Origin of the sequence: Caballeronia fortuita (genome assembly GCF_001544835.2) — a bacterium.
In the GTDB taxonomy this organism is placed as follows: Bacteria; Pseudomonadota; Gammaproteobacteria; order Burkholderiales; family Burkholderiaceae; genus Caballeronia; species Caballeronia fortuita.
Map to the genome: position 1 here is coordinate 57,672 of NZ_FCNX02000021.1, position 57,671 is coordinate 115,342.

The 57,671-nt window shown below is 65.1% G+C and carries 52 protein-coding genes (2 of these 52 cut by a window edge); 32 read left to right on the forward strand and 20 right to left on the reverse strand.

Features of this window, described 5'->3' with window-relative positions; all coding sequences use genetic code 11:
• Positions 1-1,963 carry the 5' portion of a GNVR domain-containing protein gene (locus tag AWB77_RS30275; RefSeq protein WP_061138219.1) on the reverse strand. The gene continues 272 nt to the left of window position 1, outside the view, so 1,963 of the gene's 2,235 nt are visible here — the first part of the coding sequence; the start codon lies at positions 1,961-1,963; its stop codon lies beyond the left edge, outside the window.
• A gap of 434 nt (positions 1,964-2,397) precedes the next feature.
• Here AWB77_RS30275 and AWB77_RS30280 point away from each other — a divergent pair, with 434 nt between their 5' ends.
• The 6 genes from AWB77_RS30280 to AWB77_RS30310 all read left to right on the forward strand — a co-directional run bounded on the left by AWB77_RS30280 (position 2,398) and on the right by AWB77_RS30310 (position 11,473).
• Entirely contained in the window at positions 2,398-2,862 is a 465-nt protein-coding gene (locus AWB77_RS30280) for a hypothetical protein (RefSeq protein ID WP_061138169.1), read from the forward strand.
• 35 nt (positions 2,863-2,897) lie between these two features.
• The gene (locus AWB77_RS30285) at positions 2,898-3,593 is read left to right on the forward strand and encodes a hypothetical protein (RefSeq protein ID WP_157694947.1); all 696 of its coding nucleotides are present in this window, start codon (positions 2,898-2,900) and stop codon (positions 3,591-3,593) included.
• Positions 3,594-5,017: 1,424 nt separating this feature from the next.
• Complete coding sequence (locus tag AWB77_RS30295) at positions 5,018-8,332, forward strand: autotransporter domain-containing protein (RefSeq protein ID WP_061138172.1); 3,315 nt, start codon at positions 5,018-5,020, stop codon at positions 8,330-8,332.
• A gap of 89 nt (positions 8,333-8,421) precedes the next feature.
• On the forward strand, positions 8,422-9,450 hold the full coding sequence (locus AWB77_RS30300) for a tetratricopeptide repeat protein (RefSeq protein WP_061138173.1): 1,029 nt from the start codon (positions 8,422-8,424) through the stop codon (positions 9,448-9,450).
• Positions 9,447-10,631, forward strand: a complete 1,185-nt coding sequence (locus tag AWB77_RS30305) for a glycosyltransferase family 9 protein (RefSeq protein WP_061138174.1) — start codon at positions 9,447-9,449, stop codon at positions 10,629-10,631. Before AWB77_RS30300 ends, AWB77_RS30305 begins: the two co-directional genes overlap by 4 nt.
• A complete protein-coding gene (locus tag AWB77_RS30310; RefSeq protein WP_208601587.1) occupies positions 10,628-11,473 on the forward strand; it encodes an alpha/beta hydrolase in 846 nt (281 codons plus the stop codon). Before AWB77_RS30305 ends, AWB77_RS30310 begins: the two co-directional genes overlap by 4 nt.
• A 10-nt stretch (positions 11,474-11,483) precedes the next feature.
• Here AWB77_RS30310 and AWB77_RS30315 read toward each other — a convergent pair whose 3' ends face one another.
• Positions 11,484-12,461: a GlxA family transcriptional regulator gene (locus tag AWB77_RS30315; RefSeq protein ID WP_061138220.1), complete on the reverse strand. Its 978-nt coding sequence runs from the start codon at positions 12,459-12,461 to the stop codon at positions 11,484-11,486.
• A complete protein-coding gene (locus AWB77_RS30320) occupies positions 12,458-13,036 on the reverse strand; it encodes a cysteine hydrolase family protein (RefSeq protein ID WP_061138176.1) in 579 nt (192 codons plus the stop codon). Before AWB77_RS30320 ends, AWB77_RS30315 begins: the two co-directional genes overlap by 4 nt.
• Before the next feature lie 204 nt (positions 13,037-13,240).
• On the opposite strand from AWB77_RS30320, the gene AWB77_RS30325 reads away from it, so the two are divergent.
• The 4 genes from AWB77_RS30325 to AWB77_RS30340 all read left to right on the forward strand — a co-directional run bounded on the left by AWB77_RS30325 (position 13,241) and on the right by AWB77_RS30340 (position 17,411).
• Positions 13,241-13,960, forward strand: a complete 720-nt coding sequence (locus AWB77_RS30325) for a FadR/GntR family transcriptional regulator (RefSeq protein ID WP_061138177.1) — start codon at positions 13,241-13,243, stop codon at positions 13,958-13,960.
• A 99-nt stretch (positions 13,961-14,059) separates the two neighbouring features.
• Positions 14,060-14,827, forward strand: coding sequence for an SDR family oxidoreductase (locus AWB77_RS30330; RefSeq protein ID WP_061138178.1), 768 nt, complete (start codon positions 14,060-14,062; stop codon positions 14,825-14,827).
• Positions 14,828-14,840: 13 nt separating this feature from the next.
• Complete coding sequence (locus AWB77_RS30335; RefSeq protein WP_061138221.1) at positions 14,841-16,160, forward strand: MFS transporter; 1,320 nt, start codon at positions 14,841-14,843, stop codon at positions 16,158-16,160.
• A 3-nt stretch (positions 16,161-16,163) separates the two neighbouring features.
• On the forward strand, positions 16,164-17,411 hold the full coding sequence (locus tag AWB77_RS30340) for an enolase C-terminal domain-like protein (RefSeq protein ID WP_061138179.1): 1,248 nt from the start codon (positions 16,164-16,166) through the stop codon (positions 17,409-17,411).
• Positions 17,412-17,420: 9 nt separating this feature from the next.
• On the opposite strand, the gene AWB77_RS30345 is transcribed toward AWB77_RS30340, so the two are convergent.
• Positions 17,421-18,305, reverse strand: a complete 885-nt coding sequence (locus tag AWB77_RS30345) for a LysR family transcriptional regulator (protein ID WP_061138180.1) — start codon at positions 18,303-18,305, stop codon at positions 17,421-17,423.
• 243 nt (positions 18,306-18,548) lie between these two features.
• On the opposite strand from AWB77_RS30345, the gene AWB77_RS30350 reads away from it, so the two are divergent.
• Entirely contained in the window at positions 18,549-19,295 is a 747-nt protein-coding gene (locus tag AWB77_RS30350; RefSeq protein WP_061138222.1) for an SDR family NAD(P)-dependent oxidoreductase, read from the forward strand.
• 19 nt (positions 19,296-19,314) lie between these two features.
• Here the strand turns inward: AWB77_RS30350 and AWB77_RS30355 are convergent, their stop codons facing one another.
• The 4 genes from AWB77_RS30355 to AWB77_RS30370 form a co-directional block, all read right to left on the reverse strand.
• Complete coding sequence (locus AWB77_RS30355) at positions 19,315-20,223, reverse strand: LysR family transcriptional regulator (RefSeq protein ID WP_061138223.1); 909 nt, start codon at positions 20,221-20,223, stop codon at positions 19,315-19,317.
• Between the two features lie 82 nt (positions 20,224-20,305).
• The gene (locus AWB77_RS30360) at positions 20,306-21,433 is read right to left on the reverse strand and encodes a Gfo/Idh/MocA family protein (RefSeq protein WP_244158707.1); all 1,128 of its coding nucleotides are present in this window, start codon (positions 21,431-21,433) and stop codon (positions 20,306-20,308) included.
• Complete coding sequence (locus AWB77_RS30365) at positions 21,430-22,077, reverse strand: flavin reductase family protein (RefSeq protein ID WP_061138181.1); 648 nt, start codon at positions 22,075-22,077, stop codon at positions 21,430-21,432. The genes AWB77_RS30360 and AWB77_RS30365 overlap by 4 nt, the downstream gene beginning before the upstream one ends.
• A 16-nt stretch (positions 22,078-22,093) precedes the next feature.
• Positions 22,094-23,083: a zinc-dependent alcohol dehydrogenase family protein gene (locus AWB77_RS30370; protein ID WP_061138182.1), complete on the reverse strand. Its 990-nt coding sequence runs from the start codon at positions 23,081-23,083 to the stop codon at positions 22,094-22,096.
• A 323-nt stretch (positions 23,084-23,406) separates the two neighbouring features.
• On the opposite strand from AWB77_RS30370, the gene AWB77_RS30375 reads away from it, so the two are divergent.
• The 6 genes from AWB77_RS30375 (at position 23,407) to AWB77_RS30400 (ending at position 30,920) form a co-directional block, all read left to right on the forward strand.
• Complete coding sequence (locus AWB77_RS30375) at positions 23,407-24,516, forward strand: alkene reductase (RefSeq protein WP_061138183.1); 1,110 nt, start codon at positions 23,407-23,409, stop codon at positions 24,514-24,516.
• A gap of 79 nt (positions 24,517-24,595) precedes the next feature.
• On the forward strand, positions 24,596-25,792 hold the full coding sequence (locus tag AWB77_RS30380; RefSeq protein WP_061138184.1) for an MFS transporter: 1,197 nt from the start codon (positions 24,596-24,598) through the stop codon (positions 25,790-25,792).
• Between the two features lie 131 nt (positions 25,793-25,923).
• Positions 25,924-26,871, forward strand: coding sequence for a DnaJ C-terminal domain-containing protein (locus AWB77_RS30385; RefSeq protein ID WP_061138185.1), 948 nt, complete (start codon positions 25,924-25,926; stop codon positions 26,869-26,871).
• Between the two features lie 5 nt (positions 26,872-26,876).
• Positions 26,877-27,224: a chaperone modulator CbpM gene (locus AWB77_RS30390; RefSeq protein ID WP_061138225.1), complete on the forward strand. Its 348-nt coding sequence runs from the start codon at positions 26,877-26,879 to the stop codon at positions 27,222-27,224.
• 225 nt (positions 27,225-27,449) lie between these two features.
• Entirely contained in the window at positions 27,450-29,648 is a 2,199-nt protein-coding gene (locus AWB77_RS30395) for a hybrid sensor histidine kinase/response regulator (protein ID WP_061138186.1), read from the forward strand.
• 39 nt (positions 29,649-29,687) lie between these two features.
• On the forward strand, positions 29,688-30,920 hold the full coding sequence (locus tag AWB77_RS30400) for an NAD(P)/FAD-dependent oxidoreductase (RefSeq protein ID WP_061138187.1): 1,233 nt from the start codon (positions 29,688-29,690) through the stop codon (positions 30,918-30,920).
• 12 nt (positions 30,921-30,932) lie between these two features.
• Here the strand turns inward: AWB77_RS30400 and AWB77_RS30405 are convergent, their stop codons facing one another.
• The 7 genes from AWB77_RS30405 to AWB77_RS30435 form a co-directional block, all read right to left on the reverse strand.
• Positions 30,933-31,421, reverse strand: coding sequence for a MaoC family dehydratase (locus AWB77_RS30405; protein WP_061138188.1), 489 nt, complete (start codon positions 31,419-31,421; stop codon positions 30,933-30,935).
• Positions 31,422-31,450: 29 nt separating this feature from the next.
• The gene (locus AWB77_RS30410) at positions 31,451-32,290 is read right to left on the reverse strand and encodes a sugar phosphate isomerase/epimerase family protein (RefSeq protein WP_061138189.1); all 840 of its coding nucleotides are present in this window, start codon (positions 32,288-32,290) and stop codon (positions 31,451-31,453) included.
• Between the two features lie 19 nt (positions 32,291-32,309).
• On the reverse strand, positions 32,310-33,467 hold the full coding sequence (locus AWB77_RS30415) for a dihydrodipicolinate synthase family protein (RefSeq protein ID WP_061138190.1): 1,158 nt from the start codon (positions 33,465-33,467) through the stop codon (positions 32,310-32,312).
• A gap of 25 nt (positions 33,468-33,492) precedes the next feature.
• Entirely contained in the window at positions 33,493-34,353 is an 861-nt protein-coding gene (locus tag AWB77_RS30420) for a shikimate dehydrogenase family protein (protein ID WP_061138191.1), read from the reverse strand.
• Positions 34,350-35,954, reverse strand: a complete 1,605-nt coding sequence (locus AWB77_RS30425) for an acyl CoA:acetate/3-ketoacid CoA transferase (protein WP_061138192.1) — start codon at positions 35,952-35,954, stop codon at positions 34,350-34,352. Before AWB77_RS30425 ends, AWB77_RS30420 begins: the two co-directional genes overlap by 4 nt.
• Positions 35,955-35,999: 45 nt before the next feature.
• Positions 36,000-37,340, reverse strand: coding sequence for an MFS transporter (locus AWB77_RS30430; protein ID WP_061138193.1), 1,341 nt, complete (start codon positions 37,338-37,340; stop codon positions 36,000-36,002).
• 105 nt (positions 37,341-37,445) lie between these two features.
• Positions 37,446-38,201: an enoyl-CoA hydratase/isomerase family protein gene (locus AWB77_RS30435; RefSeq protein WP_061138194.1), complete on the reverse strand. Its 756-nt coding sequence runs from the start codon at positions 38,199-38,201 to the stop codon at positions 37,446-37,448.
• Between the two features lie 281 nt (positions 38,202-38,482).
• On the opposite strand from AWB77_RS30435, the gene AWB77_RS30440 reads away from it, so the two are divergent.
• From AWB77_RS30440 to AWB77_RS30510, 15 genes are all read left to right on the forward strand, one after another.
• Positions 38,483-39,142 carry a TetR/AcrR family transcriptional regulator gene (locus AWB77_RS30440; protein ID WP_082852788.1) on the forward strand — a complete coding sequence of 220 codons (660 nt, stop codon included), beginning with the start codon at positions 38,483-38,485 and terminating at the stop codon, positions 39,140-39,142.
• An 84-nt stretch (positions 39,143-39,226) separates the two neighbouring features.
• Positions 39,227-40,273 carry a Gfo/Idh/MocA family protein gene (locus tag AWB77_RS30445; protein ID WP_061138195.1) on the forward strand — a complete coding sequence of 349 codons (1,047 nt, stop codon included), beginning with the start codon at positions 39,227-39,229 and terminating at the stop codon, positions 40,271-40,273.
• On the forward strand, positions 40,270-41,085 hold the full coding sequence (locus tag AWB77_RS30450) for a shikimate dehydrogenase family protein (RefSeq protein WP_061138196.1): 816 nt from the start codon (positions 40,270-40,272) through the stop codon (positions 41,083-41,085). The genes AWB77_RS30445 and AWB77_RS30450 overlap by 4 nt, the downstream gene beginning before the upstream one ends.
• A gap of 72 nt (positions 41,086-41,157) precedes the next feature.
• Positions 41,158-42,192: a LacI family DNA-binding transcriptional regulator gene (locus AWB77_RS30455; protein WP_061138197.1), complete on the forward strand. Its 1,035-nt coding sequence runs from the start codon at positions 41,158-41,160 to the stop codon at positions 42,190-42,192.
• A 257-nt stretch (positions 42,193-42,449) separates the two neighbouring features.
• On the forward strand, positions 42,450-43,433 hold the full coding sequence (locus AWB77_RS30460; RefSeq protein WP_061138198.1) for a TRAP transporter substrate-binding protein: 984 nt from the start codon (positions 42,450-42,452) through the stop codon (positions 43,431-43,433).
• 23 nt (positions 43,434-43,456) lie between these two features.
• Positions 43,457-44,017, forward strand: coding sequence for a TRAP transporter small permease (locus AWB77_RS30465; protein ID WP_061138199.1), 561 nt, complete (start codon positions 43,457-43,459; stop codon positions 44,015-44,017).
• A complete protein-coding gene (locus AWB77_RS30470) occupies positions 44,014-45,279 on the forward strand; it encodes a TRAP transporter large permease (protein ID WP_061138200.1) in 1,266 nt (421 codons plus the stop codon). The genes AWB77_RS30465 and AWB77_RS30470 overlap by 4 nt, the downstream gene beginning before the upstream one ends.
• Positions 45,255-46,049, forward strand: coding sequence for a 3-ketoacyl-ACP reductase (locus AWB77_RS30475; RefSeq protein ID WP_061138201.1), 795 nt, complete (start codon positions 45,255-45,257; stop codon positions 46,047-46,049). Before AWB77_RS30470 ends, AWB77_RS30475 begins: the two co-directional genes overlap by 25 nt.
• Positions 46,050-46,089: 40 nt before the next feature.
• Positions 46,090-47,256 (forward strand): dihydrodipicolinate synthase family protein, encoded by a 1,167-nt coding sequence (locus AWB77_RS30480; RefSeq protein WP_061138202.1) that lies wholly within the window; start codon positions 46,090-46,092, stop codon positions 47,254-47,256.
• Between the two features lie 12 nt (positions 47,257-47,268).
• Complete coding sequence (locus tag AWB77_RS30485; RefSeq protein WP_061138203.1) at positions 47,269-48,027, forward strand: enoyl-CoA hydratase/isomerase family protein; 759 nt, start codon at positions 47,269-47,271, stop codon at positions 48,025-48,027.
• A 3-nt stretch (positions 48,028-48,030) separates the two neighbouring features.
• Positions 48,031-48,849, forward strand: coding sequence for an aldo/keto reductase (locus AWB77_RS30490; RefSeq protein ID WP_061138204.1), 819 nt, complete (start codon positions 48,031-48,033; stop codon positions 48,847-48,849).
• Positions 48,850-48,882: 33 nt separating this feature from the next.
• The gene (locus AWB77_RS30495; RefSeq protein ID WP_061138205.1) at positions 48,883-49,350 is read left to right on the forward strand and encodes a MaoC family dehydratase; all 468 of its coding nucleotides are present in this window, start codon (positions 48,883-48,885) and stop codon (positions 49,348-49,350) included.
• Positions 49,347-50,903, forward strand: coding sequence for a CoA-transferase (locus AWB77_RS30500; RefSeq protein ID WP_061138206.1), 1,557 nt, complete (start codon positions 49,347-49,349; stop codon positions 50,901-50,903). Before AWB77_RS30495 ends, AWB77_RS30500 begins: the two co-directional genes overlap by 4 nt.
• 12 nt (positions 50,904-50,915) lie before the next feature.
• A complete protein-coding gene (locus AWB77_RS30505; RefSeq protein WP_061138207.1) occupies positions 50,916-52,076 on the forward strand; it encodes an acyl-CoA dehydrogenase family protein in 1,161 nt (386 codons plus the stop codon).
• A gap of 13 nt (positions 52,077-52,089) precedes the next feature.
• A complete protein-coding gene (locus AWB77_RS30510) occupies positions 52,090-53,685 on the forward strand; it encodes an acyl CoA:acetate/3-ketoacid CoA transferase (RefSeq protein ID WP_061138208.1) in 1,596 nt (531 codons plus the stop codon).
• 4 nt (positions 53,686-53,689) lie between these two features.
• On the opposite strand, the gene AWB77_RS30515 is transcribed toward AWB77_RS30510, so the two are convergent.
• The 5 genes from AWB77_RS30515 to AWB77_RS30535 all read right to left on the reverse strand — a co-directional run.
• Positions 53,690-54,535 (reverse strand): sugar phosphate isomerase/epimerase family protein, encoded by an 846-nt coding sequence (locus tag AWB77_RS30515; protein ID WP_061138209.1) that lies wholly within the window; start codon positions 54,533-54,535, stop codon positions 53,690-53,692.
• Between the two features lie 8 nt (positions 54,536-54,543).
• Positions 54,544-55,311 carry a 3-ketoacyl-ACP reductase gene (locus tag AWB77_RS30520; protein ID WP_082852789.1) on the reverse strand — a complete coding sequence of 256 codons (768 nt, stop codon included), beginning with the start codon at positions 55,309-55,311 and terminating at the stop codon, positions 54,544-54,546.
• Positions 55,312-55,313: 2 nt separating this feature from the next.
• A complete protein-coding gene (locus AWB77_RS30525) occupies positions 55,314-56,465 on the reverse strand; it encodes an acyl-CoA dehydrogenase family protein (RefSeq protein WP_244158708.1) in 1,152 nt (383 codons plus the stop codon).
• A 148-nt stretch (positions 56,466-56,613) separates the two neighbouring features.
• Entirely contained in the window at positions 56,614-56,835 is a 222-nt protein-coding gene (locus AWB77_RS30530) for a hypothetical protein (RefSeq protein WP_061138211.1), read from the reverse strand.
• 88 nt (positions 56,836-56,923) lie between these two features.
• Positions 56,924-57,671 carry the 3' portion of an alpha/beta fold hydrolase gene (locus AWB77_RS30535; protein ID WP_061138212.1) on the reverse strand. 215 nt of this gene lie beyond the right edge of the window, so the window shows 748 of its 963 coding nt (coding positions 216-963); the start codon falls outside the window, past its right edge — the gene reads right to left on this strand; the stop codon is at positions 56,924-56,926.

Below are 57,671 nucleotides of genomic sequence, written 5' to 3' on the forward strand. Positions count from 1 at the left end.
CGACGTCATATGCCATAGCCAGATCGATTGCGATCGATTGCAAGTCGGGACGCGAGAGCGCATCGCCCGGATTCGGAATCAGGCTTCCGACCGGAACGAAGTCGACGCCCGCCAGCGCGGTGGACCGGATCACCTCGTCGCTGCTTGACGTCCTTAGTATCAGGTCGGATAGCCCCGGTCCACGGTCGCCGCCCATATGACAATGCAGCGTGCCGCGTCGCATATCGGCGTCGACGAGCAGCACGCGCTTGCCCGACGCGCCGATTACCGCAGCGAGGTTCAGCGCGATGAACGACTTGCCAACGCCCGGCGTAGGACCCGTGATGAGCACGATGCGGTTGCGCGCCTTCTGCATCGCGAACTCCAACGCCGCGCGCAGGCCGCGCAAGTTCTCTATCGCATGATCGGCCTTCGACTCGTTCGCCAGTGGCACGCCCTTCATTCCAGAGCGACGCCGCATGCGATCGAGTTTTTCTTGTCGACGGCTATAGGCGACGCTTGCAAGAACAGCGACTCCGGTGCGCTGCTCGACTTCGTGCGGATCGTCGATCGCATCGAATACGAGCACGCGCGCCAATGATGTGAGAACACCGAGGAACAGGCCGAGCACCAACGAAGCCGCAATGATGCGCGCCGGCTTTGGCCGAATACGCTCTTCGGGTATCGCCGGGATATCGATGAGATGGACATTGCCCGCCTTTCCCGCCTTGACCAGCTTGAGTTGCTCGGACGTGTTCAGCAATGTGGTGTAAAGCCCGGCGCCCACGGTGACGTCGCGCTGAAGGCGAAGAACATCCTGCTCCAGCGGAGGCAGCATGCGTGTCGCGCGGCCGACGTCCTCCGCCTGACGCTGCGCAATCTGTATCTGCGCATCGACGCCACGTATGGACGGATGATCGCTGTTGAAGCGGGCGAGCAGTTCGCCGCGTCTCTTTTCGAGCTCCATCAGCCTCGTCTGCGCCTCGACGGAACGCTGCAGCAGATTCCTCGCTTCCTCACCGAGGTCGACGGTCGCGTGAGTCGCACGATAATCATTCAAGCGTGTTTCCGAGCTATTCAGGCTTTGCTTCACATCCGGCAACTGCGCTTGCAGAAACTCGAGCGAGCGTTGCGCTTCCTCGGCCTTGCGTCGCACATTCTGACGGACATACTCGGCTCCGATCGCGCCTAATACCTCGCTGATCTTTAGCGGATCGGTACCGATCAAGGCAACGCTGATGACGTTCGAATCCTTGCCCGTCTCTTCGATCGTGAGCTCCCTGCGCAGCTTTTCCGTCGTGACGACAGGCGACAGGCGACGCAGCGTGAACGTCGCGCCATCCATTGCATCGATGCTGTCGACGAGCAGCGTGACCGATCCGCCAATGGTCGTCGCCTGCAATACTTCGCCGATGGTTCCGCGCAGCGCAATGTCACGATATCGCAGCTCATAGGACTGGCCCGGTCCTCGGGTCAGCACGAACGGACGGCCGAATAACTGTCGCGGCACGTCGAACTGCGAGACCTCGATCCGCTCCTTGCTCCAGACATAGCCTAATGGGCCCGGACTGGTCAGCGAATCCGAATGTTCCGCGAGCCAGCGTCCGATAACCGGAAAATAGCGCGGCGTGGCCTCGATGAACAGATGCAGCTTGTCGACCACCTGGCTCACAACCGAGCGCGAGCCGATAACCTGAGTCTCGCCCGAGGTTGCGGTCTTGACGTCGAACATCGATGACACGTCGCCCAATGCGTTCTTTGATGTCGCCGGCGCGTCGGCGCTTTGTTCGACCTGCACGAGCATGTCGGCGCGATAGATCGGCTGCGCGAGAAACGCGTATAAGACGCCGAGTGCAAGTACCGCCGCCGTTATGACCGCGACGAGTTTGCGGTTGTCGTAGATAGTGTCGAGATAATTCGCGAACCGCGCCGGCGGATCTTCGTCGGAATAGCCTTTTTCGAACGATGTACTGTCGCGGTTCATGTTCGCGCTCCAATGGCCGGCGAGTACCTTCATAGAAAACCGCTGTCGTTTCGGATTCGCCTACATCGAGCGCGGCATTTGTCCAATACATCGCATGAAAGACGGAGTTGCAATAAGCGTGTTTTCATCCGATCTATTGCACACGACGCTGCAGACGATTCAATGCAGGCACGCTGCGGACTACAGATTAACAGTGCAAAATTGCGCTCGTGTCGCGAGTTTTCCAACGCGTGCTTGCGAGAGCGCATATATCAACGAGCGATGTTTTCTTGCGGATTCTTATCAGGCCGATAACAACGATCGCCGCAGTAGCATGGCACTGTCAAGCGGTGTTTTCAGGCGCCCCTGTTGGGCGAAAATAACCAAGATGTTGTCCAGCATCGTCAAGGAGCGCGGCCTATGATCGTGCGAACTGGCATCGCACAGGGCCCGTCATGGATATCACATTCCGGCAGACTGCTCCGACTACGCTCACGCTAGCCCTTTGCGCTGTCGTGATGTTTCCGCTCTTCTGGCTCGCATACACGTATGCGGTCCCGACAGAGGATGCCGTCATCCTCTTCGAGTATGCGAGGAATCTTGCGCGGACCGGTGTCATCAGCTATGGGCACTCGGGAATCCCCGTAGAAGGCGCGACGGACTTCCTATGGATGGTGATGATCGCCGCGCTGAAGAGAGCAGGCGTTCCCGAATTCCTTTCCGCGCTTGCCTTGAACTTCGCGGGTGCATTGATCATCCTGTCGCAACTGAAGGACAGCGCGCGCAAGATCATCGCCTTGTTCGGCCTGCTTCTTACACCCTACTTGTACGCTGCTCTTCTGCGCCGTCTATATCCTTTGCCTCACCGCAAGCACGCGAGCAGCCATCCTTTTACGGGTGGGTTCTCCTGCTGTGCCTGATTCGCCCGGACGGCGTCGTATGGGCAGCCGGGCCCTTGCTTCTGCGACTGGTGGAGGGATATGGCCGCGGTGTTCTGATTAAAGAGATTCGCAACTTACTGCTCTTTCTGTGCGTGCCTGGGATGATCTACTTCGGCTGGCGCGCGTGGTACTTTTCGGAACTGCTTCCTTTGCCCTTCCTGGTAAAGTCCGCGGGAGATCGTAATCTGATTCTCTTCTATGGCTATTCGGGGCTGTACGTGCTGTCGGAATTCGCGCCGATCGTCCCGGCGTCATGGATGACGGAGGATCGGGCGCGAATGCTGCGTCGCCTCGCGTGGCTCTTCTTTCTGCCTTGCGTGTTTTATAGCTGGATGAGACTCGAGCAGAACGCCGGAAATCGCTTCCTTGCTCCGATGTTTTTCGGCACGCTATTGATGTTGAGCCGCGAAACGAAGCTCCGTCCGATGATACTGTTCACAATCCTGTCGATCGTCTGCGGCATCAAGATCACCGCGGAGACGGCGGAGACCGTCGCGGAATCGAGTTCGGAGACGTACTACTACGTCTCGCAAGATCTCGCAGGGTACAAAGGCAAGATGCTCGTGACCGAAGCGGGACGCCTCGCCTATCACAGTAACTGGGACACTCACGATGCCTGGGGACTCAACACACCGCAGTATGCGCACAGGCTGATCGATTACCGGGAAATAGACGGCGGTTCCTATGACCTGATTGGCGAACTTCGATGAAGTGTCTCGCTTGTTGAAGAATCGTGGCGCGATCGAATACTCCAGGACGCTCAAGCATGATGGCGACGAGACATGTAGCTGACACCTCGTCGTATCGACTGCGATCGCATTGCGTGCCGTCGGTACATGCGTTCGCGACACGTGGTACCCGCGCGGGCACACTGACACATCGACGCCTCGCTAGCGGCGATTTTCGCGTGCCTGGCGGAGCCGTCGTACTGCGGGCTCAATGATCGTCAGCACGATCTTGCACAACAGGCGGGTGCCTGCGATGGGTCGCGGTTCGAACATCGGCCTTCATCCCTTCGTCGTACCCTTCGTCGGTTCGCTGGACGCTCGCGTTCCGTCTCGCGTCATTACATTGATCCGATGCGTCCGTCTTCCGCTTGCGTCCTTGGCCGAATAGAACGTCGAATACCCCAAGCACCGACAGCAGGAGGACGCACCAAAATGCGATCGTAGCCAGGACGAGGTACCATTTCATGGTCTTTACCTTATCCGCGATCGATAGCGGTGAGAGGATCTGATCCGTTCTATCGTTTCGGATCAGACGTTCACTGAACTGATGAAAGCCCTCATGCAGCACGCATTCTTATCCGATGCCGGACGGGGTGCGCCGAATCATAGTCAATGCAACTGGTGATTACTGGTTTGTCGTCCGAACTTTTTGAGGCTATCCGCCAGGCGCTCGTCCGTGATTAAGAATAGCAGCCGATCAAGCAAATGGGTATCGCTAATATGGCGATGTTATCGAATCAATAGCAACCCGGCAGCACTGACGGACACTCCCGAACACACCGCTCACCAGCTGAAACCACAAGTATCGAAGATCTATTTCATAACAGCAAAAGCACCCCGGTTTCATCTGAATAACTCTTTGGATTGCGTGTATCCATCTCGAGGTCAGGGCATGCCGGCGTAATCGCGAGGCCGGGCGATGGCGTCGAAAGCTCGATGCTTGACCACCGAAGGTGCATCAATCGAAACTCACCCCAAGCCATAAATCACGACTCACGGGCAGTGCACATGCAGTGCACATTCCTCGCCAACGTTTGCCCCACGCACTCTGTCGCAAAAACCCGACAACCGCCCTACGTACCGACCTCATCGACACAGAAAAGTCTTAAGTAACTGATCGGCCCGCCGTTAAACTTTCCGGCGCCGTGCTTCTCATGCGCGTCGACGACATGTCTGTCCGTTACCGGACGGCGATTCGGTCTTTTTCGTGGCGCATTCGCACACTCCCTCAGACCGGAGCCGCACTTCCAACACGCCCTTCACGCGACACCGCGCATTGCACGGTGCCGCGCGTGTGCGCGCGTGCGGCAGACAGTCCCCGACGCAACGGCGTGCCGCCAGCCAGCGCACTCGATCGAAAAAACAGTGAACAACAACAACGCAGTCAAGCACGGTACGGGGAATCGATGAATCATGTCTATCGCATCGTCTGGAGCGCGAGTCTCGGCGCGTTTCAGGTGGTTTCGGAATTGGCGCACGCTCACGGCGCGAAGGAGCGCTCGCCCAGGCGCGCACGTCGCCGCCTGACGATGGCGCTTCGCGCGGCAGCCGGCACGGCGGCGCTCGCCGCGGGCTCGCACGCTCACGCAATGACCCTCATGACGACGCTCGATCTGCCGCCCGCGCCGCAGATGAATCTCGTCGCGGGGACACCGGCTTCGGGCCTCGGCTGGTCGTGGGACGGCCACAATCTATCGGTCGAGAGCGCGCAGAGCGCCGGCACGCCGGGGACGCTGACCAATCAGGGCGAATCCGTCGGCACGGTGACGAACGCTGGAAACGTAAGTATCGCTAACAATAGCGGCCTCGCGTTCGTTCCATCCGGAACCGGGTCCATGCTGATGACCATGCGCGGCAGCATCGCGTCGATCGTCAATCAGGGTTCCATGCCGACGTTGACGAACAACGGCGACATCGGCGCGGCGGACGGAACCGCCATCGCGAACAGCGGCGTCATAGGTTCGCTGAGCAACATCGATATCTACTCGGGAACCATCAGCGGAGCCATCGGCGTAGGGAACACCGGCACCATCGGCTCGTTCTACAACAGCTCGGTCGTCATGGGTACGCAGACGGCCATCCTGAACGACGGCGGGCAGATCGGCACGCTCACCAACGAGGGAACGAGCGCCACCATCGGCGGCGGGATGTACGGCATCGTGCTCGGCACGATCGGCTCGATCGACACCTTGCAGAACAGCGGGCTCATCAGCGGCGCGCAGGCGGCTATCGTCAATCGCGGTACGATCGGCACGCTGACCAACGCGGCGCCGGTCAGTCTGGTCGATTCGCTGCCCGGCAGCATCGGCGGCGGACCGGTCAGCGCCTTGCCGCTCTCCATGGCCATCGCCGTCCCGATCGATGACAGCATCCCCGGCGGCACGATCCAAAGCGCCCACGATGCCATCGACAATGCGGGTTCCATCGGCGCGCTCATCAATGGCGGCAGCATCCTCGCGGGCAACGTCGCGATCAACAACGCGGGCACGATCGGCACGCTCACCAACGCGGGAACGATCAGCAGCATCAGCGGATTCGGCACGGCCGATATCGCCTCGACCGGCACGCTCCCCTACGCCGCACTGCCCGGCAGCGACGCCGCCATCTTCAACACAGGCCACATCGGCACGCTCGCCAATCAAGGGACGATCTCGGGTGAAGGCGCCGCAATCGTCAACACGGGTTCCATCGGCACGTTCGCGAACGACGGGCTCATCGATGGCGGCAACGCGCCCGGCGCTATCGCGATAGTCAATTCGGGGACCATCGGTTCACTGTCCAACAGCGGCACGATCGGATCGCTCGCGAACAGCGGCACGATCACCGGCTCCGCTTACGCGATCAGCAACTCGGCGACGGGCACGCTCGGGCCGATCTCGAACGCGGGTGTCATCGCGGGCAATATCATCAATGCGAGCGCGAATGCCATCACGTTGAGCGGCGCGAGCGGCGCGGCGTTCGGCACGCTGACGGGCTTCAACGGCGCGCCCGGCACGATCTCGAGCACCGTGACCGGCGCGAACGTCGTGCTGAGCAGCGGCAACCTGCTGCTCGACGATACCGTGCAACTCGGCAGCAACACGCTGCGCAACGTCGCGGCGACGCTCGCGGTCGACCGTCCCGTAGCCATCGCGGGCAACTACACGCAGGGCGCGGCGGCGACCTTGCTGATCGGCGTGAACAGCGGCGCGACGTCGGCCGGCAGCATCGCCGATACGGGCTACGGCAGGCTCGTCGTGAGCGGCAACGCGTCGATCGATGCGGGATCGGCCGTCACGCTCAGGAGCACGACGGGCGGCTATGCGTTCGCGGCCGGCCAGCGCTACGTGGTCGTCGACGCAGCGGGCGCGGGTCACTACAACGCGGGCGCGCTGAATTACGCGATCGCCGGCGTGGCGGGACATCTGAGCGGCTCGACGGTGACGACATCGAACGGACATACCGACCTCGTCGTCACGGTGGATCGCATCGACACGGCAGGCACGACGCCAACGACGCCCGCCACGCCAGCCACGACGCCGAACGTCCCCGGTTCGGGCGGCATGACGGAGCCGACGCCCACGCCAGTCTCGCCGCTGCAGCAGGCGCGTCTCGCCACGCTGCCGAACGCCAAGCGCTCGCTCGCGGGCCTGCTCAGCTACACCGGCGTCGACGACGCCAATCTGCTGAATCTGTACAACGCAACGCTCGCATCGCTGGCCAGCGGGTCGACGGCGGCGGCCAACCACATCGGCCAGCAACTCACGCCGGTGCAGGCGACGCATGCGGCGGCGGCATCGACCTTCGATGCGCTCGGCGTCGTCAACGCACGCGTCAGCGCGCTGCGGCTCGCGCAATCGCAAGGCGCGACCGGCATCGCGACCGGCGACAGCCCTTCGCAATGGACCGGCTGGGGTCAGGCGTTCGGCGGCCACGCGAGCCAGAATCGCCGCGATGGCGTCGATGGCTACAGCGCGAACTACGGCGGCCTGCTCGTCGGCGCGGATCGCGCGGTGGGCGAGCGCTGGCGTGTCGGCGGCGTGTTCGACTACGCGCATACGGCCGTCAACTACAGCGACGACAGCGCGGGCGATTCCGCGGGCATCAACGCCTATGGCCTGATCGGTTATGCGAGCTACACCGGCTCGCCGTGGTACGTGAACTTCTCGGGCGCGGCGACGCTGCAGCACTTCGACACGACGCGCATCGTCAGCATGACGGGCTTCGACGGTCTCGCGAACGGCAGTTTCACCGGCCAGCAGTACGTGCTGCACGCCGAAGCGGGCTATCCGCTCGCGCTCGGCAGCATGACGCTCACGCCGCTGGCGAGCCTGTCGTATAGCTATCAGCATCAGAACGGCTATACGGAGTCGGGCGGCAACGGCGCGGCGCTGAGCGTCGGCAGCACGCATGCGAGCTCGGTGCGCAGCGCGCTCGGCGCGAAGATCGAGAAGGCGTTCAGCACGTCGTACGGTACGGTCGTGCCGGATCTGCGCGCGCAGTGGATTCACGAGTACGACCACACGCGCCAGACGACCGGCGCGAGCTTCTCCGCCGATCCGGCGGGCCAGACCGCGTTCACGACGGTCGGCGCGACGCCGGTCTCCGATCTCGCGGATGTCTCGCTGGGCGTGACGCTCGTGCGGGCCAGCAATCTGAGCGTGACGGCGCGCTACGAATTGCAGGCAGGCTCGGGCTTCATCTCGCACACGGGTCTTCTGCGTCTTCAGCAACGCTTCTGATCGATGACGGACGCGCCGCCGGCATGCCCGCCTGCGGCGCGCCGCGCGATCGTAGTATCGTTTCACGTTTCTCACGTCGAGCACCTTTCATGTCCGATGCCCTCGCCGCACACGTCACGTTATCCGATGCGCTCGCGCGCGCGCACGCGCACTGGGACGCGGGACAGGCGGCGCAGGCGGAGCAATGGTGCCGGCGCGTTCTTGCCGCATCGCCGGCTCAGCCCGATGCGCTGCATCTGCTCGGCCTGATGGCGCACGCATACGGCAAGCTCGATACGGCCATCGAATGTCTGAGCGCCGCGTGCGACGCGCCGCGCGTGCCCGCCGCGTATGCGGCGAATCTCGCCGAAATGTGCCGGCAGAAAGGGCTACTCGAACGCGCGGAAACGGCGGCGCGTCAGGCCGTCGCGCTCGATCCCGCGCTGGCTGCCGGCTGGAACAATCTGGGCATCGTGCTCCAGGAAGCGGGCAAGATCGACGAAAGCCGCGCGTGCCTCGAACGCGTCGTCGAGCTTCTTCCCGACTCCTCCGATGCCCACAACAATCTCGGCAATACGCTTCGTCGTCAGCAGCGCCTGGATCTGGCCGAAACGCATTATCGGCGCGCGCTTGCCCTCGATCACGGCCACGCGCAGGCGCACAGCAATCTCGCGTTTCTGCTGTCGGCACGAGGCCATTACGACGAAGCCGCCGGCGAAGCGCGCGCCGCCATCGATCTCGATCCGCGTCTCGTCGAGGCATACCTGAATCTCGCGGATGTCGAAGCCTCGCGGCATCGGCATGACGCGGCGCTGCGCGCGCTGGACATGCTCCACGCGTTCGCGCCGAATCATCCGGCGGAGCGGATCGCGCGCGCAAAGACGCTGCTGCGGATGCAGCGCGTCGATGCCGCCCTCGCCTGTGCGCGCGATGCGGTCACGCTGGCGCCGCATCGCGCCGACGCGCACGATGCGCTCGCACGCGCGCTCCACGCACTCGGCCACACGGACGATGCCGCCGCCGCGTATCGCCACGCCGCGCAGTTGCCCGGCACGGTGCGCGACGCCGCGCTTTCGGGACTGGCGGCCCTGCTCGACGAGGCAGGTGGCCGCGAATCTCCGACGGAAGCAACTCGATGAGCGCGCCCCCTGTCTGGACGGACGCATCGGTCAATGCGCTCATCGAACAGGTGCGCCCGCTGCTCGTTGCGCAGCGCTACGAAGAAGCCGAAGCGCTGTTGATGCCGCATCTCGCGAGCGGTACCGGACCGATCGCGCTGTGGCGGCTGCTCGCGGCGGCGCTGCGCCCGCAAGGCAAGCTCGAGGCGACGCGCGCGATTCAGGAGATGATCGTCGCGCAAGTGCCGGGCGACTATTCCGCGCGCTTCGATCTCTCCGAAACGTTGCTGCTGCTAGGCGATTTCGAGCGCGGCTGGCGCGAATACCGGTATCGCTACAGTCTCGCGCATACTGCGTCGATGGAGCGCAAGGTGCAGCGCCCGCGCTGGAACGGCCAGCCGATGCCCGGCCAGACGCTGTTGATCCACGACGAGCAAGGTTACGGCGACACCTTCCAGTTCATGCGCATGGTGCCGTGGGCGAAGCGGCAGAGCGGCGCGCGCGTGGTGCTCGAAGTCAATGCGGACACGCTCTCGCTCGCGCGCCGGCTCGATGGCTGCGACGACATCGTCGTGCGCGGCGAGTTGCCGCCGCCGTTTCATCAGCATTGCGAGATGATGAGCCTGCCGATGGCCATACGCCTGACGCTCGACGATCTGCCCGGCCCGATGCCCTATCTGCGTGCCGATCCCGAACGCGTCGCGCACTGGCGGCGGCGCCTCGATGCGCTGCCGCGTCCGCTCGTCGCGCTCGTGTGGGCCGGGCGTCCGACGCACGTCAACGACGCGAACCGTTCGCTGCGGCTCGATCAGCTTGCGCCGCTCGCCTTGCCCGGCGTCGGCTTCGTGTCGATTCAAAAAGGACCGGCGTGCGTGCAGGCCGAAGCGCCGCCCGCCGGCATGCCGCTGGTTTCCTTGAGCGATGAAATTCGCGATTTCGACGATACCGCCGCGATACTCTCGATCGTCGATCTGCTCGTCTCCGTGGATTCGTCGCCGGTTCATCTGGCCGGCGCGCTCGGCTGTCCGTGCTGGACGATGCTGCCCTTCGTGCCCGACTGGCGCTGGCTGATGCAGCGCGATGACACGCCGTGGTATCCGCATATGCGGCTCTTTCGACAGACGCGGCGCGGCGACTGGGACGATGTCATTTCGTCGATGCGCGAAGCATTATCGCGATGGGCAGCGGAGCGTCGCGCATGACATTCGGCGGCCGCATCTTCGCTGCAATCGCATGCGTCATCGCGATGTTCGGTATTGCGGGTTGCGTCACCGTCGACCGGAACGCTCACGCCGATGCGCTTGGCGCCAGGGCGCACTTGCAGCGCGAAACCTTGCGCACCGGCATGTTCGCGCTGACCGCGTACTCGCGCATCACACGCAACGATGCGCCGATCCATGTGTATATCGAAGGCGACGGCTTCGCGTGGGTGTCGCGCAGCGAGCCGTCGCTCGATCCGACGCCGCGCGAGGCGACCGCGCTCGCGCTCGCGGCGGCGGATTCATCGCCGAACGTGGTTTATCTCGCCCGTCCGTGCCAGTTCACGCCGATGGCCGACAACCCGCGTTGCGACATGCGCTACTGGACCGGAGCACGCTTCTCGCCGGACGTGGTCGCATCGATGAACGAGGCGATGGACGCGATCGCGTCGCGCGCGCCGGGACGCGGTGTCGATGTCATCGGCTATTCGGGCGGCGGCGCGATCGCCGTGCTGCTCGCGGCGCGGCGGCGCGATGTGCGCTCGCTGCGCACGGTCGCGGGCAATCTCGGCAGCGAGTACGTCAACCGGATTCACGATGTATCGCCGATGCCCGCGTCGCTCGATCCGATCGATGCCGCCGCTTCGCTCGGCGAGTTGCCGCAGCTTCATTTCACCAGCGACGCGGATCGTGTCGTGCCTCCGGCGGTCGCCCAACGTTTCGCCGGCGCGGCCGGAACGCGCTGCGCGCGTGTGCGCGTGGTCGCGGACATCGCGCATGACGGCGACTGGGCGCGCGCGTGGCCAGCGTTGCTGCGCATCCCGGTGACCTGCAACGGCGATTGAACGGCCAGTTTCAGTCGACGGAAGCATCGAGCTCGACGCCGCTTCGAAACCGCGCCGGCGACAGATCGTGATGCCGCCGCCACACGCGACGAAAATCCCGCACGGACGCGAAGCCTGATTCTTCCGCCACGCGCTCGATCGTGTAGTTAGAGTGCGCGAGCAGGCGCTGCGCGCTCGCCACCCGCAGGCTCTGCTGATACTCGAGCACGGTGACGCCCGCGTGCTCCGCGAAGAGGCGGCTCAGATGCCGCTGGCTCACGTGCGCGGCGCGCGCCAGTTCGGCCACGCTCCAGTCGCGCGCGGGATTTTGCGAGATGGCGTCCTGCGCGCGATGCACCGCCGGATGCATGTGGTTCCGATGCGCGAGCCATGGCGAAAGCTGCACGTCGTCGCCCGCGCGGCGCTGATAGACGACCTGTCGGCGCGCAATATCGGCGGCACGCTCGGCGCCTGCATGGTGCTCGATCAGATACAGCGACAAGTCGATGCCCGCCGTGATGCCGGCGCTCGTCAGCACGTCGCCGTCATCGACGAACAAACGGTCGTGCTGCACGCGCGCCGTCGGCTCAGCGCGCGCGAGATCATCGACCAGTCCGAAGTGCGTCGTGCAGCGGCGTCCCGCGAGCAACCCCGCGCGCGCAAGCAGGAGCGCGCCGGAACAGATGCTCGCGATGCGCGTGTCTTCGGCGGGCGCGGTCTTGAGCCACTGCGCGACCGTATCGAACGGCGCATTCGTGCCCGGCTCCGGCGACTCCGTGCTGCCGACCACCATCACGAGACTGTTCGGCGGCAGCGTCTCGGGCAACGGTTCGATGCCGTCGATGAACGTGCCGAGCGACGTCGCCGCGCGTTGCAGCGGGCCGCAGTGATGCAGCGTGAACGGCGCGCCCGATTCGGCCGCCATGCGCATCGCCTCGGCGGGGCCCGCGTAGTCCAGCATCAGGACCGGCGGCGTCAGCACGAACCAGACGGATATCGCCGGATTCATGCGGCTTGCGCGGTGCGCCATCCGTCGAGCACGTCTGCGGCGCTGGCGATGCGCGCGAAGCGACCCTGCAACACCAGTTCCGTGTGCGCCTTGATCTCGGAAGTCGAGTAGACGCGTCCGCTTGCGGCGTGAGTCATCGGAAAGGTGAGCGTGGCCTCGGTCACGTAGTCGACGGCATAGCCGATATCCGACGCGACCCGCGTGGTCGTCTCACAGCACTGTTCGGTGCGGATGCCGGCGATCACCAGATGATCGATCTGGCGACGGCGCAGCCACAGGTCGAGGCCGGTATCGGTGAACGCGTTGTGCGTGTGTTTTTCGAAGACGGCATCGGGCGAACCCGGCAGCCAGTCAAGCGGCTTCACGAAGCCTGATTCCTTCTTGAACGGACCCGCCTTGCCGACATGCAGGACGTGAACCACCGGCACGCCGGTTTCGCGCGCGCCGCGATCGAGGCGCAGCACGGCGTCCTTGAATGCAAGCAGGTCCGTTTCGGACCAGTCGGGCATGTGTCGAAACGATTCCTGAACGTCGATGATGACGAGCGCGGAGCGGCGTTGAGCGATGGCGGTCATTTTTGGCCTCGTTGGTTGAATGTGCAGCCATGTTAATGCGCCTTCCCGAAGAGATGAAAGAGCATTAAGCGTCATGAATGCGGACAAAAATCGCCATGACCTACGACCGGAAAGACGCGTGCGCATCGGGTCAACCCCGATTGTTCCGATAAAACACTGACTGATATCTTCCAAATCATACGTATGATCTAGAGAGGCGAAAACATGCCGACGTTGCACCGGCAAGTACTCAACCAGATGGGCGAGCAGATTTGTGCGGGCAAATTCGCGCCGGGCGACATCCTGCCAGCCGAAGACGAACTCGCCGAACTGATGCAGGTGAGCCGCATCACGATCCGCGAGACGATGAAGTCGCTGTCCGCGAAAGGCATGCTTCAGGTGCGGCGCCGTCACGGCACGATCGTATTGCCGCGCTCGCACTGGCAGTTGTTCGATCCCGATGTCATCACGTGGCGCGCGCGCTCCGGCGTGGTCGATGACGATCTCATCCGCGACCTGATGGAACTTCGCACGATCATCGAGCCGAATGCCGCGAAGCTCGCGGCGAAGCGCGCGACGCCAGAAGATTGCGCCGCGGTGCGCCGTGCATTCAAGGCGATGGAACGCGCCGTCGCCGGACAAGGCGAGTACGTGCCGGCGGACCTCGCGTTTCACGGTGCGATTCTCACCGCCTGCCACAACCAGTTCGTCCAGCAGATGCAAAACGCACTTTCCGCGATTCTGCGTACGAGCTTCGAGTTGAGCTCGGAGATCGAGGGCGGCCCGGCGCGCTCGCTGCCGATGCACGAAGCGTTGTGCATCGCCATCGAACAAGGCGACGCGCATGCCGCCGAGCAAGCGGTGCTCACGCTGATCGAGCGCGCGGAGAAGGACTTCGACGATCGCGCGGCGCTTTCGCGCACCGTGAACGACACGCCTTCATAGCGCGCCATCACCGTTTTTTTCCATGACACCGCAGCCTGCGAACAGGCTGCGCGGGCGCGCTCGCGCCGGCGATCCGGGCACATCACATAAGGACCACGCATGAACAAGTTGTTCGATCTCGAAGGCCGCACGGCGCTCGTCACGGGCTCGGCACGCGGCATCGGCTATGCGCTCGTTGAAGGACTGGCGACGGCGGGCGCGCGCGTCATCGTCAACGGCACGAAAGCCAACACCGTCGATGCGGCCGTCGGCCGTCTTCAGGCACAGGGCTTTGACGCACGCGGCCGCGCGTTCGACGTCACCGACGAAACGTCGGTTGCCGCTGCGTTCGCGGCATGGGATGCGGAGGGCATCGAAGTGGATATCGTCGTGAACAACGCCGGCATCCAGTTCCGCAAGCCGATGATCGAACTCGCGCTCGCCGACTGGCAACGCGTGATCGATACGAATCTGACGAGCGCGTTCATCGTCGCGAAGGAAGCGGCGCGCCGCATGATCGAGCGCAGGCGCGGCGGCAAGATCATCAACATCGGTTCGCTCACGAGCGAAGGCGCGCGCGCGACCGTTGCGCCTTATACGGCGGCGAAGGGCGGCATCAAGATGCTCACGCGCGCAATGAGCGCCGAATGGGCCTCGTTCGATATCCAGGCGAACGCGATCGGTCCCGGCTACATCCTGACCGACATGAACCAGGCGCTCGTCGACAACGCGGACTTCGACAAGTGGGTCAGAAGCAGCAACCCGTCGCAGCGTTGGGGCAAGCCGGAAGAGCTCGTCGGTACGGCGGTGTATCTCGCGTCGGCGGCGTCGAGCTATGTGAACGGACAAATCATTTACGTCGATGGCGGCTGGCTCGCCGTGCTTTGACATCGGAGACATCATGGACAACATCAAGGCGGTCGCGCCGCAACGATGGTGGCATCTCATGCCGATCATCTTCATCACGTACAGCCTCGCTTATCTGGACCGCGCGAATTACGGCTTTGCGGCGGCTGCGGGCATCGACAAGGACCTGGGCATTACGTCCGCGACATCGTCGCTGATCGGCTCGCTGTTTTTCCTCGGATACTGTCTGTTTCAAGTACCCGGCGCGATCTACGCGCAGAAGAACAGCGTCAAGAAACTCATCTTCGCGAGCCTCATCCTGTGGGGCGTGTGCGCCGCCGCGACGGGCATGGTCAGCAACATTCCGATGCTGATGGCGCTGCGTTTCATACTCGGCATCGTCGAAGCGGCGGTGATGCCGTCGATGCTCATGTACATCAGCCGATGGTTCACGCGCACGGAACGCTCGCGTGCGAACACGTTCCTGATTCTCGGCAATCCGGTCACGGTGCTGTGGATGTCCATCGTGTCCGGCTATCTCGTGCGCAACTTCGGCTGGCGCGAGATGTTCGTGTTCGAGGGCGTGCCCGCGATTCTGTGGGCCGCCGTATGGTGGTTCACGGTGAAGGATCGTCCCGCCGATGCGCCGTGGATGAGCGACAAGGAGAAAGCCGATTTTGACGCGATCCTCAAGTCGGAGCAGGCGCATATCGCGCCGGTGCGCGACTACAAGGCGGCGTTCCGTTCGTCCATCGTGCTCAAGTGCTGCGCCATTCATGCGCTGTGGAGTATCGGCGTGTACGGCTTCATCATGTGGCTGCCGTCGATCTTGAAGTCGGCGTCGAAATCCATCGATATCGTCTCGGTCGGCTGGCTCTCCGCCGTGCCGTATCTCGCGGCCATCGTGTTGATGCTCGTTGCGTCGTTCCTGTCCGACAGGACGCGCAATCGCAAGCTCTTCGTGTGGCCGTTGCTGCTGATCGGAACGATTGCGTTCGTCGGTTCGTATCTCGTCGGCACGTCGAATTTCTGGCTGTCGTTCGCGTTGCTCGTGATTGCGGGCGCCACCATGTACGCGCCTTACGGCCCGTTCTTCGCACTCGTGCCCGAGCTGATTCCGAGCAACGTGCTCGGCGGCGCGATCGGCCTCATCAACGCGTGCGGCGCGCTCGGCGCATTCCTCGGCGCGTGGCTCGTCGGCTATCTCAACGGCGCAACGGGCAGCCCTTCCGCGTCGTATGTGTTCATGGCCACGGCGCTGCTCGCGTCCGTCGTCCTCATGATGCTCGTGCCCGCGCAGACCGGCCAGCGCTCGACACCCAAGGGAGGCACGGGCAGCAAGTCCGATTCCGTGGCTTCCGCTCTCGTGAAATAACGCATGGCAACGCTCATCACCGACGTCAAGGTCATCCTGACTGCGCCGGAAGGCATCAATCTCGTCGTCGTCAGGGTCGATACGAATCAACCCGGCCTGTATGGACTCGGATGCGCGACCTTCGCGTATCGGCATCTCGCGGTGAAATGCCTGATCGACGAGTACTTGCGGCCTTTGCTCATCGGGCGCGATGCCGAGGCAATCGAAGAGCTCTGGCAACTGATGCATCAGAACGCGTACTGGCGCAACGGACCGATCGAGAACAACGCGATCTCGGGCGTCGACATGGCGTTGTGGGACATCCTGGGCAAGCAGGCGAACATGCCGCTGTTTCAGTTGTTCGGCGGCAAGGTGCGCGAAGGCGTGCCGATCTATCGTCATGCGGATGGCCGCGATCTCAACGAACTCTGCGACAACATCCAGCGCTATCGCGACCAGGGCATCACGCATATTCGCTGCCAAAGCGGCGGATACGGCGGCGGCACATTCGGCCGCGCTCCTTCGAATGCGCCGCAAGGCGCGGCGGATGGCATCTATCTCGACAGCCGCAAGTATATTCGCGACACGCTCAAGCTCTTCGATGGAATTCGCAGCAAGATCGGCTTCGATGTCGCGTTGTGCCACGACGTGCACGAGCGTCTGAAGCCGGTGGAGGCGATTCGCTTCGCGCGCGAACTCGAGCCTTTCGAACTGTTCTTTCTGGAAGATGCGATCGCGCTCGAGGAAGGCGAGTGGATGCGCCGCTTGCGCGAGAAGACCACGACGCCGCTGGCGCAGGGCGAGCTATTCAACAACCCGTATGAATGGCGCTTTCTGATTACCGAACGGTTGATCGACTTCATTCGCGTGCATCTGAGTCAGATCGGCGGGATCACGGCGGGGCGCAAGCTGCAGATCTTCGCGGAACAGTTCGGCGTGCGCACGGCATGGCACGGTCCGGGCGACATGTCGCCGCTCGCGCATGCGGCGAACATTCATATCGACCTCGCATCGCGCAATTTCGGTGTGCAGGAATGGTCGGGTACGGAGCCGCCGAACTTCGTGATCCAGGAACTGAAAGGACCGCGCGAGGCACTGCTCGACGTGTTTCCGGGGCTTCCTCAGTTTCGCGGCGGTTTCGTCTATGCGAACGAGAAGCCGGGCCTGGGCGTCGATCTCGACGAGCGCGAAGCGGCGAAGTATCCGTGCGAACGCAATGTCACCGTATGGACGCAGACGCGCCTGATGGACGGCGGGCTCCAGACACCGTGACGCCCGCGCTCAGTCATCGACGATGAGCTCGTCCGCCCGCGACAAGAACAACGCGAGCACCAAAGACGCATTCGAACGGCTGTATCCGATCGCGAGATCGACGCCCGGCGCCGCGCCCGCCAGCGGCCGGCTCACGACCGACGACGGCAGCAGATTGTTCGCGTACTCGGGCATCAGCGACAGGCCGCGCGTCGAAGCGACGAGCGACATGGCCATCGCGAGATTGTCGACGCCGTGCGTGGGCTTCGGATCGAGCCCGTTGTCGCGCAGATAGCCTGCCACGACGTCGTGCAGCACGCGCGCCTTGTTCGATGCCATGACGAAGGTCTCGCCTTGCAGGTCCGACGGATCGATCGCCGTCTTCGCCGTCAGCCGATGATCGCCCGGCATCAGCACGACGAGCTTCTCGCGATGAACGACGCGATATTCGAGGTCGAGCCCCGGCTCCACGCGCACGAATGCAAGATCGAGCTTGCCGCGCGCTACGGCATCGGCGAGATCGGGCGAGTAGCCGCTCGATACCGTGACATCGATGTTCGGTAGTTCGTCGCGCAACACCCGCATGGCGCGCGGCAGCCACGTCATTTCCTGGCCCGTCAGAAAGCCCAGCGCAAAGACCTGCTTCGCCGGGCTCGACGCGCGGCGGGCGGCTTCGATCGCGGCATCGACCTGGGCGAGCGCAAGTCGCGCATGGTCCAGGAACGCCCTGCCCGATGCCGTCAGCTCGACCCCGCGCGCGCTGCGGCTGAAAAGCTCGGCGCGCACTTCGTCCTCAAGATCGCGGATTTGCCGGCTCAGCGACGGCTGCGAGGTGAACAGCCGCTGCTCGGCGGCGACGGTGAGACTGCCCGTTTCCGCGACCGCGATGAAATAGCGCAGATGGCGCAGCTCCATGTTTTCTCCCGTTCCGGCGACGCCTGCGCATCATGCTTCCGAGGCATCTCGTCCAGCCTACAAAGTCTTTATCGCGCGCGCAATAGTAGGCGATGCTCGCCGGGCCATGCCTGGGAAGCATGCCGTCCAGCCTGCAAAGTCTTTTTCGAGAACGACGAGCGAGCCTATATTGAGTTTCAACCTGCTCACCGAGTAATGCGGCACGAACAGCGCGCCGCGAACCCGAACCGAATGGAGCTTCAAATGACTCAACCCGTCGTCCTCATCACTGGCGCCCTCACGGGCATTGGCCGCGCAACCGCCTTCGCGTTCGCCCGCCCGGGCGCACGGCTCGTCGTATCGGGCCGGCGCGCGGAAGCAGGCGCGGCGCTCGAAGGCGAGCTCCGCGAAGCTGGCGCCGACGCTCATTTCGTCAAGGCCGACGTGCGCCGCGACGAAGAAGTCCGCAATCTCGTCGATCAGACCGTCGCCCGCTTCGGTCGGCTGGATGTCGCCGTCAACAACGCCGGCACGGAAGGCCAGCCGGGGCCGATCGTCGATCAGACCGCCGACAGCTACGCCGACACGTTCGACACCAACGTGCTCGGCACGCTGCTGAGTCTCAAGCACGAACTGCGCGTGATGACGGCGCAAAAGGCCGGCAGCATCGTCAACATATCGTCGACGTACGGTCATGAGGGCGCGGCCTTCGCGGCGGTCTATGCGGGCAGCAAGCACGCCGTCGAGGGCATCACGAAATCGGCTGCGCTCGAAGTCGCATCGACGGGCGTGCGCGTCAACGCCGTCGCACCCGGGCCGACCGATACCGGCATGCTCGACCGCTTCACGCGCACCGCCGAAAACAAGGCGGCCCTCGCCGCGAAAGTGCCGCTCGCGCGCATCGGCAAGCCCGACGACATCGCCGCAGCCGTACTGTTCCTCGCCGCGGATAGCGCCGCGTTCGTCACCGGCCAGATTCTGACCGTCGACGGCGGCAAGACGGCGGGCTGAAGCCTGTTCGCGCACGGTCTCACGGCTGGCCGTTCTCCGGCGCTTGCGGAAAAAGATGCTCGCTCAGGAAGTCCACGAACGCCCGCACCTTCGGCGGCATCATGCGTCCCGAAGGCCACAGCGCGCGAAACGGAATGCGGTCGTGCAGGAATGCGTCCAGCACGGTCACGAGCGAGCCGTCTGCCAGTTGCTTGCGCACCGCGAAATCCGGCGCGTTGGTGAGCCCGAGCCCTTGTTCCGACATCGCGATGAGCGGCTCGACCGCGCTCGCCACCGCCGTCGACGGCAGCTCGACCTCGACGGGCGCGCCGTCGCGCATCAACGCCCAGCGCCGCAATCGCCCGGTGCGCGAGAAACGATGCTGAAGGCACGCGTGCGCGGCCAGGTCTTCCGGCCGGGCCGGCACGCCGTACCGCTTCAGATAGTCCGGCGAGGCGACGATCACATGCGCGTAATGGCCGAGCGTGCGCATCGTGAGTTGCGAATCGAGCGCGTCGCCAGTGCGCAGCACGACATCGAAACCATCCTCGATGACATCGACGATACGATCGCTGAAATCGATGTCGATCTGCACCTCGGGATAACGCCGCATGAACGCGGACAGCACCGGCATCAGCAACGTGCCGACGAGCGGAATGCTCACGCGCAGCCTGCCTGACGGACTCGCGCGCGACAGCGCCAGTTCGGCTTCGGCCTCTTCGATTTCGCCGAGAATGCGCTGGCAGCGCGCGAGAAAAAGCTCGCCTTCGCTCGTCAGACGCACGCTGCGCGTGCTGCGATGAAAGAGCCGCACCGCGAGCCGCGTCTCCAGCCGCGCAATCGCCTTGCCGATCGCCGATGCGGAAAGCCCCAGTTGCCGCCCCGCTTCCGCGAAGCTCAGGGTTTCCGCCGCGCGCGTGAAGACGACCATCGCGCTCATATGATCCATCGCCCCGCCGCCGCCCGCGTGGGCAACGGGCGCACGCACGGCGGAATCCGACTGTTTCATCGCGATGCTCTCCCGAATGCGTTCATGTCGATATCCGCACGTCGATGAAGCGCCGCGCCGCATACGACGCCTGCGCAGCGTCGATCAGCCGATGCATGTTCACGGCATCCGCGAACGTGGGCGCGGTGCGCGTGCCGTGCCGCACGTCGTGCGCGTAGGCCCAATACAGCTCGGCGAGTTCCAGCACCGACGAAGGCAGGCCCGACGCCGGCAAGCGATGATAACCCTCCGGCACGTCGAGACGTTCGAGCGGCGCCTTGTCGCCATGGGCGCCGTGAATCGCGTAGTCGTCGCCGGCATCGCCGAACGCCGACACGTTGGTCACGCGCAGATCGCCCTGCGTGCCCGTGATGTCGATCTGCACGCCCGAGCCGTTGCGCTTGCCGCCTTCGATATGCACCGACAACACCGCGCTGCCTTCGAGCATGCCGGCGAGCACGAGCTGATCGGGCGTCGATGTCGGCATCGACACGCCTGTCTCCCAGATCGTGACCTCGGGAAACTGGTTCGGCGTGAGCGCGGCGATCGATACCGGCCAGCCCGTCGCAGCGAACAGCATGTCGAGAAAATGCCCGCCGTAGATCGATACGACCGACGAGAAGTTCTCCGGCGGCACCGTCCATTCGAGCGCGCGCGTTCGCATCGCCTGGAAGTAGTTCATGCTCACGTGCATGCGCACCGAGCGCACTTCGCCGACGTAACCTTCGCCGATGAGATCGCGCATATAGCGGTTATGCGGCGCGAGCCTGCGCTGCAGTCCGGCGACATGACGCACGCCGCGCGCGTCGGCGAGGCGCAGCAGTTCTTCGGATTGCGCGAGCGTCGTCGTGAGCGGCCATTCGCAGTACACGTTCTTGCCCGCGTCGATCGCGCGCTTCACGGTCCGCGCGTGCTGCGGCGCGGTGTTGAGCACGACGACGAGATCGATGTCGCCGCTTTCGACGAGTTCGTCGATGGACGCCGCCACGCGCCCGATGCGATACTCGCGCGCCGCCGCTTCGGCCGCCTCGCGCCGCTGGCTGTACACGGCCTGCAACGCGTACTGCGGCAGCAGATCGAGCACGCGCAGATGACCGTGCCGCGCCCAGTTGCCGACGCCGATCACGCCCACGCGCAGCGGCGCTTCGTGTTGTGCAAGTGCAAGCATCATCGTGAACCTCCGTGTGTGGCGCGCGCATCCCAGTCCTGCAATGGAATCGCGGGCAGCCGGACCACGTCGTGCGTCCGGACATAGGTATTCGCTTCGCCGCGTCCGATCAGACGCAGCTTGCGCGTGTCGATATAGGCGCGGCCGGCGTCGATGACCGCGTTGTCATCGACATGCATCGCGACGATGCGCCCGAGCACGAGCGAGCGCGACGGCCCGAGCGCGATGATGTCGAACAGCCGGCATTCGAACGACACCGGACTCGCTGCGATACACGGCGTGCGGATCACGCTCGACGGCGCCGCGACGAGCCCGGCCTCCGCGAACTCGCTGCGCTCGGGCGGAAAGTCGATCGCGGTGACGTTCATCGCCGGCAGATTCGCCTCGCCGACCAGATTGACGACGAACTCGCGCTCGCGGCGCACGTTCTCGCCCGTGTCCTTTCTGTCGCTCTCCGAACGGTGCAGGATGCTGAACCCGATGATCGGCGGGTCTTCACCGAAGGCATTGAAGAACGAAAACGGCGCGGCGTTCGGCTCGCCGTTTTCGCCGAGCGTCGATACCCACGCGATCGGGCGTGGCGTGATGGCCGCGCCGAGCAGCTTGTAGCGCGCGCGGGCATCGATCGATTCGAAATCGAATTGCATGTCGCTCTCCTCGGCGTCAGACCGTCACCACGATGCGCCCGAAATGCGCGTTGCGTTCGAGCAGCGCGTGCGCGTCGGCCATGCGCTCGAAGGCAAAGCGATGCGCGATCACCGTGCGCAGCGCGCCCGAGCGCAAGCCGTCGAAGATGAACGTCGCGGCTTCGCGCTGGCGTTGCTCATCGGTGGTCGTCGAGAACAGGTTGTAGCCGTGCACGGTGATGCGTTTCGACAGCAGCGGCAGCACTGGCAATACCGTTTCGTCGGCGCTCAGTGCGCCGTACAGCAGAATCGTGCCGCCCGCGCGCGTCGCGTCGATCAGCCGCGCGAGCGTCTTGCCGCCGACGGGATCGAAGACGAGATCCGCGCCGCGTCCTCCGGTGATGCGCATGACCGCATCGACGAGATTCTCTTCGTCGGTCACGATCACATGATCCGCGCCGAGTTCGAGGAGCGCGTCGCGCTTCGCGGACGTTCGCGTGAGCGCCACGGCCGTCGCGCCGAGTTGCTTCGCGACCTGGATCGCGCCGATGCCCACGCCGCTCGACGCGGCCGGAATCAGCACGACATCGCCCTGTTTCAGGCGCGCGTCTTCCGTGAAAGCCGCGTAAGGCGTCACGAACACGTTCCAGATCGCAACCGCGTCTTCATGCGAAAGCCACGCGGGACTCTTGACGACCGCGTGCGCAGGCGCGAGCACGCGTTCGCCGTACATGCCGTAATCGTTCATCGAAAACGACGGCACGGTGGACACCGCGTCGCCGACCGCGACGTGCGTGACGTTCGCGCCGATCGCATCGACGATGCCCGACGCCTCGTAGCCGGCGCGCGCCGGCAGCTTTGCCGGCTCGACATACGCGCCGCGCCGCCACATCGATTCCGCGCGATTCAGGCCGATGGCCTTCACGCGGATACGCACTTCGTTCGCCGCGGGCGCGAGGTCGCCGGCTTCGGTGTACTCGAAGACGTCGGGGCCGCCGTGCCGAGCGAAAGTGATGATTCTTGCCATGATGCATTCCTTCCGGTCGATTTGAGTGGACGAGACGCGCGCTTGTGCGGCACGCCTCGAAGTGGCTCGAATTATCGGAACGGCCATCGACGCAATAAATCGGGATACCGCTAACTGACTGTTCTTCGCGACCGAACAATCGCTTTTCATCGGCGCAGGCCCGCGCCAGCCGGGCCGCGCGCCATTGCGGACGCGCACGTCCGCAGTGCCGCGACCCGCAGACGGTTTTTCTCGCGGCGGCATCGCCCTACATTGGCTTCAAGCGTCGCCGCTCATGGCGCCGGCAGCATCCATCCCGAATACCACAGCTCGAGGAAATCGAAATGTCCACGCTCTTTTCGCCGGTCGAAGTCGGTTCTTATGAACTCGCGCATCGCGTCGTGCTCGCCCCGCTCACCCGGATGCGCGCCGAAGACGGCGCACGCCCCGGCCCGCTGATGGCCGAATACTATGCGCAACGCACCTCGCCCGGCGCGCTGCTGATCGGCGAAGCGACCATCGCCGCCCCCGAAGGCAACGGCTATCTCGGCGCGCCCGGCCTCTACGACGACAGCCAGATCGAAGGCTGGAAGGCCGTCACCGATGCCGTGCATGCCAAGGGCGGGCGCATCTTCCTTCAGCTCTATCACGCGGGACGGCAATCGAATGCGCAGTTGCAGCCGGACGGCGGGCAGCCCGTGGGGCCGTCTGAGATCGCGCATGGCGGCGTCGCTTACACGGAATCCGGCTGGGTGCCGAACACGCCGAACCGCGCGCTGCGCACGGACGAGATCGCGGGCATCGTCGAAAGTTTCCGGCTCGCGGCGGCGCGCGGCGTGAAGGCGGGCTTCGACGGCGTCGAGCTGCATGCGGCCAATGGCTATCTGTTCGACCAGTTTCTTCAGGACGGCAGCAACCGGCGCACCGACGAATACGGCGGCCCGATCGAAAACCGCGCGCGTCTTCTGCTCGACACGACGCGCGCCGTGATCTCCGTGTGGGGCGCGGACAAGGTCGCGGTGCGCCTCGGCCCGAGCGGTTCCTGGGGCGACATGTCGGACAGCGATCCGCAGGCGCTTTTCGGCTACGTCGCCGATGAACTCGACAAGCTCGGCATCGCGTATCTGCATCTGATCGAGCCGCGCATCGCCGGCAACGTCGAAGACGATACGCGCGACCAGCGCCCGGTCGCGGCGCAATCGCTGCGCGCGCGCTTTCGCCATCCGATCATCGTGGCGGGCGGCTTCGACGGCGACAGCGCCGAAGCGATTCTCCAGTCCGGCGATGCGGATCTGGTCGCGTTCGGACGTCACTTCATCGCGAATCCGGACTTGCCGGAGCGGCTGCGCAAGCAGCTTCCGCTGAATCCGTATGACCGCCCGACGTTCTTCGGCGGCACGGAGATCGGCTATACGGATTACCCGTTCTATCGCGAAAGCGCGCTCGCGGCCTGAGAAGCCGTGCATCACGCGCGCGGCGGCGCCGGACAGCGCCGCCGCGCTTTTGTTTCGCCATTCGACGACGAGACTACACATGGATATCGACCATTCGCGCGTGGCCGCGCGGCGGCCGTGGCTCGCGGTGCTCTCCATCGCGCTCGGCGCATTCGCGTTCGTGACGACCGAATACATGCCTGTGGGCGTGCTGCCGGCCATCTCGCGCGATCTCGGCATCACGCCCGGCACCGCCGGACTGATGACCACGACGCCGGGCATCATCGCGGCCTTCTCCGCGCCGCTCTTGCTGCTCGCGGCGGGCCGCGTGAACCGTCGGCTGATTCTGCTGTTGCTGTCGATCGCGCTCATCGCGTCGAACGTGCTGAGCGCGCTCGCGACGCATTTCACGACGATGCTCGCCGGACGCGCGCTGCTCGGCCTTGCGCTGGGTGGATTCTGGACGGTGGCGCTCGGCGTGTCCGGGCAGATCGTCGCGGAAAAGGACAGCGCCCGGGCCAGCGCGACGATCTTCATGGGCATCACGCTCGCGACGGTCATCGGCGTGCCGCTCGGCACGTATATCGCCGACGCTTCGTCGTGGCGCGTGTCGTTCTTCGCGACGGCGGCGCTCGCGCTCGCCGCACTGCTTTCGCAGGCGCTGTTGCTGCCGCCATTGCCGCCGCGCGTGGCGGCGCGCGGCGCGGATTTCGTGCGCATGCTGGCGCGCGGCCCGGTGCTGCGCAGTCTCGCGCTCGTCGCGCTGTTGTTCGGCGCGCACTTTAGCGCCTACACCTATGTCGCGCCCTTTCTCGAAGACGATGCCTCTTTCGATGCCGCCCGCGTGAGCGCGTTACTGCTCGGCTTCGGCGTCGTCGGCTTCGTGTCGAACTTCGTCGCTTCGGCTTATGTAACGTCGCATCCGCGAGCGTCGCTCCTCACGATGGGCGCGCTCGTGATCGCTTCGCTCGTCCTGCTGCCGGCGTTCGCGCACACGCCGGGCGCGGTCGTCGCGGGCGTGCTGGCGTGGGGCATCGCGTATGGGGCGATTCCGCTAGGTCTCAGCGTCTGGATGCAGTCGACGTCGCCCGGACAGGCGGAGGCGGCGTCGGCGTTGTTCGTGAGCGCGGTGCAGATGGCGATCGCAGCGGGATCGGTGGCCGGCGGCGTCGCGTTCGACCGCGCAGGCGCGGCGGGCGCGATGCATCTCGGCGTGCTGCAGTGCGCGGCGGGGCTGGCGGTGCTCGCGACCTTCGCGACGACGCGGCGCGCGATGGCCGCCATGCCCGGAGATTGAACGCGCGGCCGTCCGGCATGCCGCGGCCCGAAACACGTTGCGCCGCTTCCTTGTATAGTTGTTGATCGTTCGTCACGCCTGGCTGCCAGGCCATCTGCCCGAAATCGATTCACTGGACGATAAGGGAAGCGATGAAGTACAAGGACTATTACGCCGTCATGGGCGTGCCGCGCAATGCGACCGAAGCGGAGATCAAGACCGCTTATCGCAAGCTCGCCCGCAAGTTTCATCCGGACCTGAATCAGGACGAGAACGCCGAGAAGCGTTTCAAGGAGGTCGGCGAGGCCTATCAGGTTCTCAAGGATCCCGAGAAGCGCGCCGCGTTCGATGCGCTCGGCACCGGCTTCAAGGACGGCGACGAAATCCGCCCTCGCACGCAGCCTGGCGCCGACTACGGCAGCGATTACAGCGGCGACTACGGCAGCGCCGCCGACGCGCAAGACGCCGAGGATTTCTTCAGCGACCTCTTCGGGACGCGCGCGCGCCAGTCGGCACGCTCGTACACGCCTGAATGGCCCGGCGAAGATCTGCACGCGCGGGTCGCCGTCAGTCTGGAAGACGTCTACAACGGCGCGCAGAGAACGCTGAACCTGCAAATGCCGGTCATCGACGATCAGGGACGCGTCACCTACCAGACGCGCACGCTCGACGTCGCCATACCGAAAGGTATCCTCGACGGTCAGCGGCTGCGGCTCGCGGGTCAGGGCGGTCCGGGCATCGGCAACGCGCCGCGCGGCGATCTGTTTCTGGAAATCGCGCTGGATACGCACAAGCGATACCGCGTCGATGGCCGCGACGTGACGATCGATCTTCCGCTTGCCCCGTGGGAAGCCGCGCTCGGCGCCGAAGTCGTCGTGCCGACGCCTTCGGGAGACGTCACCGTGACCGTTCCGGCAGGGTCGGCGGCGGGGCGGCGGCTGCGGCTAAAAGGGCGCGGCATTCCCGGCAATCCGCCTGGCGACTTCTACGTGATGCTGGGCATCGTGCTGCCGAGCGCCGATACCGAGGCCAGGAAAGCTGCCTACGCCGAGATGCGTAAGGCATTCGATTTCGATCCGCGCGCGCATTTTTACGGGTGAACATCATGAACGGCAACGATCCTTCTTATCTGCAAGGCGAGATCGTCGAGGAACGCATCGAGTTCACGCTGGTCGAGTTGTGCCGCATCACCGGCGCATCGCGCGACGATCTCGCCCAATGGGTCGAGGAAGGCGCGTTCGAACCGCAGGGCGCGCGGGTCGAGGAATGGCGCTTCAGCGGCACGTGCCTGCGCCGCGTCATCACCGCGCAGCGTCTCAAGACCGACCTGGAATTGAATGCGCCGGGCGTGGCGCTCGCGCTGGATCTGCTCGATCAGATCGATGCATTGCACAAACGGCTCGCGCGTTATGGCGATCAGGGCGATAAAAGCGATAGGAATGGCGGCGCGTGATCGATAAAAGCCGCATGAAAGCGCGATACTCAGTACTCTAAAGCGAGCCGCGATGCGCGGCGACGGCTCGCCACGTCCCGGCGCTCCGCGTGCCGCCGCCGCCCTCCCCGCCATCATCCGAAAACTCGGGCCACATCTCGCCGCCGCGCGCGCAGCGCCGATACTCATTTGACGCTGCCGGGACATGTCCATAGACTTCCCGTTCTCGAGACCCACGCAATATTCATGATCATTCATCCGGAAACGTCCAATCCGGACGGCTCGGCGCTGGACATACCCGTGCCGCCACGCGACTTCGGCACGACGCGCCGCATGCTCATCGCGACATTGGTCGCTTCGATCGTCACGCCGCTGCTGTTTCTGGCCGTGTATGGCTATTTCGGCTATCAGAGCCGCTTTTCCGATTCATCGGAAGGCATCGACCGTCTTTCGCGCGTGGCCGAAGAACAGGCGGTCAAGGTCTTCGACGTCAGTCAGGAAGTATCGCTTCGCGTGCTGACGATGGTAGGCGGCGACGGCGATGCCGAAATACGCGCGCGACAGAAGTCGCTCCACGACTTTCTCGCGGACACGGCAAAGCGCCTGCCGTCGGTCGCCGCGATCACGTTGTTCGGGCGCAACCGCAATCTTCTGGCAAGCAGCAGCGCCTACCCGGTCGGATTGCAATCGATCGACGAGCATCTCATCAGCTTCGTCGACAAGCCCGTGGGCGGCGCGAAGATGGCCGTTTCCCAACCCGAACGCACCTCGGCTCCGGTCATCGATGTCTTCAACCTTACGTTTCCCCGCTACGATGCCGCGGGCCATTATCTCGGCGCTCTGGTCATTTCGCTTCGGCGGGACTATTTCTTGTCGTTCTATCAGCGGCTGACCATCCATGACAACGCGCTGTCCATCGGCCTTTTCCGGGGCGACGGCACGACGCTCGTCCGATATCCCGCCCCGCGGGCACGACGACCGCCCACGAACAATCAGCCGCTGGTGGAAGCCGTGCACGTCAACGGCAAGAGCGGACGCCTCAATATCTTTTCGACGCTCGACGGCGTCCAGAAACTGCTCGTCTATCGGCAGGTGGGAGACTATCCGCTCTATGTGACGAGCGGCATTCCCGTTTCCATCGTGATGTCGAGGTGGCTGAAGCACGATGGCCTCATCGCCATCGCGACGCTGGTTCCTTGCGTCGGCATCTGGCTGCTGGTCGCGTTCAGCCTGACGCGCCTCAGACGCGAGCGGACGGCATGGGAACGATGGAAAGCGGAATTCGGCATGCGTCTTTCGGCCGAAGAAACGACGCGTCAGATGAAGCGCATGGGCGCGCTCGGCAATCTGGTGGCGAACGTCGCGCACGACTTCAACAACCTGTTGATGGTCGTGAAAGCCAATATGGAACTGGCGCGGCGCAAGGGCTTCAACGGGCTCGAGAAGGAAGTCATAGCGGTCGAGCGCGCGTCGGTGACGGCCGAGGGTCTTGCGAGGCGGCTGCTCAGCGTCGCGCGCAAGCAGCCGCTGCGCCAGGAAGTCGTCGATGTCAGCGCGTGGCTCGAACAGGATGCCGCGCTGATCCGCATGTCGCTCAGCGACCGTATCAGCCTGCATATCGACGCGCCCAAAAGCACGTGGTCGATCTACGTCGATCCGTCCGAACTGCAGTCGGCTTTGATCAACCTTGCGGTGAACGCCAAGGACGCGATGCCTCACGGCGGCAAATTCGTCGTGCGCTGCGAGAACATCATCGTCGAAACCGGGAGCGGCAACCCGAAGCCCGGCGAGTATGTGCTCGTCGCCTGTTCCGATACGGGCATCGGCATGGCGCCCGCTGTCGTGCAGCGCGCGTTCGAGCCGCTTTATACGACGAAAGCCGCGAACGCGGGCACCGGTCTCGGCCTCGCGCAGGTCATCGCGATGTGCGAGCAGGCGGGCGGGACGGCGCGTATCGAGAGCACGGTCGGCGAAGGCACGACGGTATCGCTGATCCTGCCGCGTTCGACGGAAAGCGCCGGCAAGAATGCCATCCCATCGCCTCTCGCACCCGCGCCCGCGACAGCGCCGGTGAAAGGCTCGATTCTGCTCGTCGAAGATAACGAAGAGGTCGCGGCCGGACTGTCGGCGGTGCTCGAAGTGTTCGGCTGGCATTCGCGGCACGAGCTGACCGGCGATGCAGCGCTCAGTCTGCTCGACGATGGCGCGACCTTCGACCTGATTCTTTCCGACGTGCAGATGCCGGGCCTGAACAGCGGAATCGATGTCGCGGAGAAAGTTCGCCGCAAGTGGCCGCGGCAGACCATCGCGCTCATGACGGGCTATGCCGATGAGCTCGAGCGCGCAAAACATGTCGGCGTGACGATTCTTTCGAAGCCGTTCAATATCGACGACTTGCAGGCGCTGCTGCAGAGCGTGAAACTGTCGCGGCCGGCGGGCGCCTGAAGATGCTGCGTACCCAACCACATGGTACGGGAACAACCTATGGACTTTGATGCGATCGTGCTCGGCGCGGGTATCGTCGGCACTTCGATAGCCGTTCACTTGCAGCGCCGTGGCGCGAAGGTCGCGCTGATCGACCGGAAGGCGCCCGGCAACGAGACATCGCTGGGCAACGCCGGCATCATCCAGCGAGAAGGCGTCTACCCGTATGCCTTTCCGCGCGACCTTGCCACGATCTCGCGATACGCGTCGAACCGCGCCACCGACGTCCGATACCATGCGGCCGCCATGCCGAAGCTGCTGCCGTTTCTGCTTCGCTACTGGCATCATTCGCGCCCCGACCGTCACGCGAACACCGCGCGTGCCTACTCGGCACTGATCGCGCATAGCGTTTCCGAACATCGTGAGTTGATCGATGCAGCCGGTGCCGGTGCGCTGCTCAGAACCGGAGGATGGATCAACGCATTCCGGACGAGCAAGGCGTTCGATACTGCGGTGAGCGAGGCGTCGCGCTGGAAAGACGAATACGGCATTCCGTTCGATGCCCTTTCCTACGAAGCCTTGCACGACGCGGAGCCTTCGCTCGGACCCGCACTCAAAGCCGCCTTGCGGTACACGTCCGCGGATTCGGTGAGCGATCCGTCGGGCCTCGTGCGCGCGTATGCGAAGCTGTTCGAGACGCTTGGCGGCACCGTATTAACCGGCGATGCATCGACGCTCGAACGCGGATGGCGCGTGACGACCGCATCGGGCGTCGTATCGGCGAAACAGGCCGTCGTCGCGATGGGGCCGTGGTCGAGCGAGGTGATCGCGAAGCTGGACTATCGCCTTCCGCTCGAAGTCAAACGCGGCTATCACATGCACTATGCGGCGCAGCCCAGCGCAACGCTGAATCAGCCTGTGCTCGATGCCGAAGTCGGTTATGTCATCACGCCGATGACACGCGGCATCCGCCTGACCACCGGCGTCGAACTCGGTCTCAGGGATTCGCCGAAGACGCCCGTGCAACTCGCGGCGGTCGAGCCTTTCGCCCGCGAAACGTTCCCGCTCGGCGAGCGCCTCGATGCGGAGCCGTGGCTCGGACGCCGGCCGTGCACGCCCGACATGATGCCGGTCATCGGTCCGGCGCCGCGCCATGCGAATCTGTGGTTCGCCTTCGGTCACGCGCATCACGGGCTCACGCTCGGCCCGGTCACCGGACGGATCATCGCGGAGATGATGACCGGCGAGCGTCCGGTCGTGGACCCGCGCCCGTTCCGTGCGGACCGGTTCTGATCGGGCGATACGTCAGTCGCGATTCGCCATCAGCAATAGCGTCTGCCCGTCCTGAAGCACCGCGCCGTGCTGATTCAGCACGGTCAGCTTCAACGTTGCGATGCCGCGATCGGTCCGCTTGGTCACGCGCTTTTCGACGACTTCGATACGCACCTGAATGCGATCGCCGATCATCAGCGGCGCGCGAAACGCCCAGTTCCAGCTCAATGTCGCGAGTGCGCTGAAGCGGACGTCGCTGCGCGTCTTCAGGCCGTCGGCGAGCGCGAGTCCGAGCAGTCCATGCGCGATGCGCCCGGGAAAGCCCGCTTCCTGCGCGGCGACGTCGTCCATATGCAGGTCGTACAGATCGCCCGATACGCCCGCGTAGTTGACGACGTGCGACTCGGTGACCGTCATCCCCGAGGTGAGGTAGTGATCGCCCGGTTCGATGTCGTTGAGGTCGTATTTGCCCGCCGGAAGCAGACGTCCCGTGCGCGCATCTTCGATGATTTCCTGTGTCATGTCTCTCGTCTCTTCTGTATAGGTTGCCGTCAGCAAACCGATTGCAGGCGCTGCGCGCATACGGCCAGCACTTCGTCCGGCGCGACCTTCCACCAACGGTCGCGCGAGAATATTTCGACTTCCATCATGCCGTCGTAGCCCGCGTCTTCCATCTCGCGCCGGAAGCCCGCCAGGTCGATGACGCCATCGCCCATCATGCCGCGATCCATCAGCATGTCCTTCGTGTCGGCGTGCCAGTCGCACACGTGATACGCGAGAATCCGCCGTGCGCGGCCCGCCGCCGCGATCGACGCCGACAGCAGCGGATCCCACCAGCAGTGATACACGTCGATGGCGATGCCGAGCATCGACGGATCGTTCGGCGCGATGCGTTCGCATATCGCGAGCGCCTGCCCGATCGTGTTGACGACCGACCGATCCGCCGCGTACATCGGATGCAAAGGCTCGATGGCGAGGGGCATCTTCAGCTTGCGCGCCTCGTCGAGCAGACGCGCAATGCCCTCGTCGACCTGAGCGCGCGCGCCCGCGAGATCGCGGACGTTCGCACTCACGCCGCCCACGACGAGCACGAAACAGCGCGCGCCGAGCTCGGCGGCATCGTGCAGCGCCGCGATATTGCCGTCGATGCTCGCGCGCCGATCCGCTGGCGTCGCGCCCGTCAGATACGTGGAGCGGCAATAGCCGGTGACCGTGAGTTGCAGCGCGCGAAGCTGGCGCGCGACCGCTTGCGCGCCGAGCGCCTCGACCTCGTGCCGCCACGGCGCGACGCCGCCGAAGCCCGCGCGCGCGATGCGCTCCAGCGTCACATCGAGCGATTCGCGATGTCCGAGCGTCGCTGTATTGATCGCGCATCGTTGCAGTGAAACCATCTCGTGCTCCCTTGCGTCGTCACAGGCCGAACGTCTGCATGACGAGGCGCATGCGATGCACCGCGAGTTCCGGATCGCGCAGAAGGTTCGCTGCATCGGCGAGACGGAACACGTCCGCGAGATAGAGCGGCGGACGCGCGCCGTGATGGCCGCCCGGCATGAAGAAGTGCGGCTGGAATCCGTTCAGGTACGCGAGAAAGACGACGCCCGTCTTGTAGTACTGCGTCGGCGCGCGAAAGATGTGCCGCGAGAGCGCGACCGTGGGTTCGAGCACGCGCTCGTATCGCCCGATATCGCCGCTCGCGAGCGCGGCGAGCGCCTGCGACGCGGCGGGCGCGATCGCATCGAAAATGCCGAGCAGCGCGTGCGAGAAGCCCGCTTCGTCCCCCTTGATGAGCGACGGATAGTTGAAGTCGTCGCCCGTGTACATCTTCACGCCCTCGGGCAGACGGCGGCGGAACGCGATCTCGCGCGCATCGTCGAGCAGCGAGATCTTGATGCCGTCGATCTTCTGCGCGTTCTCTGCGATCACCGCGAGGCAGGCATCGGCGGCTTTGTCGAGATCGTCGCTGCCCCAGTAGCCTTTCAGCTCGGGATCGAACATGTCGCCGAGCCAGTGCAGGATCACGGGCTGTTCGCACATCGCGAGCACTTCGCGGTAGACGCGCAGATAGTCGTCGCGATGCCGCGCCACGCGTGCGAGCGCGCGGCTCGCCATCAGGATCACGCGGCTGCCGGTGCGCTGGATGGCGTCGAGCTGCATCGCGTAGGCGCGGATCACGTCATCGCACGATGTCGCCGCGTGCGCGGGAAGATGATCGGTGCCGCAGCCCGACGCGATCAGCGCGTGCGGCATGTCGCGCGTTTCGGCCATCGTGCGCTGCACGAGTTCGAGCGCGATTTCCCACGACAGACCCATGCCGCGCTGCGCGGTGTCCATTGCTTCGGCAATGCCGAGGCCCTGCCCGATCAGATAGCGCCGGTATTCGATGGTGCGCGGCCAGTCGAGCGCGGCGGGCTGATTCAGCTCGCCGCTGCGATGCGGATCGGCGACGACATGCGCCGCCGAATACGCGATGCGGTTGAACGTCGCGCCCGCCGGCGCACCGCCGATCGGGTCGCCCTTGAGCGTGTAGGTGTCGAACTGGCCGGAAGCGGCCGGAAGAACGATTTGCATGATGGTGGTGGCTGGTGGTGGCGCTTCAGGCGTGCTCGTCGGAGAAACAGGAAAACGACGCGGGCATGTCGATGCCGAAGAACGTCGCGAACGCCGCGAGTTGTCCTTCGATCATCGGCCGGCCGTTGGTCGCGCGGCAGCCGCACTGCCGCGCATGTTCGAGCAGCGGCGTTTCAGCGGGCGTCATGATGATGTCGACCACTTGAAGCGCCGGCGAAAACGCGCCGAACGCCGCGGGCATGCCGTCGCCCGGCCGCATGCCGACCGGCGAGCAGTTGACGAGCAGATCGATGCCCGCGAGATTCGCCGGATCGATATCGACGCTCGCCGGACAGTCCGGATAGAACCGGTTCAGCCGCGCCGCCAGTTGCTCGGGCAGCTCGCGCTGCGGATCGGCAAGCGCGATGCTCGCCGCGCCCGCTTGCGCCAGCGCATGCGCGACCGCCGCGCCCGCGCCACCCGCGCCGAGCTGCTTCACATGCTTGCCGCGCACCTCGAAGCCGATGCGCGTGAGGCCCAGCACGAGGCCGGTGCCGTCGAACATGTCGCCGAACCAGCTTCCGTCGGGACGCTCGCGCATGACGTTGATCGCGCCGACGCGGCGGGCGGTGTCGGAGACTTCATCGACCATCGACATGGCGCGGACCTTGTGCGGCACCGTGACGACGAGCCCGTCCACATTGCCGAGCGCCTGAAGCCCGGCGACGGCCGGCTCGAACACGTTGACGGGAACATCGAACGGCAGGCAGACCGCATCGATGCCGCCCGCTTCGAACAGCGCGTTCATCAGTTGCGGCGTTTTCACCTGCGTCACCGGGTTGCCGACGATGCCGAACAAGCGCGTCGCCCCGCCGATCCGATGCTTGCGCGTGGCTGGCTGCGTCACCGCTGTCCCCCCGCGAAACCGGCGAGGCGCGCATGACGCGGCCACGGCTGCGCGTCCATCGTGGCGGCGAGGCGCATCGGCTCGGGACGGAACAGGCGTTCGTCCATCAGCTTGAGATCGGGCGAGATGACCGGCCGGAACGCCATGTGCGCGAGCACGTCGCGTTCGAGATCGATGCCCGGCGCGATCTCGATCAGTTCCAGCGCACCTTCGATGGCGCGAAACACCGCGCGCTCGGTGACGAAGAGCGTCGTCTGATTGCGTTCCTGCGCGTAGGGCCCGCTGTACGACACCTGCTGCAGCTTCGACACGAACTTGCGGTGCGCGCCTTCCTTGAGAATCTGCAATTGCCCGCCTTCGCACGCCACTTGCAGGCTGCCGGCCGTGAACGTGCCGCCGAACACCATCTTGCGCGCGTTCTGGCTGATGTTGATGAACCCGCCGACGCCGATCAGCTTGTTCGCGAAGCGGCTGATGTTCACGCTGCCCTGCGCATCGATTTCCACGGCGGAAAGAAACGCGATGTCGATGCCGCCGCCGTCATAGAAATCGAACTGATAGGGCATGTCGACAATGGCGCTGTAGTTGCGCGCCGCGCCCGCGTCCAGACCCGCGGCAGGCGCGCCGCCGATCAGCCCTTGCTCGTTGGTCAGCACGATGTGATGCAACACGTCTTCTTCCGCCGCGACGAGCCCGATGCCCGTGCACACGCCCGAACCCACGTTGCACACCGCGCCGACGCGCAGTTCCATCGCGAGACGCCGCGCGATGATCTTGCGCTCGTCGAGCGGCAGGCGCGGAAAGCCGCCGAGCGGAATGCGCAGCTCGCCGGTGAAGGCGGGATCGTAGGCGGTCTGGTACGTCACCGGCTGATCCGGCTCGACGACCACCGCATCCACCAGCATGCCGGGAATCTTCACCGACTTGGCGGGCAGCGTGCCGCGCCGCGCAAGCCGCTTGACCTGCACAATCACGATGCCGCCGTTGCGCCGCGTCGCCTGCGCCATCGAGAGCATGTCGGCGAACACGGCTTCGTGCTCCATCGATACGTTGCCGTCTTCGTCGGCGGTCGTGCCGCGCAGGAACGCGACGTCGACTTCGAAAGGCTTGTAGAACAGCCACTCGCGCCCTTCGATTTCGATGAGGCTGACGAGCTGGTCGTCGCTCGGCGCGCCCTGCAGGCCGCCGCCGTTGCGCGGATCGACGAAGGTATGCAGGCCGACGTGGCTCACGAGCCCCGGCCGTCCCGCCGCCATTTCGCGCGTGAGTTGCGACAGCGCGCCCTGCGGCAGCGTCCACGCTTCAACTTCCTTGTTCAGCGCCATTTGCGCGAGCGCGGGCGAATCGACCAGCGTGCCGCACACGACGCGCTTGAGCAGACCCGCATGCGCGAGCCGCGATGCGCCGCGCTCGCCGCGATCGCCGAGACCGACCGGATGCACGGACGTGATCCGGCGCGGCGCGCCCTCCGCGAGAAAGCGGCGCTCGAGCGCCTCGATGAGCGATTCGGGCACGGCGTGTCCGCTTCCCGATCCCCCGATCATCAACGTGTCGCCGTCCTTCAGCAGGGATGCGGCCTGGTCGGCGGTCAAAATTTGCATGTCGTGTGCTCCGGTGTTTTCTGTGTCTGTCGATGCGTGCCGCCGCTATGCCGCCGAACGCGATTCCGCGAATACCTGTTCGTCGTCGCGATGACGCGAAAGATGCTTGCCGAGCAGCGCGGCGATCAGCGTGAACAGGCAGAACGCGGCGAGGTACAGCATCACGTAGGTCGGCTTGCCGCCGGCATAAGCGACGAGCGCCGTCGCGATGAACGGCGTCGGCCCGCCGATGAACGCGCCCGAGAACTCGCGGCACATGGCGATGCCGGAGAAGCGGTACTGCGTCGGAAAGAGGTTGGAGAGGAACGCGCCCTGTGCGCCGCACGTGCAGCCCCAGCTGATGCCGTAGACCGCGCTCATCGCGATGGTGGCGAGCACGACGTCCTTCGAATCGATCGCATGAAAGAGCGGCCACACGAGCACGAGCGCGATCATCGCGCCGGCGGCGAACACGTTGCCGCTACCGTACTTGTCCGCGAGCATGCCGCCGACGGGCGCGCAGAAGAGCGAAAAGCCGAGCGCGATGATGAGCACCACGAGACTGTCCGCCTTCGCCATGCCGACGGTGTTCGTCATGTAGGAAAGCGCGAAGGTGTTGAGCACGTAGGACAGCGCCTGATGGCCGCCCATCGCGAAGAAGCCGCACAGCAGTTCGCGCCGGCTATTGCGGAACAGTTCGGCCACGGGCACTTTGCCGGCCTTGGCCTTTTCGCTCGCCTTTTCCATCGCGGCGACGTATTCCGGCGTCTCGTCGAGTTTCGAGCGGATGTAGATGGCGACGCCGAACAGCGCGAGCGACAGCAGGAACGGCACGCGCCACACCCACGAGAACAGAATGTCCTCGGGCACGTACGAGATCATCAGGAACGTGGCGATCGCGATCATCACGCCGAAGTTGGTCGCGGCGTTCGGGATCGACGTGAAGAATGCGCGGCGGCTCGGCGGCGTGTATTCGGCGATCAGCGTGATCGCGCCCGCGAGTTCCGCGCCCGCGCCGAAGCCCTGCATCATGCGCAGGAGCACGAGCAGGATCGGCGCGAGAACGCCTGCCTGCTGCCATGTCGGCAATAAGCCGAGGCCGACGGTCGCCGCGCCCATGATCGTTACGCAGAAGACGAGCGCGGGCTTGCGGCCGTATTTATCGCCGATGTGCGAAATGACGATGCCGCCCAGCGGCCGGATGATGAAGCCCACCGCGAACGTCGCGAATGCGGCGAGCGTGCCCGCCAGCGACGACAGATGCGGAAAGAACAGCTTGTTGATGATGAGGCCCGACGCCGCCGCATAAAGTCCATAGTCGTACCATTCGATGATGGTGCCGAGCGTGGACGCGAATACGGCGCGCCGGATGTTCCTGCGGTCTGCCCGCGCGAGTGCTGGTTGCATGGCGCTGTCTCCTGCTTCTCTTGTCTGATCTCTGTGCGATGCCGCGTGCTCGAAGGCCGCGGCATCCGTTGACGGTTTCGCGGCTGTTCCTGCCGGTCTTGCGAATCAGGTCCGGCCGCGATTGCCGAACGCGCTGGCGCCCTCCTCGTAATTGCCTGATGCGAAGCAGAGCGAGGTCAGCTCGTTCTCGTAGCGGATGCCCTGATCCACGCTCATCGAGAGCGCCGCGCGCACTGCCGCTTTCACCGACTGCGTGGCGACCGGGCTGTACCCGGCGATCTTGCGGCACAGCGACATGGCGTGATCGACGACGGCTTCGTCGTCCACCACGATCTCGACCAGGCCGATGCCGCGCGCCTCGTCCGCATCGATGGTGTCGGCGGTCAGAAGAAGGCGCATCGCCTGTCCGTAGCCGACGAGACGCGGCAGCATCTGCGACGCGCCGCCGCCGCCCACCCAGCCGCGCAGCACTTCGGGCGCGCCGAACTTCGCGCTGCGGCCAGCCACGCGGATATCGGCGCCGAGCATCATTTCCAGCCCGCCTCCGAGCACCCAGCCTTTCAGTGCGGCGACGACGGGCTTCGTGAAATCGCGCACGACCATCGCGTAATCGGTGCGCGCGCGAAACTCCCACGCGCTCCGGTACGTCTTGAGCGAATGCAGGTCGCTGCCCGCGCTGAACGCGCGGTCGCCTTCGCCGCGCAGCAGCACGACGCGCACCGTCTCGTCGCGCTCGATCTCCTGCCGGATGCCGGCGAGCGTCTGCGTCATCCCGGGCGTGATCGCGTTCATCTTTTCCGGCCGGTTGATGACGATCTCCGCCACCGCGCCGTGCCTGCGCATGAGTATCTGTTCCTGCATCGCGCCTCCTTGTTTGCCGACTGCCGCAGCAGTCATGTCCCCTTCGCGTTTTCCCTTATACTTACTTACTAGTAAGTAGCTTGAGCGGACATTAACATCAATCCCGAACGTTGCGCAACGGGAATTTCGAGGAGGCAAAAATGCGAGGCGACACAGCGGATGGGAAGACGCTCGAAGCACACGCGGGAACGCGGCCGGCCGGCGGGGGTCGTGTAAAATCGGCCGTTGCTTCGCCCCGTATGAGGCTGAGTCACCACACCGATCCTCACCGAGGGAAAACCTTGAGTCAGACCGAGAAGACCGCGAAAACCGACAAGACGGCGCCGGCGACCCGGCAGCGGTCCTCCATGTACGACAGCATCAAGGACGTGGCCAAGCGGCTCTTGATCGCGCACGGTTATCACAAGACCACGTTCGGCGTGATCGCGAAGGAACTCGGCATCACGACGACCAACATCCACTATCACTTCGGCAACAAGAACAGCCTCGTCGAGGAAGTGGTGAAGGATTACGTGGCCGGCGCAACGGAAGGTCAGAAGAAAATCTGGCTCGACGAAACCATGTCCTTGCAGGACAAGGTGCAGGCGGAGATCGCCTTCAACCGCAATCTCTTTCGCAAGTACAACCCCAACGGCAAGACGCGCAAGCCGTGGAGTCTGATCGGGCGGCTGCGCCTCGAAAGCGACGTCCTCACCGACGAGGCGCGCGCCGCGCTCGCGGGCTTCACGACCGAAATTCACGGCGCGGTGGAGTTCGCGGTCGCGCACGCGAGCCGCAGCGGCGAGCTCAAGCGCGACACGCCCAAGGAAGACCTGATCTTCCTGCTCACGCATCTGATCGACAGCCTGTCGGTATTCGCACAGGACGCGGGCGGTTTCGAGCGCGTCGAGCAGTTCATGAACTCGTTCTCGCGCGTCGTGCTCGCGAAATACACGAAGTAACTAAGCCTTTTTGCGCATCGCGGGCGCACCGCGCGCTGGACAATTAGATCGATCTACCTTATCGTCGCGGTACGGAGACAATTCATGAGCGATAACGCCTTCAGCATCGCCGTCGTGGGCGCGGGCATGGCATCCGCGCCGCATCTCGCGGGCCTTCTGGACTTGCGGGAGCGGGTAAACGTGCGCCATGTCGTCGCGCGTTCCGAGGCGCGCGCGCGCGTGTTTGCGGATGCGCTGCCGCACGCCCGCGTCACGCTCGACCTGGACACCGCGCTGGCCGATCCGCACGTGAACGCCGTGCTGCTGCTCACGCCGCCGAACACGCACTTGGAACTCGGCGCGAAAATCGCGGCGGCGGGCAAGCATCTGCTGGTCGAAAAGCCGGTCGATGTCACGACCGCGCGCGCCCGCGAACTCGCCGACATATGCGATCGGCACGGCGTCGTCGCGGCGACGGTGCTGCAGCATCGCACGCGCGATGCCTCACGCAAGCTGCGCCAGTTGCTCGATGCGCGCGCGCTCGGCGACATCCACAGCGCGAGCGTCGCGGTGCCGTGGTGGCGTCCGCAATCCTATTACGACGAACCCGGGCGCGGCACGCTCGCGCGCGACGGCGGCGGCGTGCTGATGACGCAGGCCATTCATACGCTCGATCTGTTCCTGTGGCTCGCCGGCTGTCCCGACGAAGTGTTCGCCTACGCGATCACCAGCCACGCGCATCGCATGGAATGCGAGGACACGGTTGCGGGCGTCATGCGCTATGGCAGCGGCTGCATCGCGTCGCTCCATGCGAGCACGGCGGTATATCCCGGCTTCGACGAACGCATCGAGATCAGCGGCGCGAACGGCAGCGCCACGCTCAGCGGCGGCAGGCTCGTCGTCCATTACCTGGACGGCTCCGTGATCGAGGAAGGCGAAGCGGCCTCGCTCGGTTCCGGCGCGAATCCGATGGCCTTCTCGCACGATGCGCATCGGGCGGTCATGGCCAACTTCATCGATGCCGCCACGCGCGGCGCCGAGCCGGTCGCGTCGCTACGCAGCGCGCTGACCGTTCAACTGCTGATCGATGCGCTCATCGCGTCGTCGGCGAATCGTCGACCCATGCCGGTCAAGCCCGGCTCGCCAACATGACCCATACGCTCAATGCCGCCGTCGCCGGCGATACGCGCCTCTTCGCCATCGTCGGCGATCCCATCGCGCAGGCGCGCTCGCCGCTCGTGTTCAACGAAATCTTTCAGCGCATGGGCGTCAATGCCGTGCTCGTGCCGATGCAGATTCCCGCCGCATCGCTCGCGACGGCGATCGCGGGACTCAAGGCCGTCGGCAATCTGGACGGCATCGTCGTCACGGTGCCGCACAAGATCGCGATGACGGAACTCGTCGACCGGCTGCTGCCCGCCGCGCAGCATGTGGGCGCGATCAACTGCATGCGCCGCGCCGAAAACGGCGAATGGGAAGGCGACATGTACGACGGCGAAGGCTTCACGCGCGGATTGCGCAAAGAGGGCCACGAGCCGCGCGGCATGGCGGTGTTCCAGGCGGGCGCGGGCGGCGCGGGCAAGGCGCTCGCGCATGCGCTCGCGCGCGCGGGCGTGCGTTCGCTGCAACTGTCCGACGTGGATCGCGACAAGCAGGACGCGCTCGTCGCGCAGATCGTGCGGGCGTATCCGGACGTGCGCGTCGTCGCGGGCGGCGAGCAACCCGAGGACGTCGACATGGTGGTGAACGCCACGCCGTGCGGCATGGCGCCGGGCGACCCGCTGCCGTTCGACATCGACAGGCTCGGCCGCGATGTGCTGGTCGCCGACATCATCATGAAACCCGAGCGCACGCCGCTGCTCTGCCGGGCGGAAGAGCGCGGGCATCGCATTCATCTCGGCCGGCATCTGCTTGAGAATCAGGCGGAACTCGTCGCGGAATTCTTCGGCATCGCACCGATGTGACGCCACGCGCCGGCGGCGGAACGTCCGGCCGTTTCGGATACACTCCGGGCATACGACTCATCGACCGTTCCAATGTCCCGAGACAAACCAGGTTCTCCCGTCACACTGCTCGACATCGCCAACGATCTCGGCCTGTCTCGCGCCACGGTCTCGCTCGTTCTGCGCAACAGCCCGCGCATTTCCGAGGCTACGCGCGAACGCGTGCTCGAAGCGTTCAAGCGCAAAGGCTATGTCTACAACCGCCACGCGGCGGGCATGCGCAGCAATCAGACGCATACGGTCGGCGTCGTCGTCAACGATCTCGCCAATCCTTATTTCACGATGCTCGTGCGCGCCATCGAAGCGAGCCTGAGCACGCAAGGCTTCATCACGCTGCTCGGCAACACGGACGAATCGCTCGAACGGCAAAGCCGCTTTCTCGATACGGTGCGGCAGCACAACATCGACGGTCTCATCGTCTGTCCGACGGAATCGACCACGGCCGCGCAGATGCGTCAGGTGCTCGCATGGGGCATTCCGTGCGTGTTCGCCTCGCGCTACGTGGCGAACCTTCAGGCCGACTACGTGGGCGTGGACAACCGGCGCGGCATGGCGCTCGCGACCTCGCATCTGATCGGCCTCGGGCATCGGCGTATCGCGATGATCGGCGGCGTGATGCGCGCCTCCACCGGCAGCGACCGCGCTGAAGGTTATCGCGAAGCCCTGCGCACCGCGAAGATCAAGCTCGACGAACGGCTGATCGTGCCCTCGCCGCTCACGCGCTCCGACGGCAAGCGAATCATCACCGAACTGCTGCGCCTGAAGAATCCGCCGACGGCTGTCGTGTGCGGCAACGATATCGTCGCGTTCGGCGTGATGCTGGGCCTGCGCGCGCACGGCATCGAACCGGGCACGGATTTCGGCGTCGTCGGCTTCGACGATGTCCCCGAAGCCGGGCTGTGGGAGCCGCCGCTCACGACGGTACAGGTCTTGCAGGACGAGATCGGCCAGACCGCCGCCGACCTCCTGCTCAAGCGCATGACCGAGCCGTCGCGCACGCCGACGCGCATCGTGTCGGAGCCGGTGCTCATCGTGCGCGGCACCTGCGGCGCGCGCGCCAAGGCCTGAAAAGCAGGCTCGCTTTCTCATCGTCCGAACTTTCCCGAGCCGTCCGGTTCGGGTTTCCCTTAGGCAAAATCCGCTTGCGTCACGTCTGCGCAGCCCCTAATCTACGCCCATAGTAGATCGATCTAACACGCGATAAAGACGTGTCCCCGCGGCAGCCTTCCGGTCAGTTCCAGCCGCTCCTCCGTGCACTTGCGCCGTAGTGCGACACCGCAGCGCGGCAGTGCGATACGGACATGAAAACCATAGGAATCCGATTCATGCGTGACTACCTGCTCTCTCGCCGCAAGCTGCTGATCCTCGCCGCCGCGTCCGCCGCCGCGGGCTATGTGCCGCGCCTCGCGCTGGCGGACGGACAGACCATCCGTATCGGCGATGTCGTGGATCGCCACAATCCCGAAGTCATCACCGAGAACGTGATGGCGAAGAAGCTGAAGGAGTCGACCGGCTTCGACGCGCGCGTGTTTCCCGACGGCGTCCTCGGCTCGCACACGCGCATGAACGAGCAGTTGCGCAACGGCACGCTGGAGATCACGGTCACGAACGTCGCGGATCTCGAAGGCTACGACAAGCGTCTCGGCCTCTTCGCGATGCCCTTCGCGTTTCCGGATCGCAAGTCGCTTTTCGCGGCGCAGGACGGCGCGCTCGGTCAGGCCTACGCTGGCATTCTCGACAAACTCGGCTTCGTGCTGCTGGGCTGGTTCGATTCGGGCCAGCGCAGCGTCTACAACCGCACGCGCGCCGTTCACGAACCGGACGATCTCAAGGGCCTGAAAGTGCGCACGCAGGGCAACCAGATCATGATCGCCACCTTCAACCAGCTGGGCGCTCAGGCAACGCCGCTCGACACGACGCAGATCTACTCCGCGCTGCAGCAAGGCGTGGTCGACGGCGCGGAGAACTCGGTCACGTTCTTCGTGCAGCAGCATCACAGCGAAGTGGCCAAGTACTACTCGTACACGAATCACTTCTTCTCCATCGACCCGATGCTCGCGAGCAAGAAATGGTTCGATGCGCTCGATCCGAAACAGCGCGACGCCGTGAAGCAGGCAGGCGCCGAGGCGCAACAGCACGAACGCGAACTGTGGATGGCGTCGGACGCGAAGTATCTCTCCGAAGCGAAGAAGAACGGCGCGGCCTTCAACGACGCGAACATTCCCGCGTTCCGCACGGCGGTCAAGCCGATCTACGCGAAGTACCGCTCGAACTTCGCCGAACTGGCGACGTATCTGCCGGATCTCTGACCTCAAGCCACAGGTTCTCCGACATGAAACCCCAACCGCTTTCGCCTGCGCCCCGCGACGGCATCAACCAGACCCGCGCGTTTCGCGTGCTCGCGAGCGTCGAGGATCTGCTGATCGCCGTGCTGGTTTTCGCGATCTTCTGCGTCGTGCTCGCGGGCATTCTGTCCCGCTTCGTCTTTCATGTTTCGCTTTCGTGGAACATCGAGATCAGCGTCACGCTGATGATCTGGATGACGTTCATCGGCATCGCGGTGGGCGTGCGCGACAAGGTGCATGTCGCGTTCGAACTGTTCGAGGACAAGCTGAGCGGCCGCTGGCTCACCTGCGCCTCGCTCGTGCAGATGCTGCTGATGGGCTTTCTGCTCGTCGCGCTCGCGTGGGGCGGCTGGCAGTTCACGGAACTCGGCTTCAGCCAGCTCACGCCGAGCGGCATTCCGCAGTGGATCTCGTTCGCCGCCATTCCGGCCGGCAGCGCGCTCGGGCTGCTGCATCTCGCGGCGCATGCCTGGGACGTCGCGGCGCACGTCGATCTCGATAGCGGCGCGCATCGCGGTCACGGCCATACCGAAACGAGGACGCAATGATACTGACCATCGGACTGCTTGCGCTGTTCGTGCTCGCCGGCGCGCCGATCATCGCGTCGCTGGGCGCGGTCGGCACCATCGACGGCCTGATGCAGGGCCTGCCGCTCACCAACATCGCGCAGGCGATGTATCACGGCGTCGACTCGTTCACGCTGCTCGCCGTGCCGCTCTTCATCCTCGCCGGCGAAATCCTGTTCCACTCCGGCTCGGCGGGCCGGCTCGTCAACTTCATGAACCTGCTGGTCGGGCGCGTGCCGGGCGGACTGGGCGTGAGCGCCGTGGCATCGACGATGGTGTTCTCGGGCCTGAGCGGGTCGGTGAACGCCGACGCCGCCGCGATCAGCTCCGCCATGCTCCCGTCGATGGAAAAGGCCGGCTACCGCAAGGAATGGTCGTCGGCGATCATCGCGGCGGCGGCGGGCACGGGCATCCTGATTCCGCCGTCGATCACGATCATCGTGCTCGCGACGGTGGCGAACATGTCGGTCACCAAGCTCTTTCTCGCGGCCACGCTGCCCGCCATTCTGGTCGGCGTGACGAAGATGCTCATCATCATGTATCGCGCGCGACTCGAGCCGCCCGTCGCGCCGGTTCACTTCAGCGTGCCGGAACTGGGCCGTGCCTTCGTGCTCGCGATTCCCGCGCTGGGCGCGCCGATCATCATTCTCGGCGGCATCTTCATGGGCTTTTTCACGGCGACCGAATCGGCGGCGGCGGCGGTCGCCTACGTGACGATCATCACGCTCCTGCAACGCTCGATTCCCACCCGCGCGTGGCTCGGCATCCTAATCAAGGCGGGCCGCACGAGCGCGATCGTGCTGTCGCTCGTGGGCGTCGCGCAGATTCTCGGCTATATGCTCGCGTACAACTCGGTGGGCGAACAGGTCGCGGAATTCGCCTCGCAACTGACGAGCCACAAGATCGTGTTCACGGTGTTCATCGTCGTGGTGTTCTGGCTGCTGGGCGCGCTGCTCGACGGCATTCCCGCGCTGATCCTGCTGATTCCGCTCTTCCTGCCGATCGCGCAGGACGCGGGCTTCAGCGACATCCACTTCGCGATTCTCGCCATCGCCATCGTCGGTATCTCGCTCGTCACGCCGCCGATCGGCACGGCCTGCTTCATCGTCACCGGCGTCGCCAATATCCGCATGGTGAATCTCGTGCGGCCGATGCTGCCCTTCATGGCAGTCATGTTCGTCACCATCCTGCTGCTCGCCTTCGTGCCGGCATTCTCCGAATGGCTGCCTCGTCTCCTGTACTAGCGCCCGGACGGGCGCGGCCGCTCGCGCTCGTGACCGGCGCGCGGCGCGGCATCGGGGCGGCCATCGCGGCGGAACTGGCGCGCTGCGGCTTCGACCTCGCGCTGGTCGATATCGACGAAGCCGGCGCGGACGATACCTGCGCCGCCGTCGAATCGCACGGTGGCCGCGCAGGCTTCTGGCGGCACGACCTCGCCGACAGCGCCGCGCATCCGGCGCTCGTCGGGCGCATCGTGGCGGCGTGCGGGCCGCTCGCGTGTCTCGTCAACAACGCGGGCGTGTCCGCCGAGCGGCGCGGCGACCTGCTCGAACTCGGCGAATCGTCCTATGACCGGGTGGTGGACATCAACATGCGGGGCACGTTTTTTCTCACTCAGGCGGTGGCGCGTCACATGGCGTCGAGCGGCAACGAGCATGCGCGCGCGATCGTCACGGTGTCGTCGGTGAGCGCGGAGCTGGCGTCCGTCGAGCGCGGCGAATACTGCATGTCGAAGGCCGGTCTCGGCATGCTGACGCGGCTTTTCGCGCTGCGCCTGGCGCCGCTCGGCATCGGCGTATTCGAAGTGCGGCCCGGCATCATCCGCACGCCGATGACCGAAGCCGTCGCCGCGCGCTACGACGAGCGCATCGCGGACGGCATCGTGCCGATGCGGCGCTGGGGCGCGCCGCAGGACGTCGCCTCGGCGGTGGCGGCGCTCGCGTCCGGGCGCATGGGTTTCGCCACCGGGAGCGTGCTGAATGTCGATGGCGCGCTGTCCATCCCGCGTCTGTGAAGTTTCCGTCCTTTTTCAACTCAAGCGCGAGTCACGCGACATGAACAGTCTCGAACTGCCTACCTCTTCCGGTGCGCTGGAACGCTATACGCTTGCCGGCACGCCGCTGCCCGAAGTCGATCATGCCGCGCCCTTCAACCGCATCGCGCTGTCGGCGGCGCACGTGGTCGCCGATCCCTTCGCGAACGCAGATCCTTCCGGCGGCGGCTGCATCGACTGGGACAAGACGCTCGAATATCGCCGCTATCTCGCGGGGCTCGGGCTCGGCATTGCCGAAGCGATGGATACCGCGCAGCGCGGCATGGGCCTCGACTGGCAGGAAGCGCTGCAACTGATCCGCCGCACGCGCGCGGAGCTCGCCGATTCGCGCGTGCCGATCTTCAACGGCTGCGGCACTGACCATCTCGATCCCGCATCCGTCGATTCGCTCGATGCCGTGGTCAGCGCGTATCTGCAACAGGTCGATGCCATCCAGACAGCCGGCGGCCGGCTGATCCTGATGGCGAGCCGCGCGCTGGCCCGCATCGCGCGAACGCCGGACGACTACGCGACGGTGTATCGCCGGGTGCTGGCGCAAGTGGAGCAGCCGGTGATCCTGCACTGGCTCGGCGACATGTTCGATCCCGCGCTCGCCGGCTACTGGGGCACCGACGATCTCACCGCCGCCCGCGACGTGGCGCTCGAAGTCATGCGCGAATCCGCCGCGAACGTGGACGGCATCAAGGTCTCGCTGCTCGACAAGCAGCGCGAGATCGACATGCGCCGCCTGCTGCCCGACGGCGTGAAGATGTACACGGGCGACGACTTCAACTACCCGGAGCTGATCGCCGGCGACGAAGCGGGGTACTCGCATGCGCTGCTCGGCATCTTCGACGGCATCGCGCCCGCCGCATCGGCCGCGCTCGCCGAACTCGCCGCTGGACGCCGCGAGCGCTTCGACGCGATTCTCGCGCCCACGCTGCCGCTGTCGCGCCACATCTTTCGCGCGCCGACGCGCTTCTACAAGACGGGCATTGTGTTTCTCGCGTTCCTGAACGGCCATCAATCGCATATGACGATGCTCGCGGGTCATCAGGCCATGCGCCCGCTGCCCTATTTCGTCGATCTCTTCAAACTCGCCGATGCCGCGGGCCTGCTGCGCCAGCCGGAACTCGCGGTCGCGCGCATGAAGCGCTTTCTCGCCGTCTACGGCGTGTCCCAGGACTGAAGGAGACATTCGATGGGACAACTCATCGCGCGCCGCGACGGCGCCGTGCTGACGCTGGAACTGAGCAATCCGCGCAAGGCGAACGCGCTCGACTTCGCGATACTCGCCGCGCTCGACGAGCAGATCGCGCATATCGAGGAAGACGAGCGCATTCGCGCCGTAGTCTTGCGCGGCACCGAAGGCGGCGCATTCAGTTCAGGCGCGGACATCCGCGAATGGTCCGCGCTGGAGCCGGAAGTCTTCGCGCGCAAATGGGTCGGCGAAGGCAACGAAACGTTCCGGCGCTTCGAGCGCCTGCGCTGCCCGAGCGTCGCGCTGATCGAAGGACTGTGCTTCGGCGGCGGGCTGGAGCTTGCGCTGTGCTGCGATCTGCGGCTCGCCACGGACGCCGCGCGGCTGCGCTTTCCGGAAGTCGCCATCGGCGCGATTCCCGGCTGGGAAGGCGGCGACCGCCTGCAGCGCATCGCGGGGCGCGCGCGCGCGCTCGAAGCCGTGCTGCTGTCGCGCGAGATCGATGCGCCGACCGCGCTGCACTGGGGCGTCGTCAATGCCGTTTGCGCGCCGCAGGACGCCGGCGCGCGCCTTGCCGACTGGACCGCGCGGCTGTGCGAGGTATCGCCGCGCGCCGCCGCATCCGCCAAGGCGCTCATCCTCGATGACACGAAGGACGCGCGCATCGCCTATCCGCGAGCCGCGCTCGACGTGCGCAACAGCGCCGACGCGCAACGCGGCATCGACGCCTTCTTCGCTAAAACCACTGCCGTCTTCTAAACCATGAACGTTCTCTTCCAGCGCACGCATCAACGCTCGTTCGGCACGTGGCCGCTACAGGGCCGGCAATTGCACGACGCCATCGCCGCCGCCATCGAAACGGGTTATCGCGCGATCGACACCGCGCAGCTCTACGACAACGAACTCGGCGTCGGCTCGGCGCTGCGGGCGATCGGCGTGCCGCGCGACGAGTTGTGCATCACCACGAAGATCGCGCCCGCCAACGATTCCGGCGAACGCTTCATGCCGACGCTGCGCGAAAGCCTCGACAAGCTGAAGGTCGAACAGGTCGACGTGCTCCTGCTGCACTGGCCGCCCGCCGACGGCGACGTCGCGCCTTCGGTGCGAAGGCTCGAAGAGGCACAGCGCGCTGGACTCACGCGGCATATCGGCGTGAGCAACTTCACTGCCGCGATGATGCGCGACGCCCGCGCCGCGACGACGCTGCCGCTCGTCACGAATCAGGTCGAGTTTCATCCGCTGCTGGACCAGCGCATTTTGCTGCGTGCCGCGGCCGAGACCGGCATTCCGCTGTCGTCGTATTGCTCGGTCGCGCGCGGCGAAGTCTTCAAATATCCGCTGTTCGGCGAGATCGGCGCGCAGTACGGCAAGAGCGCCGCGCAGATCGTGCTGCGCTGGATTCTCCAGAAGGGCGTGCCGGTCAACACCATGTCCACGCAGCGCAGGAACATCGAGGCCAATTTCGATGTAATGGACTTCACGCTGTCGAGCATCGACATGGAACGCATCGATGCGCTGAACGCGACGAACTACCGCATCGTCAATCGGGACCGGGTGCCGCATGCGCCCGATTTCGACTGATCGCGACGCAGGCTAGCCGACAAGGACAACGACATGAGCCATTCCCTGCTTTACGAGGAGATCGAACCGGGTCTCGCCTTCGCGACATCGGGCATCGTGGTGACGGAAAGCCACGTGGTGCAATTCGCGGGCATTTCGGGCGATTTCTTCGATGTCCACATGGACGATGAATTCGCGCGCGGCGTCGGCTTTCCGGGGCGCGTCGCGCACGGCCTCCTGTGCCTCGCGATGGTCGACGGCCTCAAGAACCGCGCGGCCACGCAACTGGCCGCCGTCGCGACGCTCGAATGGACGTACCGCTTTCACAAGCCTGTGCTGATCGGCGACAGGATTCAGGGGCGCATCGCCGTGCTCGACAAGCGGCCGACGCGGCGCGCCGATCGCGGCATCGTGCGTCTGCAGGTGGAAGTGCGCAACCAGGACGGCGTGCTGATCCAGGACGGCATCAACGTGCTGATGGTTCGCGCTTGCGCGGACGGGCCACGAGGAACGATGAAATGAAACGTGCAAACCTGACCGATCCGGACGCCATGGCTGCCGCGATCTTCGACGGCGCGGTCGTCGTATTGAGCGGCTCGGGCGGCGGCCTGGTCGAACCCGATCACATCACGTCGGCCATCGAGCGGCGCTTTCTGGCGACCGGGCATCCGCGCGATCTCACGCTGATCCACGGACTCGGCATCGGCGACGGGCTCAGCAGCGGCGTCAGCCGCTTCGCGCACGAAGGCATGGTAAAGCGCGTCGTCGGCGGTCACTGGACGTGGTCCAAGCCGATGCAGAAGCTCGCCCGCGAGGAGCGCGTCGAAGCCTACACGATGCCCGCGGGCGTCATCCAGACGCTGATCCGCGAAGCGGGCGCGGGGCGCCATGGCCTCGTGACGCACATCGGTCTGGACACCTTCGCCGATCCGCGTCACGGCGGCGGCCGCGTCAACGCCCGCGCACGCGACGATCTTGTCGAAGTCATCACGCTCGGCGGCAAGGAACTGCTCTGGTACAAGCCCTTCGAGATCGATTTCGCGATCGTGCGCGGCACGACTGCGGACATGCAGGGCAATCTCACGTCGCGCGAGGAACCCGCCGACATCGACGCGTTCGCCGCCGCGCTCGCCGCGCACAACGCGGGCGGCCGCGTGTTCGCGCAGGTCCGCGACGTATCCGCGACGCCGATCACGCCCGCGCGCGCGGTAACGGTGCCGGGCGTGCTCGTCGACGACATCTGCGTCCACGCCGAGCAGAAACAGACGACCGGCGCCGCCTACGATCCCGCCATCAGCGGCGAGTTGCCCGCGCCGGATACGCGCACGCCGCCCGCGTTGCCGCAAGGCATCCGCTACATCATCGCGAAGCGCGCTGCGCAAGAACTGATGCCGGGCGCGTGCGTCAACTTCGGCTACGGCCTGCCCGACGGCATTCCGGCCGTCGCGCATGCGGCGGGCGTCGATATCAGCTGGACGGTCATCGAACAGGGTTCGCACAACGGCGAGCTGCTCGGCGGCGACCTCTTCGGCGCGACGCGCCATGCGAGCGCCATCCTCAAGTCCAACGACCAGTTCGATTTCTTCAGCGGCGGCGGCATCGACATCGCCTTTCTGGGCATGGGCGAACTGGATGCGCAAGGCAACGTCAACGTGTCGTGGCTGGGCGAGAACATCGTCGGGCCGGGCGGCTTCGTCGATATCACGCAGCGCACGCGCAAGGTCGTGTTCTGCGGCACGTTCGAAGCGAAGGGGCTGGACGTGGAACTCGCCAACGGACAGGTGCATATCCGCCGCCACGGCGCGGTGCCGAAGCTCGTGCCGCAAGTGCGCCACATCACGTTCAGCGGCAAGCGGGCGCGCGCCGATGGCCAGCAGGTGCTCTACATCACGGAGCGCGCCGTGTTCGAGCTCGCCGCCGACGGCTTGCGGCTGATCGAAGTCGCGCCGGGCGTGGACCTCGTGCGCGACGTGCTCGAGCGCATGCCGTTCGACGTGGCGCTGCATCCGTCGCTGCGCGAGCGCAAGGAGCACGCATCCCATGCATCGCACGCGGCGGCATCCAGCGAAGGCTGACCGGAGATATCGATGGATTTCACGCTCGGCGACACGCAGAAGATGATGATCGAAACGGCGCGGCGCTTCGTGCGGACCGAGTTGCAGCCGCTCGAACAACAAGTGGAAGACGAAGGCGCGCTGCCGCACGATATCGCGCGGGGTCTGCAACAGCGCGCCCGCGCGCTCGGACTGTACGCGGTCAACATGCCCGCCGAACTCGGCGGCGGCGGCCTGAATACCGTCGATTCGATGCTCTGCGAGGAACAGTTCGGCCATAGCTCGGACATTCTCGTGCGGCGCGCGTTCGGCAACGTCTACGACGCGCTGCTCGCCTGCGAAGGCGAACAGATCGACCGCTGGCTCCGGCCATCGGTGGAGGGCGAGCGCACGTGCGGGCTCGCGATCACCGAAACGGGCGCCGGTTCGGATGCACAAGGCATCAGAACAACGGCGCGCAAGACGGCGTCGGGCTGGGTGCTCAACGGCAGCAAGCACTTCATCAGCGATGCGCAATGGAGCGACTTCTTCCTCGTCTCGGCGCGCACCGGCGAAAAGGAAATCTCGCTCTTCGCGGTGGACAAGAACCTGCCCGGCTTCACGCTCGGCAAGGATCAGCAGATGATGGGGCTGCGCGGCACGCCGCATCACGAACTCTTTTTCGACGATGTCCCGCTCGAACCGATGGCGCTCATCGGCGGCCAGGGCGAAGGCTTCAGGCTGGCGATGAACATGCTCGGACGCGTGCGGCTCGCGTTGATCGGCGCGCGCGGCATCGGCAAGGCGACCCACGTGCTGGAGATGATGATCGAATACGCGGGCGAGCGGCGGCAGTTCGGCACGCGCATCGGCGACTTCCAGATGATCCAGCAGCTCATCGCCGATAGCGTCATGGAAATCAACGCGGCGCGTCTCATGCTGCTCAACACCGCCGCGATGATGGACGCGCAACAGGACGCGCGCGAGTGGATCTCGATGGTCAAGGTGCAGGCGTCGGAAACGCTCGGGCGCGTGGTGGACCGCGCGGTACAGGTGTTCGGCGGCATGGGCTTCTGCAAGGAGCTGGCCATCGAACGCTATTACCGCGATGCGCGCGTCTACCGCATCTTCGATGGGACGTCGGAGATTCATCGCGGCATCATCGCGCGTCAGGCGATGAAGCGCGGCGCGGCGCTGTTCGATCTTCACCGCTAGGACCGACATCGACATGAGCAAGGTCATTTCCGCCGACGCAGCCGCGCAACTGCTTCACGACGGCGATATCGTCAGCATCAGTTCGTCGAGCGGCCTCGGCTGTCCCGACAAGGTGCTGGCGGCCATCGGCGCGCGCTTCGAACGCGAGGGTCATCCGCGCGGCATCACGACACTGAACCCGATCGCGGCGGGCGACATGTACGGCGTGAAGGGCATCGATCATCTCGCGCGGCGCGGGCTGCTCGCGCGCACGCTGGCCGGATCGTATCCGAGCGGGCCGTCGTCGCTGCCGATGCCCGACGTGTGGCGCATGATCGTCGACAACGAGATCGCGGCGTACAACGTGCCGAGCGGCATCCTCTTCGACATGCATCGCGACGCCGCCGCGCGCCGCCCCGGCGTGCTGACAAAGGTCGGCATGGGCACCTTCGTCGATCCCGAACTGCAAGGCTGCGCGATGAACGCCGCCGCGCGCGCGAAGCCGATCGTGCGCAAGGTGTCGTTCGACGGCGGCGAATGGCTGTATTTTCCGGCCATCGCGCCGCGCGTCGCGATCATCCGCGCGACCACCGCCGACGAAGCCGGCAATCTCTCCTACGAGCACGAAGGCGCGCTGCTGGGCGGTATCGATCAGGCGCTCGCCGCGCGCAACAACGGCGGCATCGTGATCGCGCAGGTCAAGCGCGTGGCGCGATCCGGCACGCTGCGGCCGCAAGACGTGCGCGTGCCATGCAATCTGGTCGATTACATTGTCGTCGATGCGGATCAGTGGCAGACCACGCAGACGCCGTACGATCCCGCCATCAGCGGTGAAATCTCATTGCCGATGCACGCGTTCGAAACCACGCCATGGGGCCCGGAAAAGGTCATCGCACGCCGCGCCGCGATGGAACTCGCGCACGGCTGCGCGGCCAATCTCGGCTTCGGCATTTCGGCGAACGTGCCGCGCATTCTGCTCGAAGAAGGTCTGCACGGCGAAGTGACATGGGCGATCGAACAGGGCGCGGTCGGCGGCGTGCCCTTGCTCGGATTCGCGTTCGGATGCGCGTCGAATGCGGATGCCATCGTGGCGTCGCCGAATCAGTTCACGTACTTTCAGGGCGGCGGCTTCGATATCGCGCTGCTGTCCTTTCTTCAGGTCGATGGCGACGGCAGCGTGAACGTGTCGCGGCTCGCATCGAAGCCGTATCTGACGGCCGGTTGCGGCGGTTTTGTCGATATCACCGCGCATGCGAAACGCATCGTGTTTTCAGGTTTCTTCACGGCCGGCGCGAAACTCGACGTGGGCGGCGGCACGCTTTCGATTCTCGCGGAAGGCCGCACGCGCAAGTTCGTCCAAAGCGCCGAACAGATCACGTTCAACGGGCGCATCGGACGCGAGCGCGGGCAGCGCGTGACGTATGTGACGGAGCGCTGCGTCATCGAGTCGAGGGACGATGGCCTGACCGTGTGTGAGATCGCGCCCGGCGTGAATCTGCAACGCGACATTCTCGATCAGGCCGACATTGCATTGAAGGTCGCGCCCGATCTTCGCACGATGGACGCCGCGCTCTTCACCGATGCGCCGTTCGGGCTGCGGCTCAAGCCGGACGTGCAAGCGCGCTCATAGCAGCTCAGCAGCACGCGAACAGGCGCTCGCGGCAGATGCGCAGGGTCTCGTCGGCGGGGCGCGCCCACCAGTCGAGCCGTGAGAAGATCTCCACTTCGACGGGACCGCCGAAGCCCGCGCGCTCCACCGCCGCACGCAGACGTCGAAGGTCGATCACGCCATCGCCCATCATGCCGCGATCCTGCAGCGGATCGCGCGTCTGAACGAGCCAGTCGCAGACATGCAGCGCGAGTATGCGTCCCGCCGCCCGCGCGATGGCCGGCATCAGCGCCGGATCCCACCACACGTGATAAGCGTCGATGGCCACGCCGAAATGTCCGTCGCGCGATGGATCGAGCGTGTCGCACCAGTCGAGCGCCTGATCGAGCGTGTTGAGCAGGCTGCGGTCGGCGGCATAGACGGGATGCAGCGGTTCCAGCGCGATGCGCACGCCCGTCTCCTGCATGGCCGGCTGCAACGCGGCGAGGCCGTCGAGAATTTGCGCGCGTGCATCGTCGATATCGCGCGAACCGGGTGGCAGGCCGCCCACCACCGCGACCAGCACCGGCGCGCCGAGCACGGCGGCGGCTTCCAGCGCGCGGCGGTTGGAGTCGATGGCCGCGCGCCGCCCCGCCGCATCGTTCGCCGCGAAATACGCAGTGCGGCAATATGCGTTGACCTTGAGGCCCGCCGCGCGAATGGCGCTGGCCGCAGCTTGCGGTTTCGTCTCGTCGATTTCCTGACGCCACGGCGTGATCCAGCCGAAACCCTGTTCGGCAATGCGCGCCGCCGTCGTCTCGATCGCCTCGCGATAACCCAGCGTGGCGGTGTTGATGCAGCAGAGATCGCCGCGTCCGTTCAAGTCGCGCATGGTCGTCCTCAGAAGCGCTGGATCATCAGGCCGCCGTCGACGCGCACTTCCTGCGCCACGGTGTACGGCAGCAGCCCCGCCGCCATCGTGCGGATCACGCGCGCGACGTCTTCGGGCTGGCCCCAGCGCGGCGTGGCGGTCATGCCTTCGGCGATCAGCGCATCGTACTTGCCCTTCGACGGCGCGGTCATCTCCGTGAGAATCAGTCCGGGCTGCACCTCGAATACGCCGATGCCGTGCGACGCGAGCCGCAGCGCGAAGAGACGCGCCGCCATCGACGATGCGCTTTTGGACATGCAGTATTCGCCGCGTTCGACGCTCGCCACCACCGCGTTCGACGACGTCACGAACACGATGCTGCGCGCGCCTTCCTCGGTGGGCGGTCGCGTTGTCATCGACCGGGCGACGGCCTGCGTCAGAAAGAACGTGCCGCGCGTGTTGATGTCGAAGCAGCGGTCGTAGCTTTGCGCGTTCACGTCGAGCAGATCGCCGCGGTTCAGCACGGACACGCCCGCGTTGTTCACCAGACAATCGACGCCGCCGAAGCGTTCGTCGATCGCGGCGAGCACGCCCGCGTGCGCGTCGATATCGCTGATATCGAGGTCGAAGCTCGCGCAACGGCGCCCGAGCGCTTCGACTTCGGCTTCGAGCGCGCGCAGCCGGCCGGGGTCGTTCAAGGCGATGGCGGCGATATCGAAGCCTTCGGCGGCGAGCGCCAACGCGACGGCGTGCCCGATCCCGCGCGAGGCGCCGGTGACGATTGCGGTTCTGCTCATGCTCATGCCTTAAGCAATTGACGCGCGATGATGACGCGCTGAATCTGGTTCGTGCCTTCGTAGATTTGCGTGATCTTCGCGTCGCGATAGAGACGTTCGACTTCGTAGCCGCGAATGTAGCCGCTGCCGCCGAAGATCTGGATGGCGTCGCTCGTGTGCTGCACGGCGGCGTCTCCGGCGAAGCATTTCGCCATCGACGCGGCAGCGGTCGCCTCGACGCCCGCATCCATTTTCGATGCCGCCGAGCGCACGAGCAGGCGCGCCGCTTCGGTGTCCTTCGCCATGTCGGCGAGCATGAACTGGATGGCCTGGAACTCGGCAATAGGCTGGCCGAACTGCTTGCGCATCTTCGCCTGTTCGATGCCCGCCTCCAGCGCCGCCTGCATGATGCCGACGGCCAGCGCGCCGATGCCCACGCGCCCTTTCTCGAGCACGCTCATCATCATGTGGAAGCCGCGCCCCTCGGTGCCGAGCAACGCGTCGGCGGGGAGTTTCACATCGTCGAAATGCAGTTCTCCGACTTGCGACGCGCGCTGCCCGAGCTTGTGCTCTTTCGGCCCGCGCGATACGCCCTTCGACGCGCAATCCACGATGAAGATGCTCATGCCGCGCTTGCCCGCGCCGGGGTCGGTGCGTGCCAGCACGAGGGCGACGTCCGCGACGGGCGCATTGTGTATCCATAGCTTCGAGCCGCTGAGCGACCAGCCTTCGCCATCGCGCACGGCCGTGGTCTTGACGCCGGAAACATCGCTGCCCGCGCCCGCTTCGGTGATGCAGTACGCGCCTTTCGATTCCGCGCGCACCAGCGGCCCGAGCCAGCGGTCGATCTGCGCGGGCGTGCCGTGCTTGCCAAGCAAGGTGCCGAGCAGTTCGACGAGCCCGCACTGATCCGCCACCGACGAGTAACCGCGGCTCAACTCTTCCATGACGATGGAATAGGCGAGGCAGTCGAGCCCCGCGCCGCCCATCGACTCGGGCACGGTGATGCCGAAGAGGCCGGTTTCGCCCATCTGCCGGTATATGTCGGCAGGAAAGCATTCTTCGCGGTCCAGCCGCTCTGCTTCAGGGCGGATGACTTCATTGGAAAAGCGCCGGGCCATGTCGGCGACCTGTTGATGCTCGGTGGAAAGAATCACCTCGTCTCCCTTCGTCATGCGCTAATTTGACGTTACTTTATGCCTGTTAGATCGATCTAGCAAGCGGGTAATCGTCGCGGGATTCGAGGGGATGTTCTCGGCTGATTGGGTGTGATGGCATTCGTTGCACGCCGGTGCATGCCGGCGTGCGAACCTCGAAAACGCGTCAGCCGCGCGCTTCCGTACCTTGCAACGCTTCATGCGTGTGAGCATGTCTCGCGCCATATTTGAGTTCGAAATGCGCGCCTTTGCCGCTTCGCGTCGGCGGGAAATGCTCGCCTTCGACGCACGTCACTTCAAAGGTATCTTTGCCGTCGTCGTGAACCACGGCATAGATGCCCGAGACTTTTACGATCTCGCCGGGCTCGTATGAATTATCGCCTGCCATCTTCTTCTCCAGAGTCAAAGGACATTCAATCCACAGCAACCACCGTGCCAAGCACAGGCACGTTTATTTCGGATGTCTGATTACCCGCTCAAAGCGCCATTGCTTCGATCGCATCGCCGATACGCTCGACATCATCGTAATGAACCATATGCCCGGAGCCCTGCACGACTGAAAGCACGCTCTGTCCAATCGCCTTGGACAAGCGCCCCGACTGCGACTCTGGATCAGCGATCTTGTCGTCGCTGCCCGCGAAGATGCGCACGGGTACATCGATCTCACCGTATCGCTCCGACATCCAGGCCGCAGCCGGAATCATGTACGCGGCATCTTCCGCGGTCGCGCGCATCTGCGACGGGCGCAAGACCAGTTCGCGCGGCACATACGTATGAAACGAATCGGGGACGGCGCGCGGTGCGAACATCGCATCGATCGTGCGGTCGTACATCATGCGGCCGACGATCGGCGAGACGGTATAGCGCATGACATCGCCAAGCACCGGAATCGCGGCAGGCGCGCTGATCGCAACGTCCGCGCGCGGCGTCGGATAGAAATAGCCGGAGATCAATGTAATCCCGCGAATGTCCATCTTCGGATCGAGCGCCATAGCGGTCGCGACGAGACAGCCGAGCGAATGCCCGACGATGAGCGCATCCGGCAGGCCCAGCTTCTGCAGCGCCCGCTGGATCAACGCGGCCTGAGCCTGCGGTGTCCACATGCGATCGCGTGGGCGGCTGCTATGTCCGAAGCCGGGACGATCGAATGCGATGACGCGATGCCGCGCCGTCAGGCGATCGAACATGCCACTCGCGAAGTAATCCTGGGCCGTGACAAGATTG

Coding starts and splice junctions, on each gene's coding strand:
- AWB77_RS30380 (WP_061138184.1), top strand. CDS start 24,596: ATGGATATCGACCATTCGCGCGTGGCCGCGCGGCGGCCGTGGCTCGCG.
- AWB77_RS30370 (WP_061138182.1), bottom strand. CDS start 23,083: ATGGCAAGAATCATCACTTTCGCTCGGCACGGCGGCCCCGACGTCTTC.
- AWB77_RS30450 (WP_061138196.1), top strand. CDS start 40,270: ATGACCCATACGCTCAATGCCGCCGTCGCCGGCGATACGCGCCTCTTC.
- AWB77_RS30505 (WP_061138207.1), top strand. CDS start 50,916: ATGGATTTCACGCTCGGCGACACGCAGAAGATGATGATCGAAACGGCG.
- AWB77_RS30300 (WP_061138173.1), top strand. CDS start 8,422: ATGTCCGATGCCCTCGCCGCACACGTCACGTTATCCGATGCGCTCGCG.
- AWB77_RS30500 (WP_061138206.1), top strand. CDS start 49,347: ATGAAACGTGCAAACCTGACCGATCCGGACGCCATGGCTGCCGCGATC.
- AWB77_RS30375 (WP_061138183.1), top strand. CDS start 23,407: ATGTCCACGCTCTTTTCGCCGGTCGAAGTCGGTTCTTATGAACTCGCG.
- AWB77_RS30455 (WP_061138197.1), top strand. CDS start 41,158: ATGTCCCGAGACAAACCAGGTTCTCCCGTCACACTGCTCGACATCGCC.
- AWB77_RS30425 (WP_061138192.1), bottom strand. CDS start 35,954: ATGCAAATTTTGACCGCCGACCAGGCCGCATCCCTGCTGAAGGACGGC.
- AWB77_RS30280 (WP_061138169.1), top strand. CDS start 2,398: ATGGATATCACATTCCGGCAGACTGCTCCGACTACGCTCACGCTAGCC.
- AWB77_RS30410 (WP_061138189.1), bottom strand. CDS start 32,290: ATGGTTTCACTGCAACGATGCGCGATCAATACAGCGACGCTCGGACAT.
- AWB77_RS30330 (WP_061138178.1), top strand. CDS start 14,060: ATGAACAAGTTGTTCGATCTCGAAGGCCGCACGGCGCTCGTCACGGGC.
- AWB77_RS30295 (WP_061138172.1), top strand. CDS start 5,018: ATGAATCATGTCTATCGCATCGTCTGGAGCGCGAGTCTCGGCGCGTTT.
- AWB77_RS30490 (WP_061138204.1), top strand. CDS start 48,031: ATGAACGTTCTCTTCCAGCGCACGCATCAACGCTCGTTCGGCACGTGG.
- AWB77_RS30530 (WP_061138211.1), bottom strand. CDS start 56,835: ATGGCAGGCGATAATTCATACGAGCCCGGCGAGATCGTAAAAGTCTCG.
- AWB77_RS30340 (WP_061138179.1), top strand. CDS start 16,164: ATGGCAACGCTCATCACCGACGTCAAGGTCATCCTGACTGCGCCGGAA.
- AWB77_RS30400 (WP_061138187.1), top strand. CDS start 29,688: ATGGACTTTGATGCGATCGTGCTCGGCGCGGGTATCGTCGGCACTTCG.
- AWB77_RS30460 (WP_061138198.1), top strand. CDS start 42,450: ATGCGTGACTACCTGCTCTCTCGCCGCAAGCTGCTGATCCTCGCCGCC.
- AWB77_RS30430 (WP_061138193.1), bottom strand. CDS start 37,340: ATGCAACCAGCACTCGCGCGGGCAGACCGCAGGAACATCCGGCGCGCC.
- AWB77_RS30365 (WP_061138181.1), bottom strand. CDS start 22,077: ATGCAATTCGATTTCGAATCGATCGATGCCCGCGCGCGCTACAAGCTG.
- AWB77_RS30520 (WP_082852789.1), bottom strand. CDS start 55,311: ATGAGCAGAACCGCAATCGTCACCGGCGCCTCGCGCGGGATCGGGCAC.
- AWB77_RS30515 (WP_061138209.1), bottom strand. CDS start 54,535: ATGCGCGACTTGAACGGACGCGGCGATCTCTGCTGCATCAACACCGCC.
- AWB77_RS30355 (WP_061138223.1), bottom strand. CDS start 20,223: ATGGATCATATGAGCGCGATGGTCGTCTTCACGCGCGCGGCGGAAACC.
- AWB77_RS30470 (WP_061138200.1), top strand. CDS start 44,014: ATGATACTGACCATCGGACTGCTTGCGCTGTTCGTGCTCGCCGGCGCG.
- AWB77_RS30405 (WP_061138188.1), bottom strand. CDS start 31,421: ATGACACAGGAAATCATCGAAGATGCGCGCACGGGACGTCTGCTTCCG.
- AWB77_RS30465 (WP_061138199.1), top strand. CDS start 43,457: ATGAAACCCCAACCGCTTTCGCCTGCGCCCCGCGACGGCATCAACCAG.
- AWB77_RS30315 (WP_061138220.1), bottom strand. CDS start 12,461: ATGAATCCGGCGATATCCGTCTGGTTCGTGCTGACGCCGCCGGTCCTG.
- AWB77_RS30385 (WP_061138185.1), top strand. CDS start 25,924: ATGAAGTACAAGGACTATTACGCCGTCATGGGCGTGCCGCGCAATGCG.
- AWB77_RS30305 (WP_061138174.1), top strand. CDS start 9,447: ATGAGCGCGCCCCCTGTCTGGACGGACGCATCGGTCAATGCGCTCATC.
- AWB77_RS30325 (WP_061138177.1), top strand. CDS start 13,241: ATGCCGACGTTGCACCGGCAAGTACTCAACCAGATGGGCGAGCAGATT.
- AWB77_RS30360 (WP_244158707.1), bottom strand. CDS start 21,433: ATGATGCTTGCACTTGCACAACACGAAGCGCCGCTGCGCGTGGGCGTG.
- AWB77_RS30495 (WP_061138205.1), top strand. CDS start 48,883: ATGAGCCATTCCCTGCTTTACGAGGAGATCGAACCGGGTCTCGCCTTC.
- AWB77_RS30350 (WP_061138222.1), top strand. CDS start 18,549: ATGACTCAACCCGTCGTCCTCATCACTGGCGCCCTCACGGGCATTGGC.
- AWB77_RS30390 (WP_061138225.1), top strand. CDS start 26,877: ATGAACGGCAACGATCCTTCTTATCTGCAAGGCGAGATCGTCGAGGAA.
- AWB77_RS30445 (WP_061138195.1), top strand. CDS start 39,227: ATGAGCGATAACGCCTTCAGCATCGCCGTCGTGGGCGCGGGCATGGCA.
- AWB77_RS30335 (WP_061138221.1), top strand. CDS start 14,841: ATGGACAACATCAAGGCGGTCGCGCCGCAACGATGGTGGCATCTCATG.
- AWB77_RS30310 (WP_208601587.1), top strand. CDS start 10,628: ATGACATTCGGCGGCCGCATCTTCGCTGCAATCGCATGCGTCATCGCG.
- AWB77_RS30395 (WP_061138186.1), top strand. CDS start 27,450: ATGATCATTCATCCGGAAACGTCCAATCCGGACGGCTCGGCGCTGGAC.
- AWB77_RS30415 (WP_061138190.1), bottom strand. CDS start 33,467: ATGCAAATCGTTCTTCCGGCCGCTTCCGGCCAGTTCGACACCTACACG.
- AWB77_RS30475 (WP_061138201.1), top strand. CDS start 45,255: ATGGCTGCCTCGTCTCCTGTACTAGCGCCCGGACGGGCGCGGCCGCTC.
- AWB77_RS30435 (WP_061138194.1), bottom strand. CDS start 38,201: ATGCAGGAACAGATACTCATGCGCAGGCACGGCGCGGTGGCGGAGATC.
- AWB77_RS30510 (WP_061138208.1), top strand. CDS start 52,090: ATGAGCAAGGTCATTTCCGCCGACGCAGCCGCGCAACTGCTTCACGAC.
- AWB77_RS30480 (WP_061138202.1), top strand. CDS start 46,090: ATGAACAGTCTCGAACTGCCTACCTCTTCCGGTGCGCTGGAACGCTAT.
- AWB77_RS30320 (WP_061138176.1), bottom strand. CDS start 13,036: ATGACCGCCATCGCTCAACGCCGCTCCGCGCTCGTCATCATCGACGTT.
- AWB77_RS30485 (WP_061138203.1), top strand. CDS start 47,269: ATGGGACAACTCATCGCGCGCCGCGACGGCGCCGTGCTGACGCTGGAA.
- AWB77_RS30345 (WP_061138180.1), bottom strand. CDS start 18,305: ATGGAGCTGCGCCATCTGCGCTATTTCATCGCGGTCGCGGAAACGGGC.
- AWB77_RS30525 (WP_244158708.1), bottom strand. CDS start 56,465: ATGACGAAGGGAGACGAGGTGATTCTTTCCACCGAGCATCAACAGGTC.